Source organism: Pantoea sp. E2023-21 (assembly GCF_051302795.1).
GTDB classification, from domain to species: Bacteria; Pseudomonadota; Gammaproteobacteria; order Enterobacterales; family Enterobacteriaceae; genus Pantoea; species Pantoea ludwigii_A.
On the sequence record NZ_CP195344.1, the window covers coordinates 2,522,234 to 2,579,904 of the forward strand.

At 52.9% G+C, this 57,671-nt stretch carries 52 protein-coding genes and 1 tRNA gene (1 of these 53 cut by a window edge); 21 read left to right on the top strand and 32 right to left on the bottom strand.

The features are described 5' to 3' along the window. The 3 genes from ACRQ84_RS11745 to ACRQ84_RS11755 all read left to right on the top strand — a co-directional run. Nucleotides 1-379, top strand: partial view of a ferritin-like domain-containing protein gene (locus ACRQ84_RS11745; RefSeq protein ID WP_483816146.1) — the 3' portion only. The gene continues 134 nt to the left of window position 1, outside the view; 379 of the gene's 513 nt are visible here — the last part of the coding sequence; its start codon lies beyond the left edge, outside the window; its stop codon occupies nt 377-379. Nucleotides 380-511: 132 nt separating this feature from the next. Continuing rightward, nucleotides 512-1,129, top strand: coding sequence for a glutathione S-transferase family protein (locus tag ACRQ84_RS11750; RefSeq protein ID WP_483816147.1), 618 nt, complete (start codon nt 512-514; stop codon nt 1,127-1,129). 7 nt (nt 1,130-1,136) lie between these two features. Continuing rightward, entirely contained in the window at nt 1,137-3,182 is a 2,046-nt protein-coding gene (locus ACRQ84_RS11755) for an FAD-binding oxidoreductase (protein WP_483816148.1), read from the top strand. A 944-nt stretch (nt 3,183-4,126) separates the two neighbouring features. On the opposite strand, the gene ACRQ84_RS11760 is transcribed toward ACRQ84_RS11755, so the two are convergent. Further along, entirely contained in the window at nt 4,127-4,342 is a 216-nt protein-coding gene (locus ACRQ84_RS11760; protein WP_224933836.1) for a YdgH/BhsA/McbA-like domain containing protein, read from the bottom strand. Between the two features lie 482 nt (nt 4,343-4,824). Between ACRQ84_RS11760 and ACRQ84_RS11765 the strand changes: the two genes are divergently transcribed. Beyond that, nucleotides 4,825-5,520: a 3-keto-alpha-glucoside-1,2-lyase-like domain-containing protein gene (locus ACRQ84_RS11765; RefSeq protein WP_483816149.1), complete on the top strand. Its 696-nt coding sequence runs from the start codon at nt 4,825-4,827 to the stop codon at nt 5,518-5,520. 46 nt (nt 5,521-5,566) lie between these two features. Here ACRQ84_RS11765 and ACRQ84_RS11770 read toward each other — a convergent pair whose 3' ends face one another. Then, nucleotides 5,567-7,156, bottom strand: coding sequence for a carboxylesterase/lipase family protein (locus ACRQ84_RS11770; RefSeq protein WP_483816150.1), 1,590 nt, complete (start codon nt 7,154-7,156; stop codon nt 5,567-5,569). Between the two features lie 140 nt (nt 7,157-7,296). Between ACRQ84_RS11770 and ACRQ84_RS11775 the strand changes: the two genes are divergently transcribed. From ACRQ84_RS11775 to grxB, 6 genes are all read left to right on the top strand, one after another. Further along, nucleotides 7,297-8,199 carry a LysR family transcriptional regulator gene (locus tag ACRQ84_RS11775; protein ID WP_064738556.1) on the top strand — a complete coding sequence of 301 codons (903 nt, stop codon included), beginning with the start codon at nt 7,297-7,299 and terminating at the stop codon, nt 8,197-8,199. A 98-nt stretch (nt 8,200-8,297) separates the two neighbouring features. Further along, nucleotides 8,298-8,705, top strand: a complete 408-nt coding sequence (locus tag ACRQ84_RS11780) for a DoxX family protein (RefSeq protein ID WP_483816151.1) — start codon at nt 8,298-8,300, stop codon at nt 8,703-8,705. A gap of 158 nt (nt 8,706-8,863) precedes the next feature. After that, a complete protein-coding gene (locus ACRQ84_RS11785) occupies nt 8,864-9,784 on the top strand; it encodes a LysR family transcriptional regulator (RefSeq protein ID WP_483816152.1) in 921 nt (306 codons plus the stop codon). 122 nt (nt 9,785-9,906) lie between these two features. After that, entirely contained in the window at nt 9,907-10,104 is a 198-nt protein-coding gene (locus tag ACRQ84_RS11790; RefSeq protein WP_064738553.1) for a tautomerase family protein, read from the top strand. Nucleotides 10,105-10,228: 124 nt separating this feature from the next. Continuing rightward, a complete protein-coding gene (locus ACRQ84_RS11795; RefSeq protein ID WP_483816153.1) occupies nt 10,229-10,582 on the top strand; it encodes a putative quinol monooxygenase in 354 nt (117 codons plus the stop codon). A gap of 17 nt (nt 10,583-10,599) precedes the next feature. Continuing rightward, nucleotides 10,600-11,262, top strand: a complete 663-nt coding sequence (gene grxB / locus ACRQ84_RS11800; RefSeq protein ID WP_483816154.1) for a glutaredoxin 2 — start codon at nt 10,600-10,602, stop codon at nt 11,260-11,262. Nucleotides 11,263-11,287: 25 nt separating this feature from the next. Here grxB and ACRQ84_RS11805 read toward each other — a convergent pair whose 3' ends face one another. After that, nucleotides 11,288-12,181, bottom strand: a complete 894-nt coding sequence (locus tag ACRQ84_RS11805; RefSeq protein WP_483816155.1) for a LysR family transcriptional regulator — start codon at nt 12,179-12,181, stop codon at nt 11,288-11,290. A gap of 117 nt (nt 12,182-12,298) precedes the next feature. Here ACRQ84_RS11805 and ACRQ84_RS11810 point away from each other — a divergent pair, with 117 nt between their 5' ends. Beyond that, complete coding sequence (locus ACRQ84_RS11810) at nt 12,299-12,736, top strand: hypothetical protein (protein ID WP_483816156.1); 438 nt, start codon at nt 12,299-12,301, stop codon at nt 12,734-12,736. Nucleotides 12,737-12,845: 109 nt separating this feature from the next. On the opposite strand, the gene gfa is transcribed toward ACRQ84_RS11810, so the two are convergent. From gfa to ACRQ84_RS11835, 5 genes are all read right to left on the bottom strand, one after another. Beyond that, nucleotides 12,846-13,421 carry an S-(hydroxymethyl)glutathione synthase gene (gene gfa, locus ACRQ84_RS11815; protein WP_483816157.1) on the bottom strand — a complete coding sequence of 192 codons (576 nt, stop codon included), beginning with the start codon at nt 13,419-13,421 and terminating at the stop codon, nt 12,846-12,848. Between the two features lie 56 nt (nt 13,422-13,477). Then, nucleotides 13,478-14,587, bottom strand: coding sequence for an S-(hydroxymethyl)glutathione dehydrogenase/class III alcohol dehydrogenase (locus tag ACRQ84_RS11820; RefSeq protein ID WP_064738548.1), 1,110 nt, complete (start codon nt 14,585-14,587; stop codon nt 13,478-13,480). Between the two features lie 308 nt (nt 14,588-14,895). Further along, nucleotides 14,896-15,384 carry a helix-turn-helix domain-containing protein gene (locus ACRQ84_RS11825; protein WP_483816158.1) on the bottom strand — a complete coding sequence of 163 codons (489 nt, stop codon included), beginning with the start codon at nt 15,382-15,384 and terminating at the stop codon, nt 14,896-14,898. A 172-nt stretch (nt 15,385-15,556) separates the two neighbouring features. After that, nucleotides 15,557-15,832 carry a metal/formaldehyde-sensitive transcriptional repressor gene (locus ACRQ84_RS11830; RefSeq protein ID WP_064738546.1) on the bottom strand — a complete coding sequence of 92 codons (276 nt, stop codon included), beginning with the start codon at nt 15,830-15,832 and terminating at the stop codon, nt 15,557-15,559. A gap of 274 nt (nt 15,833-16,106) precedes the next feature. Then, the gene (locus ACRQ84_RS11835; RefSeq protein ID WP_483816159.1) at nt 16,107-17,477 is read right to left on the bottom strand and encodes an MFS transporter; all 1,371 of its coding nucleotides are present in this window, start codon (nt 17,475-17,477) and stop codon (nt 16,107-16,109) included. A gap of 105 nt (nt 17,478-17,582) precedes the next feature. Between ACRQ84_RS11835 and ACRQ84_RS11840 the strand changes: the two genes are divergently transcribed. Beyond that, nucleotides 17,583-18,449 (top strand): LysR family transcriptional regulator, encoded by an 867-nt coding sequence (locus tag ACRQ84_RS11840; RefSeq protein ID WP_483816160.1) that lies wholly within the window; start codon nt 17,583-17,585, stop codon nt 18,447-18,449. Between the two features lie 103 nt (nt 18,450-18,552). Here the strand turns inward: ACRQ84_RS11840 and ACRQ84_RS11845 are convergent, their stop codons facing one another. Further along, nucleotides 18,553-18,942, bottom strand: coding sequence for a cupin domain-containing protein (locus ACRQ84_RS11845; RefSeq protein WP_483816161.1), 390 nt, complete (start codon nt 18,940-18,942; stop codon nt 18,553-18,555). Between the two features lie 402 nt (nt 18,943-19,344). On the opposite strand from ACRQ84_RS11845, the gene ACRQ84_RS11850 reads away from it, so the two are divergent. Genes ACRQ84_RS11850 through ACRQ84_RS11860 form a run of 3 tightly spaced genes read left to right on the top strand, consistent with a single transcriptional unit; the run spans nt 19,345 to nt 20,597 of the window. Next, the gene (locus ACRQ84_RS11850) at nt 19,345-19,863 is read left to right on the top strand and encodes a DUF2778 domain-containing protein (RefSeq protein ID WP_483816162.1); all 519 of its coding nucleotides are present in this window, start codon (nt 19,345-19,347) and stop codon (nt 19,861-19,863) included. Beyond that, a complete protein-coding gene (locus ACRQ84_RS11855) occupies nt 19,841-20,104 on the top strand; it encodes a hypothetical protein (RefSeq protein ID WP_483816163.1) in 264 nt (87 codons plus the stop codon). The genes ACRQ84_RS11850 and ACRQ84_RS11855 overlap by 23 nt, the downstream gene beginning before the upstream one ends. Nucleotide 20,105: 1 nt before the next feature. Further along, on the top strand, nt 20,106-20,597 hold the full coding sequence (locus ACRQ84_RS11860; RefSeq protein WP_483816164.1) for an Hcp family type VI secretion system effector: 492 nt from the start codon (nt 20,106-20,108) through the stop codon (nt 20,595-20,597). Nucleotides 20,598-20,728: 131 nt separating this feature from the next. Here ACRQ84_RS11860 and ACRQ84_RS11865 read toward each other — a convergent pair. Then, a tRNA-Phe gene (locus ACRQ84_RS11865) sits at nt 20,729-20,804 on the bottom strand. A gap of 194 nt (nt 20,805-20,998) precedes the next feature. On the opposite strand from ACRQ84_RS11865, the gene ACRQ84_RS11870 reads away from it, so the two are divergent. Next, nucleotides 20,999-22,321: a methyl-accepting chemotaxis protein gene (locus ACRQ84_RS11870; protein ID WP_483816165.1), complete on the top strand. Its 1,323-nt coding sequence runs from the start codon at nt 20,999-21,001 to the stop codon at nt 22,319-22,321. Nucleotides 22,322-22,330: 9 nt separating this feature from the next. On the opposite strand, the gene mrdA is transcribed toward ACRQ84_RS11870, so the two are convergent. From mrdA to ACRQ84_RS11925, 11 genes are all read right to left on the bottom strand, one after another. Beyond that, nucleotides 22,331-24,208, bottom strand: a complete 1,878-nt coding sequence (gene mrdA / locus ACRQ84_RS11875) for a penicillin-binding protein 2 (RefSeq protein WP_064738533.1) — start codon at nt 24,206-24,208, stop codon at nt 22,331-22,333. A 200-nt stretch (nt 24,209-24,408) separates the two neighbouring features. Continuing rightward, a complete protein-coding gene (gene deoD, locus ACRQ84_RS11880; RefSeq protein ID WP_483816166.1) occupies nt 24,409-25,122 on the bottom strand; it encodes a purine-nucleoside phosphorylase in 714 nt (237 codons plus the stop codon). Between the two features lie 33 nt (nt 25,123-25,155). Next, on the bottom strand, nt 25,156-26,379 hold the full coding sequence (deoB, locus tag ACRQ84_RS11885; RefSeq protein WP_064738531.1) for a phosphopentomutase: 1,224 nt from the start codon (nt 26,377-26,379) through the stop codon (nt 25,156-25,158). A 94-nt stretch (nt 26,380-26,473) separates the two neighbouring features. Next, nucleotides 26,474-27,796 carry a thymidine phosphorylase gene (gene deoA / locus ACRQ84_RS11890; protein ID WP_483816167.1) on the bottom strand — a complete coding sequence of 441 codons (1,323 nt, stop codon included), beginning with the start codon at nt 27,794-27,796 and terminating at the stop codon, nt 26,474-26,476. A 92-nt stretch (nt 27,797-27,888) separates the two neighbouring features. Further along, on the bottom strand, nt 27,889-28,668 hold the full coding sequence (gene deoC / locus ACRQ84_RS11895; protein WP_064738529.1) for a deoxyribose-phosphate aldolase: 780 nt from the start codon (nt 28,666-28,668) through the stop codon (nt 27,889-27,891). Nucleotides 28,669-28,958: 290 nt separating this feature from the next. Further along, nucleotides 28,959-29,738 (bottom strand): TatD family hydrolase, encoded by a 780-nt coding sequence (locus ACRQ84_RS11900; protein ID WP_483816168.1) that lies wholly within the window; start codon nt 29,736-29,738, stop codon nt 28,959-28,961. Beyond that, nucleotides 29,735-30,787, bottom strand: coding sequence for a patatin-like phospholipase family protein (locus ACRQ84_RS11905; RefSeq protein WP_483816169.1), 1,053 nt, complete (start codon nt 30,785-30,787; stop codon nt 29,735-29,737). The genes ACRQ84_RS11900 and ACRQ84_RS11905 overlap by 4 nt, the downstream gene beginning before the upstream one ends. Before the next feature lie 174 nt (nt 30,788-30,961). After that, nucleotides 30,962-31,123, bottom strand: coding sequence for a DUF1328 domain-containing protein (locus ACRQ84_RS11910; RefSeq protein WP_007893192.1), 162 nt, complete (start codon nt 31,121-31,123; stop codon nt 30,962-30,964). A 93-nt stretch (nt 31,124-31,216) separates the two neighbouring features. Beyond that, nucleotides 31,217-31,831, bottom strand: a complete 615-nt coding sequence (gene osmY, locus ACRQ84_RS11915; RefSeq protein ID WP_064738526.1) for a molecular chaperone OsmY — start codon at nt 31,829-31,831, stop codon at nt 31,217-31,219. A gap of 262 nt (nt 31,832-32,093) precedes the next feature. Beyond that, the gene (gene prfC, locus ACRQ84_RS11920; RefSeq protein ID WP_483816170.1) at nt 32,094-33,683 is read right to left on the bottom strand and encodes a peptide chain release factor 3; all 1,590 of its coding nucleotides are present in this window, start codon (nt 33,681-33,683) and stop codon (nt 32,094-32,096) included. Nucleotides 33,684-33,951: 268 nt separating this feature from the next. Beyond that, entirely contained in the window at nt 33,952-35,055 is a 1,104-nt protein-coding gene (locus ACRQ84_RS11925; RefSeq protein ID WP_064738524.1) for a M20 peptidase aminoacylase family protein, read from the bottom strand. Between the two features lie 238 nt (nt 35,056-35,293). On the opposite strand from ACRQ84_RS11925, the gene ftnA reads away from it, so the two are divergent. Further along, nucleotides 35,294-35,803 (top strand): non-heme ferritin, encoded by a 510-nt coding sequence (ftnA, locus tag ACRQ84_RS11930; RefSeq protein ID WP_064738523.1) that lies wholly within the window; start codon nt 35,294-35,296, stop codon nt 35,801-35,803. Nucleotides 35,804-35,927: 124 nt separating this feature from the next. Here ftnA and ACRQ84_RS11935 read toward each other — a convergent pair whose 3' ends face one another. The 5 genes from ACRQ84_RS11935 to ACRQ84_RS11955 form a co-directional block, all read right to left on the bottom strand. Then, nucleotides 35,928-38,771, bottom strand: coding sequence for an EAL domain-containing protein (locus tag ACRQ84_RS11935; RefSeq protein ID WP_483817918.1), 2,844 nt, complete (start codon nt 38,769-38,771; stop codon nt 35,928-35,930). 201 nt (nt 38,772-38,972) lie between these two features. Continuing rightward, entirely contained in the window at nt 38,973-40,715 is a 1,743-nt protein-coding gene (locus ACRQ84_RS11940; protein WP_483816171.1) for an ABC transporter permease, read from the bottom strand. Between the two features lie 2 nt (nt 40,716-40,717). Next, a complete protein-coding gene (locus ACRQ84_RS11945) occupies nt 40,718-41,707 on the bottom strand; it encodes an ABC transporter substrate-binding protein (protein WP_483816172.1) in 990 nt (329 codons plus the stop codon). 25 nt (nt 41,708-41,732) lie between these two features. Next, a complete protein-coding gene (locus ACRQ84_RS11950; RefSeq protein ID WP_483816173.1) occupies nt 41,733-42,800 on the bottom strand; it encodes an ABC transporter ATP-binding protein in 1,068 nt (355 codons plus the stop codon). Between the two features lie 149 nt (nt 42,801-42,949). Next, nucleotides 42,950-44,650: a bifunctional ornithine lipid synthase OlsF gene (locus ACRQ84_RS11955; protein ID WP_483816174.1), complete on the bottom strand. Its 1,701-nt coding sequence runs from the start codon at nt 44,648-44,650 to the stop codon at nt 42,950-42,952. A gap of 273 nt (nt 44,651-44,923) precedes the next feature. Between ACRQ84_RS11955 and ACRQ84_RS11960 the strand changes: the two genes are divergently transcribed. Both ACRQ84_RS11960 and ACRQ84_RS11965 read left to right on the top strand, forming a co-directional pair. Further along, nucleotides 44,924-45,544: a response regulator gene (locus ACRQ84_RS11960; RefSeq protein WP_483816175.1), complete on the top strand. Its 621-nt coding sequence runs from the start codon at nt 44,924-44,926 to the stop codon at nt 45,542-45,544. Nucleotides 45,545-45,745: 201 nt separating this feature from the next. Next, entirely contained in the window at nt 45,746-46,513 is a 768-nt protein-coding gene (locus ACRQ84_RS11965; protein WP_483816176.1) for a capsular polysaccharide synthesis protein, read from the top strand. A gap of 54 nt (nt 46,514-46,567) precedes the next feature. Here the strand turns inward: ACRQ84_RS11965 and ACRQ84_RS11970 are convergent, their stop codons facing one another. The 6 genes from ACRQ84_RS11970 to ACRQ84_RS11995 form a co-directional block, all read right to left on the bottom strand. Beyond that, nucleotides 46,568-47,272, bottom strand: a complete 705-nt coding sequence (locus tag ACRQ84_RS11970) for a proteasome-type protease (RefSeq protein WP_483816177.1) — start codon at nt 47,270-47,272, stop codon at nt 46,568-46,570. Between the two features lie 20 nt (nt 47,273-47,292). Beyond that, entirely contained in the window at nt 47,293-48,090 is a 798-nt protein-coding gene (locus ACRQ84_RS11975; protein ID WP_064738518.1) for a transglutaminase family protein, read from the bottom strand. Next, complete coding sequence (locus ACRQ84_RS11980; RefSeq protein ID WP_483816178.1) at nt 48,087-49,016, bottom strand: alpha-E domain-containing protein; 930 nt, start codon at nt 49,014-49,016, stop codon at nt 48,087-48,089. The genes ACRQ84_RS11975 and ACRQ84_RS11980 overlap by 4 nt, the downstream gene beginning before the upstream one ends. Further along, nucleotides 49,010-50,449: a circularly permuted type 2 ATP-grasp protein gene (locus tag ACRQ84_RS11985; RefSeq protein ID WP_483816179.1), complete on the bottom strand. Its 1,440-nt coding sequence runs from the start codon at nt 50,447-50,449 to the stop codon at nt 49,010-49,012. The genes ACRQ84_RS11980 and ACRQ84_RS11985 overlap by 7 nt, the downstream gene beginning before the upstream one ends. Before the next feature lie 112 nt (nt 50,450-50,561). Beyond that, nucleotides 50,562-51,170, bottom strand: a complete 609-nt coding sequence (locus ACRQ84_RS11990) for a cupin domain-containing protein (RefSeq protein WP_483816180.1) — start codon at nt 51,168-51,170, stop codon at nt 50,562-50,564. Between the two features lie 299 nt (nt 51,171-51,469). Then, nucleotides 51,470-52,372 (bottom strand): flagellar motor protein MotB, encoded by a 903-nt coding sequence (locus ACRQ84_RS11995; protein ID WP_483816181.1) that lies wholly within the window; start codon nt 52,370-52,372, stop codon nt 51,470-51,472. On the opposite strand from ACRQ84_RS11995, the gene ACRQ84_RS12000 reads away from it, so the two are divergent. Together ACRQ84_RS12000 and ACRQ84_RS12005 are read left to right on the top strand one after the other, a co-directional pair. Then, complete coding sequence (locus ACRQ84_RS12000; RefSeq protein WP_483817919.1) at nt 52,365-54,077, top strand: flagellar biosynthesis protein FlhA; 1,713 nt, start codon at nt 52,365-52,367, stop codon at nt 54,075-54,077. The two genes, ACRQ84_RS11995 and ACRQ84_RS12000, sit on opposite strands and share 8 nt — an antisense overlap. A 180-nt stretch (nt 54,078-54,257) precedes the next feature. After that, nucleotides 54,258-57,386, top strand: a complete 3,129-nt coding sequence (locus tag ACRQ84_RS12005) for an Ig-like domain-containing protein (protein WP_483816182.1) — start codon at nt 54,258-54,260, stop codon at nt 57,384-57,386. Nucleotides 57,387-57,671 lie beyond the last annotated feature (285 nt).

Sequence of the window (57,671 nt, forward strand, 5' to 3'; positions counted from 1 at the left end):
GCAACATATTGTGGAAACACGTGAACATCAGGTGCTGGTGCAAAGCGTGATTGATCGCTATTCCGAGTCACACTCGGTATTGAAAGATATCGCCGGCAAAATCTCCGCCTTCGGCCAATCAATCGGCGGCGTGATGGTGGAAGATGAAGTGGTAAAAGGCGCCATCAGTGGCAACGTGTTTGAACACCTGGAGATCGCCAGTTACACCTCGCTGATTGCAGCGGCGCAGCATCTTAACGACCACGTCAGTGCTGACGTGTTTAGCCGCATCCGCGATCAGGAAATTGCGATGGCCGATTGGACCTTAGCGTATTTACCCGCGGTGACGGAGCAATATTTGATACGTTCCTCAACGCCGGGCGTCGAGGCCAAAAAATAGATCCTCCCGCGAGATTCTTCCATTTTTCGCAACAATGACTTCGCTAATTCGGCTATTCTGCCGCTAAATTGTCTGTGCGAACCTTTGGTCAGGCTCGGGCCCCTCCCGAGCATCACCCAAGGAACCGCCAACATGAAACTCTATCACTTTCCCCTTTCTGGCCATGCTCACCGCGCTCGCCTGTTCCTGTCATTGCTGGATGTACCGCATGAGGTCATTGATGTCGATCTCAAAAATGGCGAAAACAAAACCCCGGCATTCCTCGCCATGAATCCGTTCGGCCAGGTGCCGGTGCTGGAAGACGACGGCGAATATATTGCTGACTCCAACGCTATTCTGGTCTATCTGGCGAAGAAAACCGGTCGCAGCGAATGGCTACCGGAAGATGCGCTGGGCGCGGCGGCGGTGCAACGCTGGCTGACCGTTGCAGCCGGTGATATCGCTTTTGGTCCGGCGGCGGCACGTTTGATTACCGTATTTGGTCGCCCTTTCCACCCGGAGGAGGTGATAGCCCGCGCGCATCTGGTGCTGTCGCGTATTGAGAAGCATCTCGAAGGCCGCGCATGGCTGGTTGGCGATCGTCCCACCATCGCGGACATCGCACAGTACAGCTATATCGTTGGCGCGCCAGAAGGCAACGTTGACCTTTCCGGCTATCCGGCAGTGAACGCGCTACTGCGTCGCATTGAAGCGCTGCCGGGCTTTGTGCCCTTCCCACAAACTGCGGCTGGCCTGCGCAGTCAGCGTTGAGGAGAGGATGATGGGCGAGAAACTGTCAGTGTGGCATCAGGGTGAAGTTGCGCTCCAGCAGCAGGCTGGCGTGGCGGAGCGCATGGCTGAAGTCGGCCAGCGCGTGATCCGCGATCACATGCCCGATCAACATCGAGACTTCTACGCGCAGCTGCCCTTTATTGTTGCCGGCAGCGTCGATGCGCACGGCGACGCGTGGGTCACGCTGCTGGAAGGCCAACCCGGCTTTATGTTCTCGCCCAACGCCACCACGCTGGATATCGAAGCGCATCCGCATCAGGGCGATCCGGCGGCGGCGGGTATGCACGATGGTGCGCCGGTTGGGCTGCTCGGCATCGAACTGCATACGCGGCGTCGTAACCGCATGAACGGCGTGCTGCACGCGATTGGCGGGGGTTTTCGCGTAGAGGTGGAGCAGAGTTTTGGCAACTGCCCACGCTATATCCAGCTGCGCGATTTTCATTTTGCGCACGATCCCGCCGAGCCTTATCACGGTGAAGTGGAAACCCTGATCGCGCTGGATGATGCCGCCCGCGCCACCCTCGCCGCTGCGGATACGTTCTACGTCGCCACCTATGCCGAACGTCAGGTTGATGCCTCGCATCGTGGCGGCAAACCGGGTTTCGTGCGCGTCAGTGAGGATGGCCTGCTGACCATTCCCGACTTCAACGGCAATCTGTTTTTCAACACGCTCGGCAATATCCATCAAAATGGCAAAGCAGGCTTGTTGTTTGTTGATTACGCCAGCGGCGACACGTTGCAAATGAGCGGCGATGCCGAGGTCATTCTCGACTCGCCGGAGATCGCCGCGTTTCAGGGTGCAGAGCGACTGTGGACATTTCGCCCGCGCCGAATGGTGCGTCGACGTGCCGCTCTCGCCTTGCGATGGTTAACGCAGGCCGACGGTGCAGCGCCCAGTTCACTGATGACCGGGGACTGGCAAAAGGCCGACGAGCGCCTGCAAGCCACAGCACGGGCATCGCGCTGGCGTCCGTTTAAGGTTACGCAGGTGGTGGATGAGAGCGCCACGATTCGCTCGTTTCATTTAATGCCGGATGACGGCGCGGGTTTGTTGCCGCATTTGGCCGGTCAACATCTGCCGATTCGCGTGCAATTGCCCGATACAGATAAGCCGTTGATGCGCGCTTATACGCTGTCGGTGGCGCCGTCGGATGGCTTTTACCGCATCAGCGTCAAGCGTGAAGGTGTGGTGTCGCGCTACCTGCACGATCACCTGACGGCTGGCGATACGCTGGACGTGCGTGCGCCAGCGGGTGATTTCACGCTTGATGCTCATGCATCACGCCCGGCGGTGCTGCTTGCCGCTGGCGTTGGCATCACGCCGCTGCTGGCGATGCTGCGCCATCTGATATTTGAAGGACAACGCAAACAGCGCCTGCGCCCGACGTTCTTTTTCCAGTCGGCACGCAGCAAAGCCGAGCGCCCTTTCGTGCGCGAACTCGACCAGCTGCGGGCGGCGGCGCACGGCGCGGTAACAATGATACGCGTGCTGAGCCAGACAACGGATGCGGAACCCGGCACGGATTACGACTTCGCGGGACGCATTGATATGGCGCTGCTCTCGCGGGTGCTACCGTTTAACGATTACGACTTCTATCTCTGCGGCCCGCCGGCGTTCACGCAAGCGCTGTACGATGGCTTGCGCACTTACAATATCGCGGATGACCGCATTCACGCCGAAGCCTTTGGGCCGTCGTCGCTGCAGCGCACGCGCTCTGTTGTGACTGAAGAAAAACCGCTGGCGCCAGTGGCGACGCATTCGGTGCCGGTGAAGTTTATGGATTCACTGAAAGAGGCGCGCTGGACGCCGGATGCCGGTTCGCTGCTGGAGCTGACCGAAGCGCGTGGCCTGAGCCCGGCATTCAGCTGTCGCGCCGGACATTGTGGCAGCTGTAAAACCCAACTGCTACAGGGCTCAGTGACCTATAAAACGCCACCGAGCGCCCGCGTGGCCGAGGATGAAGTGCTGATTTGCTGCGCACTGCCAGCGCAGCAAGATGGCGATGAGCAGGCGATTCACCTGGCGCTATAGGCGGCGAGGTTTACAGTGTTTGGGTTTTAAAGATATCGGGCCGGGTTATTACCCACGCGTTATTACCCATGCATAGTTCGGCGCATAGTTCGGCTTATTCACGGCTTCATAGCCAAACTTTTTACACAGCCAAGCCGCGATGGTGGTGAAAAGGGTCATTCTGCGCAGTCTGGCGAAAACCGGATATGCATTTCTGCGCTGTCGTTCATTCTCACATTGCCCGGGATGCACGATGACAGAGAATTATACTTATCAGGGGCAAGGTACAGATTTCAGCAGTAGTATTTTGACACTGATTACCAAGGCAAAAATAGACTGATGCTCATTCGTTAATAATCAATGGAACTAAATTTCGTTCACTGTGATTATCTAACACTATGATTGCATTAATATAGATGGCGAAAAAATTCATTGAAACACTAATACTGAACGGTGTGGGATTTGGGCATGATGATGGGTTTGCTTGACCAACACATAGCTTATCAAGCTAAACCAGCACCCCTGTTTTATTTAACGAACCCAGGTATTCTCCCTGTCGTTTTTTAACGGTAGCAATAAATACAGGCCATTGACTGAAAAGTATCCTCGGCATACGCGCAGGTTTCCCATCCAGATAAGCATAGGCAAAATACTCTGCCTGTCGCTGTAGTTCCTCACTATTTATCATCTGGTTATCTCCTTTATAACGTGACGTGTCCGGAGTCATAACGGCTATATTAAGCGGCTGACGAACCAATAATCTGCATTGGATTAGCGGCCAGGTTTATAATCGTCTTAACTTTGTTTCAGCGACCCATTAAATCAATCAGCAGATCCCATCCGGCGCGTAAAAACGTCGAGAAGATATTTGTGAGTGATTTCAAACAGAAGTCCGTGCAGGTTCAAAAGCGAAAAAGGCCGCCTGTAAGGCGACCTCTTCCGGCACTTCCTTTTGCGACCATCTGTTATTTATAAAGCTCAGCGGTCATGTGAACAACGTTGCCGTTGCTGGCTTCAAGGATTTTGTACTGCTGGCCCTGCTGCTGTGCCTGTGCGGCGATTTTCGCTTCCGCGCCATCCAGTGTCAGGGAAGTTGCAGTAACAGTTTGCGCGAAGCTGGCTGCTGACATCAGTGAAAGAGCGGCTACAGCGGCGATAGACATTGCTTTGATAGTTTTCATGGTCATATTCCTTAGTATGTATGGTTGAAAGCACGTTTGCTTTCGATGAAGTAATAATAACCATGGTGACCATTTCAATATTAACAATAAATGCTGGTATTGTTATCTCGCTAACTATCACACTGATAGGCCTTTCTTATAAGTATGCCTATGGGCTCGACTGCATCGATTGATAACCCAGTCCAATCTCTGCTCAGTAGGAATGCACAGTCTTACCTGCCTCGTGATAGCGGAGCAGTGGAGGCTGTACAGATAAGTCATGTTTAAAGAATTGACGGGTGAGTAAAATTACCGCTCTGCTCGTGCAAACAGCAGAGGATCACTCCGCTCTTTACTGCATATATTGGCATTGGTTGATCCCTCCTCTTTTCATTCCAAACACGCTACATATTCTGTTGATACCACACTGTTATTTATCCTTCTCAGGATCGCCTCTATCGTAACCTCGCATAAACACGACTCAATATTTAAGGCGGTCAAGCATGTTAAAAAAAAGTGGATTGTTAACGGTTGGCTGCATTCTTGCGTTCATCTCAGAAGCCAGTACCACGCCAACTAAAACCGCTAAGGACTTCAACCTGATAGGCGTCACGTTGGAGGACGGGAACGTTAAAGGAAGCAACGCATTGCGGTTGTCGATGCCAGCTCGTCAATGGCAAGACCCTAATAAAGAGACACTTACCGATCGCAATTATATGGCCTGGCTCCCCATTAACTTCCATAACGGTGTTATTGAGGTCGAGATTGCCAGTACGCTGGCGACAGGCGCGCCTGACTACGCACGGGGTTTTATGGGCATCTCATTTCGCATTCAGCCAGAGGGGAGTTTTGAAAACATCTATCTACGTCCCACCAATAGCCAGTCGCAGGATCAAGTACGGCGTAATCATAGCGTTCAGTATTTTGCTTATCCGGACTTTCGTTTTGACCGGCTGCGTAAAGAGGCGCCTGAGCGTTATGAAACCTACGCTGACATTAAGCTAAATGAATGGAATTACGTGAAAATTGTAGTTAAAGATCAGCATGCTACGCTGTATTTGAATCATAACTCAACGCCTGCTTTCATCGTCAATGATCTTAAACTGGGTAGCAAAGCTCAGGGCGGTGTCGGTATCTGGATTGAGTCAGGGACGATTGGATGGTTTAAAGATTTGAAAGTCACCTCGGAAAGCGAATAATCAAAAAGGCGCCCCAATGTGGGACGCCTTTGGCTCATTAACGATTTTAACGCTGACGTTGTAGTCGTTGATTAATAAACACCACATTATCCCAGTCTACTACCGGCTGCATTTTCCATTTTTCAGCAATATGCATCTCTTGGGGCGAAGCAGGATGATATTTATGCCATAGCGGGTTTTCAGGCGGCGTATTGTGCGGATTGGGATTGCCATATTTTATGAAATTACTCCACGCCGCCTGCATCTTGCTGGCCATACTTTTCGCTTCATCATCCCAGCTATCGGAATGGATAAGATTACCGAAAATAAACTTCAATTCAGATCCATGAATGACGCCCAACCCTGTCGCCGTAATATCCGGATCGATATAGTCGAAATGATAGACATACACTTCGCGATGACGTGCCAGCGCATCAGCATAGAGATAAAGACCGCTGCGCAATAATCCCAGCGTAATGAGCTGGTTCATGCGCGCTGGCGCGTTGTATTCCATGCTGACCGGGAAACGTTGCAAAATCTGCGCGGCGTTGTCACCAAAGGCACTCTCAATTAATGATGCATAGTGCTGCTCAGTCACATCTGGTGGTACGAAAAGACTCCCTTCATCGGTATTAAACCCTGTCAGCAGCCTTACCGGATTTACCTCACCTGTTGCAAGTGTATCTACGGGGTTTGCATGATAAACATGCCCGTCTGGCACGGGCCAGAAACCGGCGACTTGCGGCGGCTGTAACGTTGAATGCGTCGATAAGGCCAACAATTTATCTACGGGTAATTCCCTTAACGCTTCGAGACCGGCTGCATCATCTTTTAACCCAAACTGATCAAAAACCCGTGACGCCTGATCTTTGGCCTGTTCAAGAGAGAGAATGTGTTCAGGCGCAACCGCCGTGGCGTTGGGCAGGCTTCCGCTTTGCATAATCGCCTGATCAAACAAGCCCCTGGCAAGCGGTGACACAATCAGCGTACTGACCGCGTAAGAGCCAGCGGATTCTCCACCCACCGTAACGCGCGAAGGATCCCCCCCAAATGCCCGGATGTTTTCCTGTACCCATTTGAGAGCCGCAATAATATCGAGAAGCCCCCAGTTACCTGTGGTGCCATGCTCTTCGTACGCAGCAGCCGAGGGCAGAAAGCCCAACGTACCCAAACGGTAGTTCAGAGTGACAACCACGATACCCTGCTGAGCCAGATGTTTTCCTTCGTAAAGCGGTTGAGAACCGCTTCCCATAACGTAGCCGCCACCATGAATGAAAACGTAAACCGGAAGTGCCGCTGCGCGACTGGCCTCCGGGCTCCAGATATTCAGATACAGGCAGTCTTCGGAGACGTTACCTTCGCCACCTTGATGGCTCATCGGCGCAAACTGAGTCGCCTCTCTGACGCCTTGCCAGGGCGGAACGGGCACGGGAGGAGCAAATCGACGCGTCGCCACCGGTGGTTGGGCGTAGGGAATGCCACGATAAATACACACGCCGTCGTGCAAGCTACCGCGCAGCTTGCCGACGGGTGAGTCGATTTCATGCGGGGTTTCTTCTGGCCATTGTGGAGCACTGACTGGCGTCAGAAAATCCGACAGCCAGCGGTTCAGGCCCGTTAGCTTATTATCGTCCATCGTATTAACCTCAATATTCATTTAGACAGCTCAATCCTCCCGGAGCAGAGCATTAATACGTCACACCTTAGATTTGGAACAAAACGAAATAAATGACAAATTCATACATGCTTTATATATGATTTGTTTTTAATTAAGGATAACGACCCACCTGAGGGCTTATGGAAAGAATTGAGTGTGACCGCATGTTCATCGCGGTGATGGAAACCGGTAGCTTTACCGCGGCAGCGCAGCGCTTGGGTGTCAGCCATGGACAAGCCTCAAAGCTGATCTCACGTCTTGAACGTGATCTGGGCGTAACGTTGCTTCGGCGTAGCACCCGTTCGTTGACACCAACGGAAGTGGGCCGTGCTTATTACGAGCAGATTCGTCAACTCATCGCCAACTATGATGCCCTCAATGATTCAGTCCGAAACTCTTCGAACACACCTTCAGGCCTCTTGCGTATTTCAGCGCCGGTTACTTTCGGCACACTGCAAATGCCGGATTTGTTGATTGAGTTCGCGCATCGCTATCCTGATATTGAACTCGACGTGCGTTTTGCTGACCGGCTGGTAAACGTCATTGATGAAGGATTTGATCTGGCCTTACGCATTGGCAAGTTAGAAGACAGCAGCTTAATTGCCAGAAAACTCTGTGATATCAGAATTGTTCTTGTCGCTTCTCCGGATTATCTCGCTGCGCGGGGAACGCCCAGCCATTGGGAGCAACTCGCCGAACATGACTGCGTGGTGGACACGAATTTTCGTGAACCTTACTTGTGGCCATTTCTTGATGAGGACAAGCAGCTCATCACGCAGGCTGTTAAAGGAAGGATGAAATTTTCCAATGCCGAAGTGTGTTTAAATGCGGCCACTGCAGGGTTAGGCATCTCCCGCCTGCCTTCGTTTGTGGTCAGCGAGGCGCTTAAAGCGGGTAGGCTTGAGACCGTTCTTCCCTCCTCGGAAGCACCGCCAATGGGGCTTTATGCCCTCTATCCACCGGCAAAATATATTGCGCATAAATCACGGGCACTTATCGATTTTCTGGTTGAAGGCTTTGCCGGCGCACCGCGCTGGGAATGATTTCCAATATGGAAATAATATTCCCTTTTTTAACCCGATAATCTCCTTAACGGAATAAGTGTAAAGTCCTCTCATCAACTTAATGAGAGGAAAACACCATGTTCGATACCCGCACAACACCTTATGCAGCTCTGTTAATGCGCCTGTCTTTAGGCATCCTTTTTCTTGCGCACTTCGGGCTGAAGTTTTTTGTCTTCACACCGGCAGGTACCGCGAAATTCTTTGCCTCGCTGGGTTTGCCGGGTGGTTTGGCTTACCTCACCATGGCAATTGAGTTAATTGGCGCGATTGCACTGATTCTGGGTATCTACACCCGCATCGTTGCTGTCGTGCTGATTCCGGTTTTACTGGGCGCGATTGTCACTGTGCATGGACCTGCAGGCTTCTTCTTTACTAACCCAAATGGTGGCTGGGAATTCCCTGCATTCTGGATTATCGGTTTGATTGTTCTGGCACTGACCGGCGACGGCAAGTTTGCCCTCAAACCTACCGCAATAAAAAAATAAAAATGTCTGCTGATGGCGAACAGATTGTTCGCCATTCAACCCTGCTTTTCCCCACGTTGTACCCGCGTGCCTTTCATCTGATTGATCCTGCCAGTGCGCTGTTTTGCTTTTCGCGTTTACGCTAAAGTAACCCTCTGATTTTCATCCAGGCGCTCACGATGCCCACAGTGATTTCCACAGAGTCTTTCAGCAGCATCGTCCACTTTGTGACGGCGGCTAACGCCAGTAGCTTTACTGAAGCTGCTGAACAGTTGGGTGTGTCGAAATCGGCCATTGGCAAAAGTATCCAGCGGCTTGAGCATAATCTCGGTATTCCACTCTTCCATCGCACCACACGTAAAATCAGCCTGACCACCGAAGGTGAAGCGTATCTGGCAAGTTGCCAGAGTGCGCTGGAAACGCTGCAAATGGCCGAGATGGCGCTGCGTTCAAAGCTAACGGAGCCCACTGGCACAGTGAGGATAGATTTACCCGCCGCGTTTGGCCGCTCGGTGATGATGCCGGTGTTGATGGACATGACCAAACGCTATCCGCATCTGAAACTGACCATCACGTTTAACGATCGCATCATTGATCCGCTGGACATTGGTTTTGACCTCGCTATCCGCTTTGGTCCGGTTAAAGACACCACCGATCTCATCGCCCGTAAGCTGAACGATCAACATCTGATTATCTGCGCATCTCCCGCCTATATTTCGACGTACGGGAAACCTGAGACGCTGACCGAACTGGCCGATCACCGCTGTATTCTGGCCTGGCGCGGCGGCGCACCGCTTAGCTGGCTAATCCGTGACGAGAGCGGTAAGGACATCAGACTTAAACCCACACCTTTTCATCAAATCAGTGATGGCGATGCCATGATCGATGCCTGTATTGCCGGAGCCGGTTTGATTCAATTTCCTGAAGCGCTGTTACGACCCCACATCCAAGCTGGAAAACTGGTGCCACTGCTTGCCTTCTGCAATCCAGCGCCCACCGAGTTGAATGTTATATGGCCCCGCGCCCGTCATTTACTACCCGGCGTTCGCTTTATCATTGATGAGTTAATCGAATTAGCGGCACAAAAAGCATTCGAATGATTGTAGACTTCAGTTCTACACTCTGTCCCCTTTGAGCCTGTTTATCCACCTCAGCTATCAGCGTAGGATTTCTTCATCGTCAGGTTATCTGACAATTTATCCACTGATGAAGGGGTTCTACTATGCCAGTCGTTAATATCCAGATGTTCGATGGTCGTGATGATGCTAAACCTGCTATCGCTAAAGCTGTGACTGAAGCTATCGCCACCCACGCCAACGTTGATCCACAGTATGTCTATGTCATTTTCAACGACGTAACCACCAGCAATTGGGCCATCTCAGGTGAGATTTTTGCTGAGACGCTGAAGAAATCGAGCTAGCAAGCAGCGCAACTTAGTCAAATCCGCCGCTATGCCCCCGCGCGTAGCGGCATATTCCTCTTACGGGGAATCTCTTCCTCTCTTCTTTGCACGTTCGCCTGCTCCCACCGTTCTGGAGATTACGATGAAAAATGAAATTACCTGCGTGTTTAACCTGGCCGTCAATGACGGACAACTTCCTGCGTTTAAAGCATTGGTTTCACGCGTAGTAGAAGCCACCAGTAAAGAGCCCGGCACACTGAGTTACGTCTACAGCGTCAGCGACGATGAGAAAACCGCGCACATCGTTGAGCGTTATCGTCAGCAGGATCTGGTGAGCCATGTTGATCACACCTTCGCACCTTTCGCCGAAACCTTTCTCTCTTTAGTGACCATCACCGGCCTGACGGTTTACGGCGAACCCGATGAAGAAATCCGCAAACGCTTAGATCCGTTTGGTGCCGTGTATATGACACCTTTTGATGGATTTACCCGTTAATTTTAAGATTAAAAACCATGAAAGACGCTGCTATGAAACTTTATGTGTACGATCACTGCCCATTCTGCGTGCGCTCACGCATGATTTTTGGCTTGAAAGATGTTGCGTGCGAGATCATTACGTTGCCGAACGATGATGAAGAAACACCCACTCGTCTTATCGGCAAAAAAATGCTTCCGATTTTGGTCACTGAAAGCAATGAAGCGATTGGTGAAAGTCTGGACATCGTCAAATACATTGATGAGACCTACGGTTCGGCTGTGGTGACGGTGCCTGACAATTCAGCCATCGAAGCCTGGATGGAAGAGGCGACAAAACTGATTTATCCGCTGGCGATCCCACGCTGGGCAAGCGCTGATTTTGAAGAGTTTCGTCAGGATGCTGCAAGACACTATTTTGTCAGCAAGAAAGAAGCCGTTTTTGGTCCCTTCCCACGTTTGCTGGACCAAACCGCAACCATGGTGACGGAGATAAATGCAAAGCTGGAGGTTCTTGAGCTGTTGCTCTCGCAGCAAGAGCAAGATACCGAGCATTTCTCGCTGACGGATATTCGTCTTTTCCCACTGCTGCGCTCGTTATCCATCGTTAAAGGGATGAAGTGGCCAGCAAGGGTGGATGCATGGCGCAGAGAGATGGCCGTCAAATCCCAGGTCAATCTCAATGATGACATCGCAATCTGAGCCGATGTTTACGGGCGGCAAATATTCAAAGCCGCCCGGAACCAAAGTGGTCTGAAGCAAAATCCAGGAAGCTGCGAACCTTAGGCGTCAGGCGCCGATCGGGGGCGTGGAGAATATGCAAAGGACGCGTGGGAATGTTATAAGCACCCAATACCTGAACCAGGCTACCCTCTTGAATCAATGGGTTAACCAGTTCAGCGGGTTGTAGTGCTACGCCCTGCCCGGCGCGAGCCGCATTGATGAGCGCTTCACCGCTGTCCAGCATCAACCTTCCTTCGACGGCAACACGCAGCATCCCTTCAGCGCTTTCAAACTCCCAATGTGTTCTCAACGAGGTATGGCTGAAAATCAGGCACTCATGTTGGCTGAGATCGCGGGGATGAGCCAATGGTGGCGCATCATTCAGGTAAGTGGGTGAAGCACAGGCAATCAGTTGGTAAGGGTGTAACGCGCGCGCCACCAAACCACTGTCCGGCAGATGCCCAACCCGAAAAACGATGTCAACCCCCTCATCAATCAGGTCTACCATTCTGTTCGCCAGCATCAGTTCAACCGTAACGTCAGGATTTTGCTTGAGGTATGTCGGGAGTAACGGTGCAAGCGCATGAACACCAAAGGTGACCGGCGCATTGATGCGGATGCGGCCTCGCGGTGTCGCTCGCGTCTCTGCAGCAAAGGATTCTGCCGCTTCGAGTTCAGCAAGAATAATTTTTGCCCGCTCATAGAAGTCTCGGCCTGCTTCAGTCACGCTGTGCTGTCGAGTGGTGCGGTTTATCAGACGAACGCCCAGATGTTGCTCGAGGAAGGAAACGTTTTTTCCAACCAGCTGTGGCGACATATCCAGCGCTTCAGCGGCGGCGGTAAATGAGCCCAGTTCTACGGAACGCGTAAAAACCGTCATACTGGTAAGACGATCCATTAGAAACACCTTGTTGTAGATGAGCCCGTTAGTGGTATTTATGATGTCATCTATTTTTAACGCGTTCAACGTCAGGCAGACGCTTAACGTTCTCCTTTAGCCGCTTGAGGGTGTGAAATGATTAACGCTGAATTTTCCCTATTACGTGAAAGCACACATTTTTTCTGGCCAGAATCGGCCAAAAAAATTGATGTCGCGAAGGGACTGGATTACATCCTGTCAGGAATAACGGCGCAGACATCGCTGACCGCCTGGCACCTTGAAATGATGATTTATCGCACCGAGGAGATTATTGAATCCGATTCGACAATCACGCCGATCCACGGTGAGGCAACCAGTCAAGATCCGTTGTTAAAGGCGGTATGTGCGAGCTATTTAGACGGTGCATCTTTAGCCACACCCGAGCACATTGAGGACGCTTTCAATAAACTGGCAGATGATATTTCCTACCATCCGCTCTCCTTATCAGAAGCGGCGCTGCAGGTACTCGCAGGATTTGTATTTGTCCGTGAGGTAACCCATCACCTCGGCATCACGGCGATTCATGCCGCATGATTTCAGGCATAAAAAAGCCGGTTACTGCAAGGCGAGTAACCGGCAAAGCGTCGTTGCATATCATTGTTATAGTAAAGAATGTGACTGACAGACACTCACTTCAAGACAACTATGCCTGCCAGGTTCCAGCTTGTTTGGCGCTGTGAGCGGCCAGCATGTCCATCAGTTCTGGCGACAAACAATCGTATGGCGTTAACGCCAGGTCAGTTAAGCGCTCACGGACATCGGCCATTTTAGAAACCGGCGCGCCGCTTTCAATAATGGACGAAACGAAAGCGGCAAATCCTGGTGCAGACCAGCCTTCGCTATCAGACAGTTCAGTGTGCACAAAATCCAGACCGTAAAACGCATGTTGCTCGTTCTCAATGCGGCCATACATGTGGACACCACAGTCAGTACAGGCATGACGTCTGATCAGGGCCTTTTCATCAACGACTTTCAATTTCTCTGCGTGTGCAATGACAGAGACGTTGTCTTTGGGAACAACAGCAACCAGTGAGAAGAGCGAACCTGAGGGTTTCCAGCATTTCGTGCAACCACAGGCGTGGTTAAACATCGTCTGGCTATCAAGCTGTACTTCAACCTGATTCTCCGTGCAGTGGCAACGTAACACGCCACCAGAAAAATGCTCATTTGCCGCTTTAATGCCGGCGTCTACCGCTGGATGGATTTTCTGAACGTTCATGAATGAATCCTTGATTAAACAGGTGCGACAAGCGCCGCACCCGATGCGTTGAGAGATCAGTAGTGGATAACGGTGCGGATAGATTTGCCTTCATGCATCAGGTCAAATGCATCATTAATGTCATCAAGTGACATGGTGTGAGTCACAAATGGCTTCAGCTCAATCTCACCCTTCATGGCATCTTCAACCATTCCCGGCAGCTGACTACGTCCTTTAACCCCACCAAATGCAGAGCCTTTCCATTGACGGCCCGTAACCAGCTGGAACGGACGTGTGGAAATTTCTTTACCCGCACCCGCAACGCCAATAATGACCGACTGACCCCAGCCACGGTGAGCAGACTCAAGCGCTGCACGCATCACGTTCACATTGCCGATACATTCGAAAGAGTGATCGACACCCCAGCCTGTCATTTCAATAATGACGTCCTGAATCGGTTTGTCGAAATCGTTGGGATTGATGCAGTCTGTTGCGCCGAACTGCTTAGCCAGCTCAAACTTGGATGGGTTGGTATCAATAGCAATGATGCGGCCGGCTTTCGCCTGACGCGCACCCTGAATGGCTGCGAGGCCGATGCCGCCCAAGCCAAAAATGGCTACGGAATCACCAGGCTGCACTTTTGCCGTATTGTGAACAGCGCCAATACCGGTGGTTACACCGCAGCCGAGCAGGCAAACGTGTTCGTGATTGGCTTCCGGATTTATTTTCGCCAAAGAGACTTCAGCGACCACGGTGTACTCACTAAATGTTGAGCAACCCATGTAGTGATAGATCGGCTGACCGTTGTAAGAGAAGCGCGTTGTGCCATCCGGCATCAGGCCTTTGCCCTGGGTGGCACGAACGGCGGTGCACAGATTAGTTTTGCCGGATTTACAGAACAGGCATTCGCCACACTCGGCGGTATAAAGAGGAATAACGTGATCGCCAGCTTTTACGCTGGTAACGCCTTCGCCAACCTCAACGACTACGCCAGCACCTTCATGACCAAGAACTGCAGGGAAAACACCTTCAGGATCATCACCTGACAAGGTAAAGGCGTCAGTGTGGCAGACGCCCGTGTGACTGATTTTGACTAACACTTCGCCAGCGCGTGGCGGCTCAACGTCAATTTCAACAATTTTTAAAGGCTGGCCAGGGCCAAATGCAACAGCAGCGCGTGATTTCATTACGGCACTCCACTTAATTGAGGGTTCGGATTGAGCGGGGTGATTGTTTGCAAATTGCTCATCACGCCGCCCTAAAGAGGTGGTAAAAGTTTATCGAGTAGAGGGAGTATAGATCGTATACCCTATAGGGGTATATAGGATTTTTGTCTTTCCTGTTAAAAACAAATCATCTTATTGTTTTTAAACGAAATTAAAAATCAGAGTAATTGTGAGTAATTACTGAGACCTCTGCAAACGCTCTCTTAATGATGACGCAAAGAGAGCTGCAATCGCTGTCAGGCTATCGCACCACAGAAGATGAGAAAAGATTAATGAGCCGTATCCCTATTCTGGAAGAAAGGATAGCTCTGAAACATTGCTGACCTCATATTTTCAACATAGGCTGGTTCGCCACAATAGGCCTTGCGGATGCTTCCGGGCGGTTCGTTAACGTAATGACGATAAACACGCGTGAAGGTTTGCTGGCTACTAAATCCATTGTCCATTGCGATCGCCATAATATTTTTGTCGGTAGTGATTAGCGCACTGGTTGCGTTTATTACACGACAAATCCGGATGTAATCCGCTATTGATATTCCGGTAATGTCCTTAAATCTGCGCTGAAAATACCAGTGTGTATAACCGCTTCGTCTGGTAATAACGTCAACTCTAAGATTGACATCAAGATTGCCATCAATCCACTTTATAATGTCTCTGACAACAGCGTGCAAAACGAGCTCTCTACCACTGCAATCATCTGTTTTAAATGAATAATTGCTCATGCCTGAGCTAATTTTGTGGTTACTTGAAATAGTCATATTGATCACCCGTAAAATTCTGAACAAACTTTAGCACATAGATTAACGGCGACTCGTTCAAATAATTTAACGATGATAATTTAATAGACTGAGCGTGTTAATTGCAGACATAAAAAAGCAGCACCTAAAGATGCTGCTTTTCAAAGGTACTCAGTAAGCACCCGCTTCAATATCACTTAAAATAAGAGCGAACTAATTTAACCAGCTCACCAATTTCCTGTTCACTGCTGCTATCGGCGTTTAACTTTCCCGCGAACTCTTCTTTTATATAACTTTCCAGGATCTCGGTCATCAAACCATTCATCGCGCCTCTTACTGCAGCCATCTGCATCAATACAGGAGCACAATCTACGCCCGCTTCCAGCGATCGCTGAATGCCTTCGCATTGTCCCTGTATTCTTTTAATTCTGTTAAGCGCACGCTTTTTATCTTCAGGAGAGTGTGGCATACATCCTCACATACTGTACCGGGGTATATCATAACATGAAGGCGCTATCTTCATTAGCGATGACTGCCATAACAGTCGTTCACTTAAAAATAGACTTGTTAGCCTGCAGCCATGAGCGTTGCCGGACAGTTTGCCAGATGGGAACGGTGACTCCAATACCCCTGTTAGCACTGATTCACAGTGTAAAATTGATCATGCTCCAACATAAAGGGCAAGTTCATTTCAAGTTAACCAACACGGCGTTTGCAATGCTGGCTTCCATCCTTAGCTGAAACTACATTTCCACTGCTTCGCGGGCGCGCCGCGTCATAACGAGATTTATCACGATGCAAACCAACAACACCAGGGCAGATAACAGCATCGCTTTAGCCATGCCGTGCGAAAATGTTTGCGTATCGGTATGCGTTATTAGCGCCCCAAAGATGGCTACGCCCACGACCCCACCCAACTGTCTTGCTGACGCCATCAATCCCGAGGATATGCCGGCATCGTGCTGTGAGACTGAAGCAAGCATCGTATTGGTGACTGAGGGTACTGACATCGCGCTTCCCATCCCGACCAGCATGAGTGCGCCATTCAACAACCAAAAAGAGGCATTAACCGATAACTGGGATAACAATAAAAACCCGATAATTTGCACGCTAAATCCGGTGGTGATGATACGTATGGCACTTACGCGACGTGCAACACGTGAAGATATCATCGTTGATAGGGTCAGCACGGCGGTCAAAGGAATGAAAGCGATGCCAGTCTGGAACGCACCATAGCCTTTAACGGTCTGGAAAAAGAGGCTGAGCACAAAAACGGTGCCGTAAAAAACCAGATTGATGACGGCGCCACTGAGGCACATTGCAATCAGCATCTTATTTTTGACTAAGCGAGGAGGCAACATTGGAGCCGCGACATGCCTTTCCGTGACGGTAAATAGGAAAGCTGAGAGGATTGCCAGACACAACGCCATAAGCGGCAACATTGTCCATCCCCGATCGCTCGATTCTGTCAGGGCATATGTCAGGGAGGCGATGGCAATAGCGCTGGCTATTTGGCCCGGCACATCGACTTTCTTATCGACACGTGGAGAAGCTGGAGCAAAACGCAGGATGAGGATGATCGCGATAAGGCCAATGGGAACATTGATTAAAAACACGCTGTGCCAGCCCAAATACTGGATGAGAATGCCACCCAGTACCGGACCGGCAGCAAGCGCGATACCTCCACAGGCACCCCACATAGCCACTGCGGTACGGCGGGTGTTTGCATCCTGGAAAGTCAGCCTGATCAACGTTAAGGAGGTCGGCACCAACAGGGCAGCGCCAATTCCCTGAATACCCCGCAGCGTAATCAGCATTGCCATGCTGTCAGCTAATCCGCAGCCGATTGAACCAAACGTAAAGACGCCAAACCCCCAGGCAAAGACGGTCTTTGCACCTAACTTGTCCCCGAGTGCGCCACCCAGAATCAGCAGTGCTGAAAACACTAAAGCATAGCTATTGATCACCCATTGAAGGCCAGTAAGGTCCGTTTTAAACGCATCTTTCAAGGCGCTCAACCCAACATTCACTACGCTGACATCAAGCTGAACCACTAAAAATCCCAGACAAGATGAGATGAGTATTGCCGCTAAGGTGGGGGTTATTTTCGACATAACAAATGAAGCCAAAATGAGTTAACCATGTCGAAAGGATATGAATTGACACGGCATGCGTAAATACTAGAATTTGCACACCATCCATGCAAAAACGCATACATCATGAATTGGGAAGATTTACGCTTTTTTCTGGCCATTGCCAAAGCCGGTACGATTTCAGGTGCTGCAAAAGATTTGAAGGTTGATCAAGCCACAGTGAGTCGCCGACTGGCATCGCTTGAAGCAGAATTGGGCATTCAGCTTTTCATCCGCCTGCCACGTGAATCGCGCCTGACACCGATAGGTGAAAAAATTTTAAACGAGGCAAAGGAGATTGAGGCGAAAGTGTATTCCGTCGCGCGGCTCTCCTCCTCAGTTAAAACATCTGCCCGTTCCCGGGTGGCGATCTCGGCGCCGCCAATACTCGCCCGCCATTTTTTTGCCCCCGCTATTTTTGAGATGACGCAGCAAAATCCTGACATCCAACTCTCTATTCAGAGTGAAGCGCAATTTGTGTCTCTTTCAAAAATGGAGGCTGATTTATCCCTGCGCCTCTCTCCGCCAATAGAAGAGACCGATATTATAAAAAAAGCGGGGCTGATGAGGTTTGGTTTATATGCCGCGCCTCATTACAGCAATATTAAAAATGCCTCAACCTGGGATTTTATTGCCTATTCCCATAAGGAACCCAGTTTTGAGCACAAAAGATGGCTGAATGAAGTTATAGGAAACCAGCGGGTTTGTTGTGAAGTCAGCGATTTAAGCAATCAATATGAGGCTGCATGTACGGGAATTGGCGTTGCGGGCTTACCGTGTTTTTTAGCTGATAAAGAACCCCGACTGATTAAATTGTCCACTGAAAAACCGATGCTAACGCTGGATATCTGGTTAGCAAAACACCCAGACCTACGAGACGATGCGCAGATACGAAAAATCGCGCAGACAATGACTGAATTTTTAGATAAGAAAGGATTAGGGTTGAATCAGTAACTCGTTAACTATGTCGGTCTAACACAGGCAATGTACATGAAGTGAGGTGGATTCATCCACCTCACTTCAGTTTAAAAACAATTACTTACAGACAATAAATATCTTAATACTCAGATTCTTCTCCCGGTAACGGGATGGAGAGCTCCTCACCCTTAGCGCCTGCATAGAAAATAATGACGTCAGTACTTTCATCTTTGGTGAACCCACGGTGGGCAATATCGATGGACTCATTGAAAGCCTCACCAGCGTGAAAAGTTTTAGTTTCTCCGCTCTCTTTGTCTTCAATGGTTAGCGAACCGGACAGAATGTAGGCGGTATTTGGAATGGGATGAGTATGCCATGGCAGCTCTGAATGAGCGGGGATGGTCATTTTCATAACGGTGATTTCAAGTTCACCAGAAGGATAGTGCTCTAATTGTTGTCCATTCCAGGCAAGCCCACTTTTAAGCAAGATCTCTGACTCGTTTTTATGTTCATCAGTCGCGTTATTCATCTTTTCCCCTATAACGATTAAATTAAAGCCACTGCAAAAGAATAGCTTAAATTTTAGAACGGTGAATTAACTCGACAATTAAGGCTCTTAATGCGCCAAATTAATTATTTTTGGTTATTAATTAAAGTTGGGTGACAAAATAGCGCTGCTGAAGCTCGAGAACGCACGGGATTTGGCGACTGACCTGAAAGCTTGCTCCTGGCACATAGTTGTCATTTCGGCTTAATTAATATTATTTCTCGGCATTAGCGCCTCATCAGGCCAGGTGTTACATGGCTGTCAGCTCATCACCTATGGCCTGTCAAAGAGTGTAATTGCATAAGAAACATTAATAATCACTGGTCCTAAAAGGCAACCTTACCTATCATAACGCACAGTTATTATATGGATATTAGGTGAGTTATGGCTTTGAATGGAAAACTGATTCTGAACGGCGCAGATTACGCACCGTTAAACATCTACGGCGTCGGCATTTTCATGGCGTTCTCAGGTAATGGCGCTTACCGTAATCGTGGGGGCTGCGGCGCAGTTGCGGGAGACGGTCCATTGCCACCGGGAAGATACTGGGTTGTCGATCGCGGCGCGGGTGGCTTCTTTGGTAAGCGAAAGGCTGAATTACATGATACCTGGAACAAGTATGTGAACGGTGTGGCCTTTGGTCGAAGTGAATGGTTTGCACTCTATCGAGAGGACTCAGCCATTGACGATGAAACATGGTATGAAGGCGTGCGCCGTGAACTATTCAGGCTTCATCCGGGGACCATATCAGAAGGCTGCATCACCATTCCCCACAACTCTGACTATGCACGTATCCGCCAGGCGTTTATGAACACTTCAATGGTGTCCGTGCCAAGTAAGCCTTCGCTGATGGCAAGAGGATTAATTGAGGTTGTCGCCAATGGCTCAAACACTTGCCCGTAGGGCCGCAAAATGCGTTTTCTTCATATTAATAACGCTGGCTGTGGGCAGATCGCTCGGTGGCGCTGAAACGTATATCTCTCAGGATTACGCCCGAAAGGTTGCCGTATTTATCAGCGGCGAATCCAATATCGAAACCCTCTACGACGCCTATTTCTACCTTGATGTTGTCATCGTGGTGACCATCACCACGGCTGTTTACTTAACAACCATGAAGTTAATCAAAAAAATAAGGATCAAGTAAAATGCCAATCCCTCCGTATATGTTGCTTAAAGATGATGGTGGAGCAGATATTCGAGGATCTGTCGATGTTCACGACCGTGAAGGCAGCATTGAAATTATCGGCATGAGCCACGGCATTAACCTGCCAGTGGACGGATCTAACGGTAGGATCACCGGTACGCGCCAGCATTCATCAATGATGATTGAGAAAGAAGTGGATAGCTCCACGCCTTATCTGTACAAGGCAGCAGCCACCGGGCAGACGCTAAAAAGCGCTGAACTTCGCTTCTATAACATTAGCGATGCTGGTCAGGAAGTTTGCTATTACACGGTGCTGATGGAAAACGTGAAGGTCACCGGCGTTAACTGCGGCGTGGCAAATGTGAAGCTTGCAGGCAATGACAAACTAAACCATACGGAAAACGTCAGCTTGCAGTATGAGAAAATCACGTGGCGTATTGTGGATGGTAATATCCAGTACACCGATGCATGGAACGAGCGTCCAACCGCTTAGAACAACCTTTCCTGCTTTTGAGATACAAAAACTCAAGTACCGCATTGAGTCGTAATCGTCGCAAGATTGTATGAAGCTTGATGAAACCCAGAAAAGCAAAAACCCAGCCATAAGCTGGGTTTTCTAAATGTTGGTGCCCGGACGCGGAATCGAACCACGGACACGGGGATTTTCAATCCCCTGCTCTACCGACTGAGCTATCCGGGCAACGGGGCGCATTAAACCTTACTCAGACCGCACCGTCAAACGCTTTTCGGCAAAAAATCGCTGACTGATGCCTTTTAAAGCAACCACCAGACCAAGCGGTAAAAAATCATGCCGCCTATCGCTGTTATCGGTGAATTTTTAAGCATTTATGCCGATAACCGTGCTGACATCTCATACCAATAATAAGGTCCACCATGTTCAGCACAATTACATCAGGCATCATGTCGCGCCTCGCGTGGCAGAAACGCAGTCACAGCATGGCAACGCTCAGTTCGTTGCAGGACGCTATCGCCATGGTCGAATTCACCCCAGACGGCAAAATCCTTACCGCTAACGAACTGTTTCTGGAGCGCATGGGCTATACGCTCAAAGAGATCGTTGGCCAGCATCACAGCGTGTTCTGCACCGCAGATTTGATCAATTCGCCACAATATCGCGACTTCTGGCGTCGTCTCAATCGCGGTGAAGGCTTCAGCGACAAATTCCTGCGCGTGGCGAAACACAGCCGCCCTATCTGGCTGGAAGCCAACTATGTGCCGGTGCAGGATCGCAGCGGCCGGGTGGTAAAAATCGTCAAGCTAGCGAGCGATATCACCGCACGCATTATGGATGCGCAGGAGCAGCGCGCCATGACCACCGCAATAGAGCGTTCGATGGCGGTGATTGCCTTCAATTTGAAGGGCGAAGTGTTGATGACCAATGACAACTTCCTGAAAACCCTGGGATACAGCGCGGCAGAAGTGGTCGGTGTTCATCACAGCCAGTTTTGCCCACCCGAAATGCGTAACAGCGACGAATATCGCCGCTTCTGGCACAAGCTCAATCAGGGCGAATTTATCTCCGGCCAGTTCCAGCGCGTGAATAAACGCGGCCAAACCGTGTGGCTACGCGCTACCTATAATCCGGTGTTTAACGAAGCTGGCGAACTGTACAAAGTGGTGAAATTCGCCACCGATGTCACCGCGCAGGTGGAGAAAAATCAGCAAGAGCGCGAAGCGGCGCAGCAGGCGTATCAAACCGCGCTGCAAACCAGCGAGAGCACGCGATTGGGCGCCACGGTCATTGAGAACAGCGTGCAGACCATGAATGATTTGGCGGGCGAACTGCACGGTATTTCGGACGATATCAACGATCTGAGCGAATCATCCGATCGTATTGGCGCCATTGTTGAAAGCATTCGCCGTATCGCCGATCAAACCAATCTGCTGGCGCTTAACGCGGCGGTGGAAGCGGCGCGCGCCGGTCAGCATGGTCGCAGCTTTGCCGTGGTTGCCAATGAAGTGCGCACGCTGGCGGCCAACATTAACCGCGCCACCACCGAGATTGAAAATAGGGTGCAGCAGAACCACACGCTGGCCGAGAAGGCGCTGAAAGGCATTGCATCGAACCTCAAACGCGCCGATCACGGCGTGGTGTTAGCGCAAGAAGCTGGCGGTATGATGGCCGATATTCGCGGCAGTTCCAGCGAAGTGGTACGAGCCATCAGCCATGTTACCGATGCGTTGAAAGAGGGATAATTTACTTTTTTACTGCGCCGCCGCGGTGATCACCGGCGGCGCAGTGGCTTCCGGTACAAAGATATGGTCGAGAATATTACGCATCAACGGCGCCGCGGTGACGCCTTCGTTGCCGCCGTTTTCCAGAATCAACGCCACCGCCACTTTGGGATCGTTAAACGGCGCAAATGCGGTGTAGAAGATGTGGTCACGCAGGCGCATCGGCGTCATTTTGGCGTTATACACCTGGTTCTGTTTGAGGCTGAATACCTGCGATGTGCCCGATTTCGCCGCAATGCCGTAAGGCGCGGTGTGGAAGTATTTGTAGCCGGTACCGTTCGGCGCATTTGCCATACCGAACATGGCGTGACGCACCAGCGACCAGTAAGGCGATTTGGCATCGCCAATCTGCGGCTGCGGTAATTTAGCCTGATACGGCTGCACCACCGTGCCACGCTGCGATTTCTCCAGCAGATGCGGATTGATCACCCGGCCGTTGTTGATCAGCGCCACCATCGCTTTTACCATCTGAATCGGCGTCGCCACCCAGTAACCTTGTCCAATGCCGACCGAAACGGTATCGCCCTGATACCACACATGTTTATGTACCTTCTGCTTCCATTCGCGGCTCGGCAATAATCCGGCGTACTCTTCGTTGAGATCGATACCGGTCGATTTGCCATAGCCAAACTGGCTTAGCATGGTGTGGATGCGATCGATGCCCATCATGAACGCCACCTGATAGAAGAAGGTGTCGGCAGATTCCTCAATGGCGCGCGTCACGTCCAGCATGCCGTGGCCCGATTTTTTCCAGTCGCGATATTTGCGATCGGTGCCCGGCAGCGTCCAGGTGGGCGCGCCGAAGAAAGTGGTACTTGGGGTGATCACTTTGTTAAGCAGTGCCGACATCGCCATGTAAGGCTTCACCGTGGAAGCCGGCGGATACAAGCCCTGGGTGACGCGGTTGATCAGCGGCAGGTCTTTATCCTGCAGCAGGGTTTTGTAGGCTTTGTAGCTGATCCCTTTGACGAACGGATTGGGATCGTAGCTCGGTGCGGAGACCATCGCCAGCACGCTACCGTCATGCGGATCTTCAATCAGCGCGGCGGCGCGTTGTCCCGCCAGCTGGCTCTCAACATACTGCTGCAGATGCAGATCGAGCGTCAGCGTGATGTTCTGACCGGCAACCGGCGGCACCTCTTTTAGCACGCGCACGATGCGGCCATGGTTATCGACTTCCACTTCCTGATAGCCGGTTTTACCGTGCAGCAGCGATTCGTAATAGCCTTCAATGCCCTGCTTACCGATATTGTGGTCAGCGGCATAATTCTCACCAACGCCTTGTGCGTTCAGGCGTTTGTAGTCGTTATCGTTGATTTTTGAGACGTAGCCAAGCACGTGCGCCAGATCGGCGCCGTAAGGATATTCCCGATCCTGATAGGTATCGACGGTGACGCCGCTAAAGCGGAATTGATTGACGGCGAAGCGCGCCACTTCTTCGTCAGTCAGTTCCGCTTTCAGTTCGACCGGCTTGTAGCGACTGTTCTGCTTAAGTTCGTGTTCGAAGGTTTCAATTTCCTCTGGCGTGAGATCGACAATTGGCGTCAGCGCTTTCAGCGTCTCCTGCATGTTGTCGATTTTGTACGGCGTGATGTGAATGTCGTACCAACTAACATTGCGCACCAGCGGAATGCCGTTGCGATCGAAGATCAACCCGCGCGTGGGCGCGATGGGGATCATTTTGATGTCGTTTTCGTTCGATCGCGTTTGATAATAGCTGTGCTGATCGACCTGCAGACGATACAGGTTGATGCCTAAAATGGTAAAGCAGATGACAACCAGGGCAAAAGCGACAATCGCACGGCGGGCAAACAGCTTTTCTTCTGCTTCGAAATTACGGAAATTCATTCGGTGGGCTTAGTCTCTTTGTTATCACGCTAATGATAAGCAGAGATTGTTTCAGAGCCAGCACGAAGATGCACAAGCCTGGGTAAAAGTGTGTCAGATGTTTACGGTGGGAAGCCAGGTCGCCATGAATGGCGACCCTACGTTGATTGTAGGGGCGGCATTTATGCCGCCCTGGTTAATGTGCGCAGCAAGGGTCGAAATTAATCGCCCAGCAGCACTGACTCCAGCGCGATCTTAATCATATCGTTGAAGGTGGTCTGGCGTTCCGCCGCGGTGGTTTGCTCGTGGGTGCGGATGTGATCTGACACGGTACAGATAGTCAGCGCTTTCGCACCAAACTCGGCGGCCACGCCGTAAATTCCCGCCGCTTCCATTTCCACGCCCAGAATGCCGTACTTCTCCATCACGTCGAACATCTGCGGATCTGGCGTATAGAACAGATCGGCGGAGAAGATGTTACCGACGCGCGCATCAACGCCCAGCGCTTTCGCCGCATCAACCGCATTACGCACCATGTCGAAGTCAGCAATCGCGGCAAAGTCATGATCCTTGAAACGCATGCGGTTCACTTTGGAATCGGTGCAGGCACCCATACCAATCACCACATCACGCAGTTTCACGTCTGCGCGCACTGCGCCACATGAACCCACACGGATGATTTTCTTCACGCCAAAATCGGTGATCAGCTCTTTGGTGTAGATCGAGCAGGATGGAATGCCCATGCCGTGACCCATTACCGAAATCTTACGGCCTTTATAGGTCCCGGTGAAACCGAGCATGCCGCGCACGTTGTTCACTTCCACCACATCCTCGAGGAAGGTTTCAGCGATGTGCTTAGCGCGCAGCGGATCGCCCGGCATCAGCACGACGTCCGCGAAATCACCCATTTCTGCATTAATATGAGGCGTTGCCATGGTTATTTTCCTTATTAAATTTGGGGCGCTGTTTTACAGCATGCTCTTGCCGTAGTCCATGCTGGACAGGCCAAAATAGTTTGCGATGGTCTGGCCGATATCGGCAAAGGTATCGCGGTATCCCAGCGATCCTGGCTTCACATTTGGGCCGTAGATCAGAATCGGAATGTGCTCACGCGTGTGTTCAGTACCTTCCCAGCTGGGATCGCAGCCGTGATCGGCGGTGAGGATCAAAATATCCCCCTCTTTCACCAGTTCCATCAATTCTGGTAAGCGACGATCGAACAGCTCCAGTCCGCCCGCGTAACCGGCGATATCACGACGATGTCCCCACGTTGAGTCAAAATCAACGAAGTTAGTGAACACAATCGAGGTATCGGGTGCTTTCTTCATCTGCTCGATGGTGGCATTGAACAGCGCGTCTAAACCGGTGGCTTTCACCTTCTGCGTGATGCCCTGTTCGGCGTAGATATCGGCGATTTTACCTACCGAAATCACTTCACCGCCCTTCTCATCAACCAGTTTTTTCAGCATGGTCGCTGAAGGCGGTTCCACCGCCAGATCGTGACGGTTGCCGGTACGCTCAAAGTTGCCCGCTTTATCGCCAACGAACGGACGCGCGATCACGCGACCAATGTTATAGCCACCTTTCGTCAGCTCTTCACGGGCGATTTCGCACAGTTCGTACAGACGATCGAGGCCAAAGGTCTCTTCGTGACAGGCAATCTGGAACACCGAATCCGCCGAGGTATAGAAAATCGGCTTACCGGATTTCATGTGCTCTTCGCCGAGCTGGTCGAGAATAACCGTTCCTGAAGAGTGACAGTTGCCAAGATAACCCGGCAGATCGGCACGTTTCACCAGAATATCCAGCAGCTCTTGCGGGAAGCTGTTCTCTTTGTCGCTGAAGTAGCCCCAATCAAACAGCACCGGCACGCCGGCGATTTCCCAGTGGCCTGACGGCGTATCTTTACCCGACGATAATTCGCTGGCGTAAGCGTACGCACCGATGATTTCCGCGTTGGGATCGAGGCCTGGCGGGAAACGACCGGTGGAGAGTTCAGCCGCTTTGCCGAGTCCCAGTTTGGTCAGGTTAGGTAAGTGCAGCGGGCCTTCGCGACCAACATTGGCGCGGCCTTCGAAACAGGCTTCGGCGATATGGCCGAGCGTGTCCGATCCTTCATCACCGAATTTATCGGCGTCTTTGCTGGAGCCGATCCCGAAGGAGTCGAGAACCATAATAAAAGCACGTTTCATGCAAGTCTCCTGCGCAATGCGCGATGACAAGTCAAAAAAAAGCGATCAGATCAGTATACCCGAACGGCCGCTGCCTGGCACGAAGAAGCGCCAGTTATTCACTGACGCGACGATAAACCACCGGCGTGATTGCTGGTGCGCTGTCGCTCAGCGTGATGGCGGCTTTAACGGCAGCGGCGGCCTGTTGCCACTGCGCTTCCGACGCGGCGTGAATAATCGCCAGCGGACGCTGCGCGTCAACCTGCGTGCCCAGCGTGGTCATCTCGCTCAGGCCCACGCTGTAATCGATGCTGTCGCTGGCGCGCTGACGGCCCCCGCCGAGCGAAACCACCGCCATGCCGAGCGCACGCGTATCCATTGCGCTAACAATACCGGCACGATCGGCGTAAACCGCCTTGCTCAGGGTTGGCGCAGGCAGATAGCTGTCCATGCGCTCAATGAAATCGCTCGGGCCATTTTGCGCTGCGACCATGCGGGCAAATACCTCGGCGGCCTTGCCGTTATCCAGCACTTGCTGCAGCTTTTTGCGCGCATCGGCGTCGTTCTCGGCCAGTTTGCCGGAAATCAGCATTTCCGAACACAGCGCCATCGTGACTTCCAGCAGGCGCGGATTACGGGCAGCCCCTGTCAGGAACTGCACCGCTTCACGCACTTCCAGCGCATTTCCGGCGGTGGACGCCAGCACCTGATTCATGTCGGTGAGCAGTGCGGTGGTTTTGCAACCGGCGCCGTTCGCTACGCCAACAATCGCCTGCGCCAGATTTTCTGAGGCTTCGAAGGTCGGCATAAAGGCGCCGGACCCCACCTTGACGTCCATCACCAGCGCATCCAATCCTTCCGCCAGTTTTTTAGCGAGGATCGACGCGGTGATCAGTGGAATCGAATCCACGGTGGCAGTGATATCGCGCGTGGCGTAGAAACGTTTGTCGGCCGGCGCCAGCGAGTTGGTCTGGCCGATAATCGCGACGCCGACGTCTTTAATAATCTGGCGGAAACGATCGTCACTCGGGAAGATATCGAAGCCAGGAATCGCTTCCAGTTTATCCAACGTGCCGCCGGTGTGGCCGAGACCGCGCCCGGAGATCATCGGCACATAACCGCCGCACGCTGCCACCATCGGGCCGAGCATCAGCGAGGTCACATCGCCCACACCGCCAGTGGAGTGTTTATCGACAATCGGGCCGTTGAGATTCAGCGATTTCCAGTTCAGCACCGTGCCCGAATCGCGCATTGCCATGGTCAACGCCACGCGCTCGTCGAGCGTCATATCATGGAAATAGATGGTCATCGCCAGCGCGGCGATTTGACCTTCCGACACGCTATTGTCGCGCACGCCATTGATAAAGAAGCGAATCTCCGCTTCACTCAGCGCCTGTCCATCGCGTTTTTTACGAATAATTTCTTGTGGCAGGAACACGGTTGCCTCCCTGGAATGAGAAGGTCGCCATAAATGACGACCCTACAACGTAGGGTGCGCATTCATGCGCACCGGAAAGATAACGGCGAGGATTAGTAGCCCGCTTTGCTGGTCGCGGTTTCGTGACCCAGCGTATTGAGCAGGCTTGCCAGCAAGCTAGATGCGCCAAAGCGGAAATGACGCGCATCCGCCCAGCCTTCGCCCAGAAGGTCATCCGCCAGTTGCAGATACAGCGCCGCGTCTTCAGCGGTACGCACGCCGCCAGCCGGTTTGAAGCCGACCTGCTGCTTAACGCCTTTATCGCGGATAACTTGCATCATGATCGCCGCCACTTCTGGCGTGGCGTTGACCGGCACTTTACCGGTTGAGGTTTTGATGAAATCTGCGCCCGCATCGATAGCGATTTCCGAAGCCGCACGAATCAGCGCTTCGTCTTTCAGCTCACCGCTTTCGATGATCACTTTCAGCAGCACGTTCGCCGCGGCGCAGGCTTCTTTACAGGCTTTCACCAGCTCAAAGCCGATCTCACGATTGCCGGCAATCAGCGCACGATACGGGAACACCACGTCGACTTCGTCGGCACCGTAGGCGATGGCCGCGCGGGTTTCGGCCAGCGCGATCTCGATGTCATCGTTGCCGTGCGGGAAGTTGGTCACGGTAGCAATGCGGATTTCCGGCGTGCCTTGTTCGCGTAGCGCTTTACGTGCCGCAGGAATGAACCGTGGATAGATGCAGATGGCCGCGGTGTTACCGGCAGGGGATTTCGCCTGACGGCACAGCGCGATCACCTTCTCATCGGTGTCGTCTTCGTTCAGGGTGGTTAAATCCATCAGTTGCAATGCGCGCTGTGCTGCTGCTTTAAGGTCGGTCATGATGCTCTCCAAAATTCAGATCGGCGGGCACAACCCACCGGGAATGTGATAATCCTAACAATAATCGTGACAATAAATTGCGTCTTACGTCACACAGAAAAGAAAACTGGTCATTAAAATACAGTTATTTAGTGATATTAATCACAAATAAACCCAATTCAAGCCGGGAGTCGCCTGAAATGTCATTGTTATTATTATCACAAAAATGGGCGCAAAAGTGTACTTTACGCTCTATCAATGTAGCTAATCAGGCGTAAGGCAGCGTAAATGCAGAATCTGTCGGGGGAGAATCAGACCGGGATCGCAAACAGGCGCAGGCTGTTTTGCCACAGCGCGTCGGCAATCACGTCGGGGGATTCGCTGCGCAGCTGACACAGCACGTCAAACACGTTGCGCGCACGTTCCGGGCGATTGGGCTGGCCCTGAAAACCTTGCAGCGGCATATCGGGCGCGTCGGTTTCCAGTAAAAGGGCATTTAGCGGCAGATTGGCAATGGTATGACGGGTTTTACTGGCGCGTTCATAGGTGATGGTGCCACCAACGCCAATCGCATAACCGAGCTGGATAAAACGCTCCGCCTGCTGCTGGCTGCCGGCAAAGCCGTGTACCACGCCACGGCGCGGCAGATCGTGACGACGCAGATGCATAGCTAACTGGTCGTGGGTGCGCCGCGAATGCAGGATCACCGGCAGATCGTATTGCTTCGCCAGCCTGAGCTGCTTATCCAGCAGCCGCGTCTGTTTAGCGAATTGCGCATCCTCCATGTAGAGATCGAGTCCGATCTCGCCAATCGCCACGCGTTTGCTATCTGGCTTTTTCAGCCAGCGCTCTAATTGATCAAGGTGCGCATCTTCCTGATGCGCTGAAATATTGATCGGATGCAGGCCGAGCGCGGCATACAGCGCCGGATACTGCTGCGCCAGTTCTGTCACCCGCTCAAAACGGCTGGCATCCACGCTCGGTACAATGATGCATTCCACGCCCGCCTGCGCAGCGCGCGCAATGCTAGCAGGCGCGTCGTCAACAAAGGGGGGGAAATCAAAGTGGCAATGTGTATCGATAAACTTCATGCCAGCGAACCTTTATCAAAATCTGCATCGTTCTCCGCCAGAGCGGGCGTAATCAGCGCACGATTATCCGGTTCGTTGGCCACCGCTGCCGGCGGCATTACCGTCGTTGGGATAACCAGCGGCTCGGCATCACTCAACCATTGACCGAGCGTGGCGAGGAAATAGCGCCCGCTGCGGCGGCCTAAATGGTAATCCTGATTCAGCGATGACAAGCGGCTGCCGAGCGCCATGCTCGCCAGCGGCTTCGGCGGACAAATTTCGATGATGCGCAGGTTATCCGGCGGCTGCTCGATATACTGCTGAATCTCGCGATAGCTCTCTTCATGCTGATGCAGGATGTTGATCATCGGCTGCAATGCGCTATCGGACAAAAAGCGCTCCATGCGTTTAAACCATTTCGGCGTGTAGGACATCTGCGATGGCACGGTACGGATCACCACAATGGTATCCGCGCCACGGCGCGCGGCTTCGCGCACCGGAATCGCATCGCTGATGCCACCATCCAGATAACTCACGCCGTCCATCTTCACGCCGCTGCGGTAGAAGCCGGGAATCGCACTTGAGGCTTTAATGATGTCATGCCAGTTGGTGCTGGTCGGATTGAAGTATTCAGCGCGGTAATCGTCGCTGCGGCAGGCGCACATATAGAACTCGCTGCCTTTGGCAAACAACCCTTCAGCGGTGTTGAGCGCCAGCGGAAACTCATTTTTGGTGATATCAATCAGCCAATCGAGATCGATAAGGTGCCCGCCGCGCACGAATCGTAGCGGATCAAAAAACAGTTTGCTGGTGGTGTAACGGGAAATTACGCGTCTTGCGTAGCCAGGTTGGCCACAAACAAAAGCTGACAAGTTTTGCGCCCCGGCAGACGTGCCGAGCAACAGTTGAAAGGGATTAAAGCCTGCACGTTGGAACTCATCCAGCACACCTGCGGTAAAGATGCCGCGTTGGCCGCCGCCTTCGCACACTAAGGCGATTTTATTGGATTTGAAAGGGGTTAATGCTAGCGGTTCAAATGAACCTAATGTCAGTGGAATACGCGTTCCCAATGGATGTCCCTCAGTGTTTGCTCTGAGGGAGTCGCCTTAGGCAACATCCCGGAGAACCAATCATTGTCGTTCCCTGACCAATTGCCTCAGCAATCGTTGCGGCTCCACAGTATGCCGCAAATGACTGGTCTCCGCTTTAGATGACTCGCGGGTTGACGTCTATGACGCCATTAGTCAGGGTCGTTTGCGCCCGGTAAACAGGCTCACGAGGAACAGAATAATACCGACAATGAAGACAATTTTAGCTGCCCATGCTGCCGTACCCGCCAGACCGCCGAAACCTAATGCTGCAGCAATCAGAGCGATGACCAGAAAGATAATACCCCAACGAAACATAAGCCTCTCCTTTACCATTGTGAAAATCGAACTGCTTATTTACACCTTTGTTTTTATTACGAATCGGCATCAGATGATGCCGAATCGCTCGCGTTAAGACTTCACCTTCAGGTCATTCTTCACGCTTTTCACGCCTTCAATGGCTTTGGCGATTTTCTCAGCACGATCAGACTGTGCCTGGTTCGCCACGTCCCCAGATAACTGCACCACGCCATCGGTGGTTTCCACCTTAACGTTGCGCGATGGCACGATGTCATCTGCTAGAAGCTTAGCTTTAATTTCGCTGGTGGTGGCGGTATCGCCCGCATAACCCTTCAACGAAGCATTTTTGCTGTCTTTAACGTGTAGTTTGTCACTGACGGATTTCACACCTTCGACTTTCTGCACCAGCGCGACGGCTTTTTCAGCCTGATCCTGAGAAGCGACGAAGCCGCTCAAGGTCACTACGCCATCATGCGTTTTGACGGAGATATCCGTGCTTTTAATCGCTTCATCATCCACCAGCGCCGCTTTGGCTTTAGCAGTGATGCCGCTGTCATCCATATAACCATCGACTTTTTTCATAGAGCTATCGATTTTCGCACCCGCGCTGTCGGAGGTTTGCTGTGCTTTCTGCGACATTGATTCATCTGCAAACGCAGCACCGCTCAGCAGAGCAGAACCCGCCAGGGCAGCAATCAGGGTTTTGGCAATCTTAGTCTTATTCATCGATATCATCCTTCTATCAGTTAACTCATCCGTTTTTGCGGATGCGCCAGCAACGAACGGCGTTGCTGAGTTACTGGACGTAATGAAACCCGAAAGGTCTCTTTTCTCGTCCGACAGGATAATAGTAGTAGGGATTACAGCTTTTGCTGGCTCTTGTGGTTGATATATCGCCAAAAAGAGAAAAATATAGCGGAATTAGGAGGAGTCTGTAACACCTAAAAAAAGGGCCAGTGAAAATCACAGGCCCTACCGATAACGCCGATTAGTGCTCGCGCGTTTTGCGGAATCTCACGTCAGGATAGCGTTCCTGGGTGATGTTGAGGTTCACCATGGTTGGCGCGATATAAGTGAGATTGTCACCGCCATCGAGCGCCAGGTTCACTTCATTTTTACGCTGGAAATCATCGAATTTTTTCGCATCATCACACTCAACCCAACGCGCGGTTGAGACGTTGATGGCTTCGTAAATCGCTTCAACGTTGTATTCGCTTTTCAGGCGCGCCACCACCACTTCGAACTGCAGCACACCGACTGCGCCAACGATCAGATCGTTGTTATGCACCGGGCGGAACACCTGCACCGCGCCCTCTTCAGACAGCTGAACCAGCCCTTTCAGCAGCTGTTTTTGCTTCAGTGGATCGCGTAAACGAATGCGACGGAACAGCTCTGGCGCGAAGTTCGGAATGCCGGTGAACTTCATGTTTTCACCTTGGGTAAAGGTGTCGCCAATCTGAATGGTGCCGTGGTTGTGCAGACCAATAATGTCGCCCGGATATGCTTCTTCAACGTGCGAACGGTCACCGGCCATAAAGGTCAGCGCATCAGAAATCACCACGTCTTTACCGGTGCGCACCTGACGCAGCTTCATGCCTTTTTCGTACTTGCCGGACACCACGCGCATAAAGGCGACGCGGTCGCGGTGTTTCGGGTCCATGTTTGCCTGGATCTTAAACACGAAGCCGCTGAATTTTTCTTCTTTTGCTTCCACCAGACGCGTGTCGGTATTGCGCGGCATTGGACGCGGTGCCCAGGAAACCAGGCCATCCAGCATATGATCGACGCCAAAGTTACCTAACGCGGTGCCGAAGAATACCGGGGTGATTTCGCCGCTCAGGAACAACTCTTGATCGAATTCGTGCGAAGCGCCCTGCACCAGCTCCAGCTCGTCGCGCAGCTGCTGCGCCAGATCTTCGCCTACCGCCGCATCCAGCTCTGGATTTGCCAGACCTTTAACGATGCGCACTTCCTGAATGGTGTGGCCCTTACCGGTTTGATACAGATAAGTTTCGTCGTTGTAGAGGTGATAAACGCCTTTGAACAGCTTGCCGCAGCCAATCGGCCAGGTAATAGGTGCGCAGGCGATCTTCAGCTCACTCTCCACTTCATCCAGCAGTTCCATAGGATCGCGGATGTCACGGTCGAGTTTGTTCATAAAGGTGATGATCGGCGTATCACGCAGGCGCGTGACTTCCATCAGCTTACGAGTACGATCTTCGACACCTTTCGCGGCGTCGATCACCATCAGGCAGCAGTCGACCGCCGTCAGCGTACGGTAAGTATCTTCGGAGAAGTCTTCGTGTCCTGGGGTATCCAACAGGTTCACGAGGCTATCGCGATACGGGAATTGCATTACCGAGGTGGTGATGGAGATACCGCGTTGTTTCTCCATTTCCATCCAGTCAGATTTCGCGTGCTGGTTGGAGCCACGGCCTTTGACGGTACCGGCGGTTTGAATCGCCTGCCCGAACAACAGCACTTTTTCGGTAATTGTGGTTTTACCGGCGTCCGGGTGCGAGATGATCGCAAAGGTACGACGGCGCGCCACTTCTTCTAAAAAGGGAGCAATAGACATGAGTGAATTCTTCTTCAAGGGCAACACGCGGGCGGCGCGCTGCGAATAAATCGTTTCGGGGTCATTCCGCGGGAAAACGCGACCAATGGTGACGCAATGGCGTCGGTTCACAGCAAGAGGTGCGCGATCTACATTGGCGGCAGTCCTGAATCCCGTCAGTATTGAGGCGGCATAGCATACAATATTTCGCCGAGGGGGGAAATCGTCAGGTAACAGGGCTGAGGGATTGCCGTTGTAGGGTCGCCATTGATGGCGACCGACCCACATTTCAGCCTAAAACCCGCACCACTGCCGCTTTGAAGATCTTCACGCCAATCTCCAGTGCGCTCAGCTCAAAGCGCATCTCTGGATGATGCAGGCCCGGTACCAGATTGGTTCCCAATCCCCAAAACCCGGCTTTCACCTGCGGATTTTTCACCGGATAATAGAAGAAATCTTCGCTGCCCGGCGTGGTTTTGGTATCCAGCAAACCCTCTTCGCCCAGCACATCGACAATCGCCGCGCGAATCACGGCGGTAGCTTCCTCATGAATCTCGGCCGCTGGCATCTCTTTCAGCACCACCACATCAGCCGTGGCACCCAGCGCCGCCACGCTGTGCTGAATCGCCAGCGTCACCTTCTCTTTCAGCACATCCATTGGCGCGTTTTCCTGCGACCGCAGATCCCACACCACGCGCGCTTCATCCGGCACCGAATTAGTCACGCCCGCATCGCACAGGAAGCGCGTGGCTTTGACGCTCCAGGTTAAACCCGGCGGCAGATGGATGGCGTTGACGGCCTGCACCGCTTGCACCGCCGCATCCAGCGCGTTGACACCCAAATGCGGCCGCGCCGCATGCGCGGGAGCACCTTTGATGGTGGCTTCCAGCGTGCTACAGGCAGAATAGATCACCGCAGGCGTCGCCTGACCTACATGGCACTCTTCCAGCGGACGCACATGGAAGCCGAGAATCATCTCCACATCCTCCAGCGCACCGCCCTCAATCATCGCCAGCGCACCGGCACCCAGTTCTTCTGCCGGCTGGAACAGCAGCTTAAGTCGCCCTTTCTTGATCGCGCCCTCTTTCAGCAGCTCTTGCGCCGCCGTCAGCACCACTGACGAATGGCCATCGTGACCGCAGGTGTGGCGCGCACAGGGCTCGCCGTTAATGATGTGGCCGAGCGCATCCATATCCGCACGCAGCGCCAGCACCGGACCGGGCACGCCGCTGTCGATTTCCGCCACAATGCCGGTGGTGTTATTGATGCCGCGCGTGACCTTAATGCCGGCGCTTTCCAACTGATCGGCAATATAAGCGGAGGTTTTGAATTCCTGAAAACCCAGTTCAGGGATTTCATGCAGATAATGGTAATGCTCTAAGACGTTCGACACCGCTAAGCTCCTGACAAGTAAAGGCAAGCCTCAGCATCGCCCGATGTGCAGCTATAATCAATCCAACGTGAATGAAAATTAGTCAAACATGAGAACTCTTCGCATTCAACAAGTGGAATAATTCCATTTACAATCAATAAGATAAATTCAACCTTTTTGCGAAAAACCCTTCACAAAAAAGTATAGATTGATGCATAATTCGCCGTACTTCACCTTATAAATTAAAAAGGAATCAGCCATGTTAACTGCTGAAATGACCTCTCGATTAAACGATCAACTGAACCTGGAGTTCTTCTCTGCCAACCTGTATCTGCAGATGAGCGCCTGGTGCAGCGATAAAGGCTTCGAAGGCGCGTGCTCGTTCCTGAAAATGCATTCACGCGAAGAGATGGAGCACATGCAGCGTCTGTTCGAATACCTGAGCGATACTGGCGCGATGCCGGTATTGGGTTCGATTGCCGCGCCGCCGATTAGCTGGAACTCGCTGAACGACGTATTGGAAGATGCGCTGAAGCACGAGCAGCTGATCACCAGCAAAATCAATGAACTGGTTCACTCGGCGCTGACTTCGCAAGATTACCCAACCTTCAACTTCCTGCAGTGGTATGTGGCAGAGCAGCATGAAGAAGAGAAATTGTTCAAAACCGTGCTGGATAAACTGGCGCTGGTAGGCAACAAAGGCGAAGGCCTGTTCCTGGTCGATAAAGATTTGGGTCACATGACCGTCGACGGCCACGGCGCATCATAAAAATAAGATTACACACAGCAAATTAAATAACGCCCGCTATCGGGCGTTTTTTTATGACTGTTTTCGGCAGTGCGCAATAAATTGTGCCGCTACAATACCTGCACGAATCTGTAGCGACGCGATTTTACTCCAACGCTTTCAAGCGCAATTCCGATGGCTGCGGACGACCAAAGAAATAGCCCTGGAACAGCGTACAGCCCTCTTCGCGCAGCTTGGCATACTGCTCGCTGCTCTCCACGCCTTCGGCGGTGATCTGAATATCGAGGCTGCGGCTCATGCCGGTGATGGCGCGGATAATCGCCAGCGCCTCGCGGCTGTCGCCCATATCGTTGATGAACGACTTGTCGATTTTGATTTTGTCGAACGGGAACGAACGCAGATAGCTGAGCGATGAGTAACCGGTGCCAAAGTCATCCAGCGCAATCTGCACGCCGAGGGTTTTCAGGCTTTGCAGCGTGCGGATATTGCCGAGCGTATCGTCCAGCAGCACTGATTCGGTGATCTCCACTTCCAGTCGATGTGGCGCGAGTCCCGATTCACGCAGCGCCCCTTCAACCACCGACACCAGCGAGCTATTTTTGAACTGCAGCGGCGACAGGTTGACCGAGACCGATTGTTGCGTATTCCAGCTTTGCGCTTCGCGGCAGGCCTCATATAACGCATAAGCACCGAGCATATGGATTAACCCCGTCTCTTCAGCGATCGGGATGAAATCGTTTGGCATAATCAGCCCTTTAATCGGGTGATGCCAGCGCATCAACGCTTCGTAGCCAATAATGCCCTTCTCATCGGTGATCGGCTGATAGTAAAGCTTGAGCTGTCGGCCAGTGATCGCCTCACGCAGATCGTTCTCAATCACACGACGACTGCGCGCCTGATCGTCCATCTCCAGCGTGAAGTGTTCAAAGCGATTGCGCCCGTTGCGTTTGGCTTCGTACAGCGCCATATCCGCACAGCGCAGCATATGTTCCGGCGTATTGGTGGCTTGCGACGTCAATGCAATCCCGACGCTTAAGCCCACCGACAAATTATGCCCTTCAACATTAATCGGCGGGCGAATCGCCTCAATCAGCCGCTGTGCGACGACTGCCGCTTCATCCGCGCTGCGCACGTTGGGCAATACAATAGCAAACTCATCGCCGCCAATACGCGCCAGCGTATCGTGATCGCGCAGCACACTGCGCAGGCGTTTTGCCACCACGCGCAGCAGCTCATCACCAATCTGATGGCCGAGCGCATCGTTGACGTTTTTAAAGTTGTCGAGATCAAGACACAGCGTGGCGCTAACTTGACTGGCGTGGCTGTCAACGCGCAGCGCTTCACTCAGCTTCTGGCGGAACAGCACGCGGTTTGGCAGGCTGGTGAGATTATCGTGATGCGCCATATGCCGGATGCGTGCATCGGCTTCTCGCTGATCGGTCACGTCCTCGACGATCAGCATCACGTAGTTTTGCCGCATATCTTTGCCGCTGATGGTGGTGGCGCGCGTATGCAGAATGCGCTCGCCGCCCGCCGTTAGCAGCAGCTGTTCGCGCGAATGAATGCCTTCGCTGCGCAGCGCCACATCCGCCAGGCTGTTGAAGTAATCACCCAGTTCCGCCGACATACATTCGTGCGGGCGTTTATGCATGATCAGCGCTTTATTGATGCCGAACAGTTGCTCAGCTTTGTCATTCACCATCAAAATTTCCCGGCTGATGGCGTCTTCGACAATCACACATGAGGGAATATTGCTGATAATGGTATCGAGGAAGCCCGAAAGCTCGGACATTTTGGCACTTTGCGACTGCGCCAAATCCCGCGCGCGCAACAACTGCTGTTCGTTTTCACGACGTTCGGTGACATCGCGGGTGATTTTGGCGAAACCAATCAATATGCCGGTTTCATCATAAATCGCCTCAATGACCACGTGCGCCCAAAATGCCGAACCATCTTTGCGGTAGCGCCAGCCTTCATCTTCGAAACGACCGGTTTTTAATGCAATGCCCAGATTCGCTTCAGGCATGTTGGCATTTCGCTCGGATGAACTGTAAAACACCGAGAAATGCTGACCGATAATCTCGTCAGCAATATAGCCTTTGGCGCGCTGGGCACCAAAATTCCAGTTCACCACGCGGCCCTGCACATCCAACATATAAATGGCGTAATCGCGCACGCCTTCCACCAACAGACGGAAGTTTTTCTCCTGCTCGTGTTGTTTGCGCAGCAGCGCCTGCTGCTCGGTGCAATCACGGGTGATTTTGGCATAGCCGATCAGCTTGCCAGAATCATCACGAATCGCATCAATGATGACATGTGCCCAAAACGCGCTGCCATCTTTCCGATAACGGTAACCTTCATCTTCGAAACGGCCGGTTTTAAAGGCGGTAGAGAGGTTTTTTTCCGGGATATGGTTTTTCCGATCCTGCGCGCTGTAGAAACGCGAGAAGTGCTGCCCAACGATTTCTTCGGCCACGTAGCCTTTCGCGCGCTGTGCGCCTACGTTCCAATTTTCGACGTTGCCTTCCAGATCGAGCATGTAGATGGCGTAATCGCTGACGCCTTCCACCAGCATACGGAAACGCTGTTCCTGCTCGCGCTGTTTGCGTTGCTGTTCCTGCTGCTCGGTGCAGTCGCGGGTGATTTTGGCAAAGCCTAACAGCTCGCCAAACTCATCGCGTATCGCATCAATGACAACATGCGCCCAAAATGCGCTGCCATCTTTGCGGTATCGCCACCCTTCTGTTTCAAAGCGCCCGGTGGCTGTCGCTATCGACAGTCCGCGCTGTGGCGCACCGTTTTTACGATCGTCTTCGCTGTAGAACAGTGCAAAATTTTTCCCCACGATCTCATCGGGCGTGTAACCTTTGGCGCGCTGTGCTCCCGCGTTCCAGTTGGCCACGGTGCCATCGGGTTTGAGCATGTAAATGGCGTAATCCACTACGCTCTGCACCAATAATCGGTACATGACGTCAGAGTTATTATTCATCATTATTCGCCTATTGCTGGCCTGGTATCGTCGACAAAATTAAGAAAATTCTTAATTATCCTGCAGACTTAAGCGCAAATACGCAGCGCTGACAAGCGCTATTCGTCCACAGACAAATGTTGGTAGGTCAGTTATCGGCAATGGCGAGAAAATGTTCAGCGGGATACTTAACCCATCATCATACGTTGACGGTGATGCGCGTTACGCTTGCCACGGTAGAATGCCGTGCGGCAGGCGTCGGGTCAGACGTGTTGCAATGGCCATTAATAAGCAAACCACCACGATCATCAGGCAGCCTACTGCAGCAGCCAGCGAAGCGGATCCGCCTTCATCGAGAAACACAATGGTCGGTCCGATGGTTTGCGTTTGCGAGGTGACCAGCAGTACCGAAACCTGGATTTCATTCAGTGCGGTGAGAAACACCAGAACGCTGCCCGCCAGCGCGGACGGCGCCGCCAGCGGCAGCAAAATATCGCGCATGCGGCGCAGAAAACCGGCGCCGCACAAGCGTGCGGCTTCATCTAATGCCGGCTCGAGCTGGGCAAACCCGGCCAGCGTTGGGCGCAGTACCAGCGCGAGGAAGTTCGCCAGATAGGCGGCAAGGATGATCCACACCGTGCCGTAGAGCGAGACATTGACGATCGGCAGCGGGCGCAGGAAAAACAGCATCGCCGCCACACCGGTGACAATGCCTGGCAGCGCGTAGGTCAGTTCACTCGCTAACCACAGTCCACGCACCAGCTTCGTGCGACGCCAGCTGAGGAAGTAGGCGAGAAACAGCGCGCAGATCGTCAGAATCATTGCCGCCAGCGTGGTTAATCCAAGGCTGGTAACAAACGCCTGTCGCACCGCCGGATAGCCCCACAACGCTGCGCGAAAGTTCTCCAGCGTCAGCGTTTGCCAGCTGAGCGCCTGGCCAAAACCGCTGGTGAGCGCAGTGATCAGCAGCGCGCTCAGCGGTAACAGCAAGGTCAGCGCCATCCACAGCCAGGCGACGCCTTCAATCGCCACGCGACCGCGACCCAGCGATTGCTGCCACAAGCGCGGTGCGCCATTGACGCGCACATCATGGCATCCGCCCAACCAGGCGCTGGCCGCCATACCCACCAGCGTAATCACTGCAATCAATAACGCATACACCGCGGTATTCGGCAGCGCGCTCGGGCCAATGCCATTCAGCTGTTGATACACCAGCGTGATCAGCGTTGGCACGCGCGCCGGAATCCCCAGCATCGCCTGAATGCCGAAGTTGCCTGCCGCCGCGACAAAGGTCAGCGCGGCACCGGCAAAAATCGCCGGGCGCGCCAACGGCAGCACAATGGTGAACAGTATGCGCGCGCGTGACGCACCGCTGGCCTGCGCCGCTTCCACCAAATCGGCAGGTAAACGGCGCAAGCCCGCGCGCACGGTGAGAAAGACCAAAGGCGCATTGTGCGTGCCGAGCAGTAGCACAATGCCGGTTAACGAGTAGAGCGGCTGTTCGCCCGGCGCAAACCACGGCAATCCGAGTGTGGCGAACAGCAGCGCCAGCGGACTGCCTGGTGCCAGCGCCTGCAGCCAGGCCAGTGCCGTCACCTGTGGCGGAATCATCAGCGGCAGGATGAACGCAAACACCCAAGCGGTTTTGGCGCGTAGATCGCTAAGCGCCACCAGCCACGCGGCGGCGGTGCCCAGCACCACCGAAATCAAGGTCGAGCTAAGCGCGATAAGCAAGGTATTACCGCTGGCGATCAACACGCGATCGCTCACCAACAGGCGCGTTAAGCGCGCCATGTCCGGCACGCCTTGCGGCGCGATGGCGGTCCACGCCAGCCGCGTCAGCGGTGCCACCGACAACAAACCAATCAGCAGCACCATCAGCGTCAAAACCAGCCGTTCGCTGTTGAAACGGAAACGTTTACCGCCGCGCGCCGCGCTACGCCATTCATTGCTCACTACACTCATGCTTAGCCGCCAAACAGCGCGGTGAACCGATCGCGCACCGCCGCATCTTCTTTGATCGCTTTCGCCACGTCCGGCGACAGCAGCTTGATTTGATTAATCGGCGTGAAGCCTGCCGGTGCTGCGACGCGGTCATCCACCGGACGATTGCCCTGCTCGACCACCAGCTTCTGGCCTGCCTCAGAGAGCATAAAGTTGACGAAGGCTTTGGCGGCCGGCAGGTTGTGCGCGGTTTTCATGATGGCAACCGGTTCGGTGACGTACGACACGCCCTCTTGCGGATAGACCAGATCCACCGGTGATCCCTTCTTCTTCGCCAGAATCACGTCGGCATCGGTGATGATGCCGTATTTATCCAGCCCGCTCGCCACCGCTTTCAGCGCCGGGCCGTTACCGCCTTGCGGCGCTATGCCGATGGCCGCCAGCTTCTGGTAAAAGTGCCAGCCAATCGACGGCGTGTTGATATCGGTGTGCAGCTTGTAGAGCGCCGCGCCGGAGTAAAGCGGGCTTGGCACCGCAATCTGCCCTTTGTTGGCCTCTACCGCCAGCGCGTTCCAGCTATCAATCGGCTGTGCGTGCTGGGTATTGTAAGCGATCACCGTGGCGATGATTTTGGTACCAAAGAAGGTTTTGTCTTTGTCGTAGAACGACGGATTGATGTGGCTGAGTGGCGCATCGCTGTAGCTGTAGAGGTGGTTTTCATTTTTCAGCGCACCGAGGTTAATGGCGTCGGCAATCAGCAGTACATCCGGCTTAGCCTCGCCGCTCATCATTTCGGTGCGCAGCACGTTCATTAACTGCGTGGTGCCGTTGCGCGTCCACTCGACCTGCACATTGGGATTGGCGGCTTTAAACGCATCCATGGTTTGCTGGGCAATTTCTGGCGCCTGCGAGGTATAGACCACTAATTTTCCCGCTGGCGCCTCGTCAGCCTGGCTTGCGGCTGAAAGAAGTAAACCACTGGCTAACATCACAACGTTGAACGACGTACGCATAGCATTTCCCTGAAGTATTTGAACGTTAAGAAGGAAGAATCCAGCCGTCGCGCAGCGCCACGCCCAGCGTGGCGTCGACAACGGGTAACGGTTGATCGGCCAGCAGCAGCGTGATGCTGTATTCAGGCGCCAGCAACGGCGTGACATTGAGTTGATGATGGCCGCCGCGATAAATCACCCGCTGCACGCGCACAGCAAACTGCGGTTCACCCGGTGCGGCCAGGCGAAAATCTACCGCATGAAAACTGGCTTGCGCCTGCGGCTGCGGGCGCTGATGCGGTGCGCAGCGTAATGGCACCCGCAGGCCGCAAAGCGTGGCGTAAGCACGGCCTGCGCCCAGCGGTTCGATATCGCTGATCGGCAGCACTTTGCCGTCGTCAATAAATCGCGCGACCATGGCATTTGCCGGTTCGCGCCACAGCGTTTGCGGCGTGGCAAACTGCATCACGCGTCCGGCATCCATCACCACGATGCGATCGGCCAGTGCCATCGCTTCATGCTGATCGTGGGTGATGTAGAGCAAGGTCGCGTGGCTATGGTGATGGAAGCGGCGGAACTCTTCTTCCATGGTGGCACGCAGGTGGACATCGAGGTTGGCTAGCGGCTCATCAAGCAACACTAACGTCGGCTGCGCCACTAAACAGCGCGCCAGTGCCACACGTTGACGCTGGCCACCGGAGAGATCGGCCGGACGGCGTGTGGCGAAGGCTTCCAACCCTACCAGCTCCAGCGCCTGCTGCGTACGACGCTCACGTTCAGCACGCACCACGCCGTTGACCTTCAGGCTGTAGGAGACATTTTCCGCCACCGTCATATGCGGCCACAGCGCGTAGCTCTGAAACACCACGCCAAGCTGACGATCTTCCGGCGGCAGATGCACGCCTGGCGCGGCAAAGCAGCGGTCGCCCACGTGAATTTCCCCGGCATCGGCGGTTTCAAAACCGGCCAGCAGGCGCAGCAACGTGGTTTTACCGCAACCCGACGGGCCCAACACGGCGATAAATTCTCCCTGCGCAATCTGCAGCGAGATGTCTTGCAATACCGGCTGCGCCACAAAGGATTTGCACAGCCCGCGCAGTGTGATTGATGCCATGTTTCTGGCCTTTCGCTAACAGTCCGGCTAAGACCCTACGACACTGTGATGACGATTCCATGACATTGAGCCCGGTCGCCATAAATGGCGCCCCTACAAAATACGATCCCTGCCCCCTCGTCGTAGGGTCGCCATTTATGGCGACCGGATCACAAATGCATCCCGATATAGCGCTCATAACGCGCAGGCTTCACCCGCGTGAGATCCACCAGCACCAAACCATCGATACAGTGATTGAAATCGGGATCGCTGCCGAAATCGATAAACTGCACGCCGCCCGGCTCGCACACCTCGGAATATTGTTTGTAGAGCGTGGGAATAGCGGTGCCGAGATTCGCCAGCAGATGTTTCAGACGCCGCAAATCTTCGCTGTAGTTATCGCCGGTAAACTGTGCCAGCACTTCTGGCAGCGAGGCCGGATAAGGGCGACGCGAGGTCGCCAGCGGCAGTTCGGTTGGGAAATAGAGGCGATAAAACGCCACCAGCAGATCGCGCGCGGCCAGCGGCATGCCGCCAGAAATCGATACCGGACCAAACAGGTAGCGTGTTTCGGGATATTTAGCGAGGTAAGCGCCAATGCCCATCCACAGGTAATCGAGGCCACGTTTGCCCCAATAGGCAGGCTGAATAAAGCTACGTCCCAGCTCCAGCCCCTGATTGATGATCGGCAACATGCGCTCGTCGTAGTGGAACAGGCTGTCGCTGTAAATACCTTCCAGCCCACGGCGCGCCAGCTGTTCAGCCCCTGGAATGAAGCGATAAGCACCAACGATCTCCAATGCATCGTCATCCCACAGAATCAGGTGATAATAATCGTCATCGTATTTATCCAGATCGCGACGACGACCGCTGCCCTCGCCCACCGCACGAAATGCCACTTCACGTAAACGACCAAGCTCACGTAGCAGCGGCACCCAACTGGCGCCGTTGCGTCGCCACAGGTAGATCTGCTTGCCATCCGGCAATGTGCCGAGTCGCTCGCTCTCCATCAGGGCTTTTTTTAGCTCGGCGCGATCTTCCGGGCGTGCAATCGCCGCTGCGGTCTGAAACAAGCCACGCCGTCCCTGACCAATACGATAAAGATGTTTGCGCAGCCGCTTCGCCAGCTCCTTGCCGGGTGTGTGGCCATCATGCCAATTGGCAAAGGGGATTTGCTCACCGATGTGCAGCTTGATGCGCGCACCGCGCTGGCGAAACATCTCGCGGACCAGCATCAGCAGCGCCAGCGGTGAGGCAATTTTTGCCGCCGCGTAGAACGCCAGGCTGTTACGCCCCACCACATGTACTGGCACGATAGGCGCGCGGGCGCGGGCGGCGAGACGCAGGAAACTGTGATGCCAGTGACGATCGCGCACGCCACGGCTGGACAGGCGCGACACTTCACCTGCCGGGAAGATGATCAGCACGCCTTGATTATCCAGGTGCTGCTGCATCCGCGTGAGCTGTTCGCGGCTGGTGCGGTTGCTCATGTTATCCACCGGCAACATCATGCTGTTGATCGGCTCCAGCATCATCAACATACGGTTGGCAACGATTTTCACATCGCGCCGCACCTGTGAAACTGCGGCCAGCAGCGCCAAACCATCCAGCGCACCGAGCGGATGGTTAGCCGCAATCACCACCGGCCCGCGCGTGGGGATCTGCTCCAAATCGCGCTCGCTCAGTTCACAGCGCACATCGAGATGCTCCAGCACCTGCTCCACCATATCCACACCTTTGAGGTGGCGATAGCGGGCAGCAAAGGCCTGGAATTCATGCTCGCGCACCACCCATTTCAGGACGCTTTTTTGCCAGTCCGCCGGTTGGTGACCTGGCCAGTAAGTATCGAGAAGCTGATCAACTGAAAACATTATTCACCTTTTTATACGCAGCGATTTATCGCCTCGACGTTAAAACGGCTTGTTTTCAGATTTATGACTGTGGCGCTGCAATATCAGATAAAGCAGGACGCCGCTTTGTTCTTACGCATGAAGAAAAACAATTGACCTTAAATCCGCAAATTCAAGACATAGCTTAAATCATATTGTTAAGCCCCATGAATTAATCTGGTCACACCTCTGTGTTGTGTTTCTTTTATGGGTCTTTATGCCCTTGAGTTTTTTCTTTTTTTCTGGACTACACATATGATTCATACGGTATTTATTGTTGATGACCATCCGTTAATCTGTGCGGGTATTCAGGCACTATTAGATTCTTATCACTATTCAATTGTTGGTATTGCACAGAAAGGAGAAATGCTGATTACCGAGCTACACCAAATGCGTCCAGACGTTGTACTCCTCGATCTTACTATGCCCGGCCGGGCAGGCATTCCCCTGATAGCGGATATTAAACGTGCGCTTCCAGAACAGAAAATTATCGTATTTACCGCATCAGAAAGCCTTTTTTATCAACGCTGTTGCCTACAATTAGGCGTTGAAGGCTATGTCTACAAGCGTGGAGATCTGGATACCCTGATTACCGCAATAAAAGAAGTGGAACGCGGTAACCGTTTTTATCCGATTACGCATGCCGCCGCTGACAGTGGAGAATTGATTGAGAGTGAGAAATTAATGAGTTTGACTCGCCGTGAATTGATTGTATTGGTCAAGCTGGCTTCTGGAATGACTAATAAAGAAATTGCTTCACAATTGCAGCTCAGCAGTAAAACCGTGAGTACCTATAAAATAAAAATTCTACGCAAGTTAGGATTGAAAGGGATTAGCGGAATTAATATGACAGCGAAACTGAACGAATTGGTGTAATGACTCGGGTGCGCGGCATTGCGCATCCTATTCAAGCCTTATGTCGTTAAAGCCAATAATACTGATGGCTTACTCCATAAAAAGTTGTTTTGCATCATGGAAATCATGATTATTTTTCGGGTTGTGCCAGGATAACATTTTCCCCTTAAGTTTTTTCACTCTGTGTCGCCAGTGTTGTATCTATCAGACTGGAGAAAAAACATGATTGTTTATACCTATTGGGTTGACCTTCCTGGCCACGACAAGCCGGCTTACCTTGAGTTGTGCAGAAAGAGTTGGTTGAACAACACCCCCAACCTTGAAATCATCACCATCAATCATAAAAACATTTATGAATTCATCCCTAAAAAGATCTTACCCCCCATATTTTTTAAATTCTCCCTGGCAATGCAATCAGACATCGTCTCGGCTTGGGTACTGACAATGTTCGGTGGTCTATTTATTGACTCCGATACCATCATCACTCGAAACATTAATGATATGCCTTTCGGTAAAACGGATAAGCTGACTGCATTTGGCTATCCATCGTTAAAGTCTGTTCATCTGGCTGTTTTATCCGCGAATAAACGTAATAAGCTCACCGCTGCATGGTTTGCCGAAATTTTGAACCGTTTAAAAAATCCCAGTGGTAGAATTTCCTGGGACTATGTTGGCAATGGCATCCTTGATCCACTGATACAAAGTGGCGATTTTGATGAGCAGTTTCATATAGTTGACGCAACTGAAGCAGGGAATATTTTAGAGTTTTCGCAGCCTGAAAAAGAGCCCTGGGAGCGCTATTGGTCATACTATTTCATGCCAGATGCCACCAGGGATTTTTCAAGCGAATTGGCAAAGTGCAAATGTGGGATTATTTCGCTTCACAATTCATGGACGCCAGCTAATTTCAAATCGTTAAGTGAGAATGCTATAAAAAACATAAAAAACGATTTTTTACTTCCTTACATCCTAATAGAAGCGAATAGCTAGCTTGAACTTATGTTGCACATCATTATCTCTTGACACTTACACGCTGCCTATCACTTACAACTGCAACGGCGGCAGTTGGGAAAATACGCTCAGCAACCCTTTGCTCCACAGCTGACGAATTTGTGAATAATACGGATGCTGCTCAGTGATGTGATATTGCTCGCTGTCGCTGAAACTGTCCGTGCGATACACCATTACATCGAGCGGTAAACCGACTGAAATATTGCTCGCCAGCGTGGAATCCATCGAAATCAAGGCGCACTGCATCGCCTGGCTAAGCGGCGTTTCGTAGCGCAGCACGCGGTCAATGATCGGTTTGCCGTATTTACTTTCACCAATCTGGAAATACGGCGTATCGACGCTGGCTTCGATGAAGTTGCCCTGCGGATAGATTTGGAACAGCCGCGGCTCCTCGCCACGAATCTGTCCGCCCAGCAGCAGCGTGCCGCCAAACTCCTCACCATCGCGCTTAATCACTTCGCGCAGCGTTTCACCCACCATCAGTGCAATGTCATACAGCGATCGTTGATTCAGCAAATTGGGCTGGTCATCATCACCGTTATTACGTCGCAGCAGGCTCAGCACGCTCTGCGTAGTGGCCAGATTGCCAGCACTTTGCAGTACCAGCGTACGTTCATCATCTACCTGAAACACATGCAATTTACGGAATGAGGAAATATGATCGACGCCCGCATTGGTCCGCGAATCGGATACAAAAATCATCCCTGACGATAAACGCATTGCCACACAATAAGTCATAGTTACGCCTGTTCAGATTACTACTGCGCCTGCACCTGAAGCACCGCAGCCACCGCCAGCATATCTTCACCGCCGCCGCCCAGCCGCATACCGCGCACGGGACAAGCATCAAGATAATCCACGCCCACCGCCAGCCGTAAATGCTGGCGCGTGCTGCGGGTATTATTGGTGATATCAAAGCTGTGCCAACTGCCATCCAGCCAGGCTTCAACCCAGGCGTGAGTGGCGACGTGCTCAACGTTTTCAGTATAGAGATAGCCGCTAACATAGCGCGCCGGAATCCCCAGACTGCGACAGCAGGCGAGAAACACGTGACTGTGATCCTGGCAAACGCCGCTGCCGGCGGCAAATACTTTCGCGGCGGTATCCGTCACCTGTGTACTGCCGGGGCGATACGGCATTTTCAGCAGCAGTTCGTCCATCAATTTCTCCAGGCTGGCGAGCGGCTTTTCCGGCCGCCAGTAACGCTGGGCAAATTCGCGGATCTCCGGATTGGGCTGCGTCAACGGCGTGGCGCGCAGAAAGACCAGTGGTGACAAAGCGCATTCCGGATCGGGCGCCCACTCGCCGGCATCGAGAATCTCTACCACGCCGCGCGCGGCGATATCGAGCTGCTGATGCGGCGTATCCAGCGTCAGCACATGCATCACATTGCCATAAGCATCCTGCGTGCAGGTGGCTTCACACGGCAGCTCCAGATCCCACGAGATAATGTGCTGGTGCACCGAGTTTTGCGGTGTCAGGCGCAAATACTGGGTGCTGAGTTTCACCTGCTGCTCGTAGGCGTAACGGGTTTTATGCTCGATGTTCAGTCTCATTTCGCCTCCAGATAGGTGTGATTGATGCTGTCTGCTAGCGCATTGAGGCGCGTAAGGAATTCATTGAGCCAGTGAGTTAACCCTTCATGCGTCAGGCTTTCCCAGGTGCTAAAACGCATTTCAGCCAACAGTACGGTGATCAGATAACGCGGACGATCTTCGCCGCTGCTGCCGATCTGTTCGAGCTGGGTGGCGATCTCATCGATACAGGAGTGCAGCGATCGCGGACTTTCGCTGCGCAGGATCAGCATCTCGTTGACCAGATCCGGCATCAGTTGCTGTTTGAAGATCGCGTTGTAAGCTTCACGCGCGGAAACCGCGCGCAGCAAAGTATCGAGGCGGTAATACTCGCGCACCGAATCCGACTGCTGCTCCATCAGTTGTTGATTGACGCTGAGCAAACGCGCGGTGCCGTCGCTGCGCTCCATCAGGGTGCCGATGCGGATAAAACTCATGGCATCGCCGCGCAGCAAGGTACCGAACATCGCGCCGCGAAACAGATGTGAGCGCTCTTTCACCCAATCGAAAAAGGTATCGGCGCTGGCGCTGGTGATGCCGCGCCGCCGCGTATTACGCATCTCAATCCACGTTGAATTGATGCTCTCCCACACTTCCGATGACAAACTGCCGCGCACCGCATGCGCGTTATTCCACGCCTGCTGCCAGCAGCTGAAAATGCTGCACGGATTGCGATCGTCGAGGGCAAAGAAGTTGAACAGCTGCGACATGGTGAACCGGCCGTTGAGGGTTTCAAACAGTTCACGCGTGCCAGTGAGATTGAGCGGCAGCAGCAGATCGTCACCCTGGTCACCGCGCACCGGCATTAACGACAAACGGTTGGTGACATCTAACACGCGTGCGAGATGTTCTGCGCGTTCGAGATAGCGCGCCATCCAATAAAGGCCACTGGCCGTGCGGCTTAGCATGATGCGTCATCCTCCAAAACCCACGTGTCCTTGGTACCGCCGCCCTGCGACGAGTTCACCACCAGCGATCCTTCGTTCAGCGCCACGCGGGTTAAGCCGCCGGGCACCAGGCGAATATCCGCGCCGCACAGCGCAAACGGACGCAGATCGATATGGCGCGGCGCGAGGCCGTTGTCGATAAAGGTGGGACACGTTGAAAGCGACAATGTGTCCTGCGCGATGTAGTTTTCCGGCCGTGCTTTGAGGAGATCGCGGAAATCACTCAGCTCCTGCTGGCTCGCCACCGGTCCGATCAACATGCCGTAACCACCGGCGCCGTGAACCTCTTTCACCACCATTTTTGCCAGGTTGGCTAGCACATAGGTGAGATCCTGCGGTTTGCGGCATTGCCATGTCGGCACGTTATTGAGGATCGGATCTTCGTCGAGGTAGAAGCGGATCATATCCGGCACATAGGGGTAGATCGATTTGTCATCGGCGACGCCGGTACCAATGGCATTGGCCAGCACCACGTTGCCGGATCGATAGACTGACAACAGACCCGGCACCCCGAGCATTGAATCCGGGCGGAACGCCAGCGGATCAAGGAAGGCATCATCGACGCGGCGATAAATCACATCCACTTTGCATGGCCCGGCGGTGGTGCGCATCATCACCGCACCATTTTTAACGAACAGATCGGCGCTCTCCACCAACTCGACGCCCATCTGCTGCGCGAGGAAGCTGTGTTCGAAGTAGGCGCTGTTAAAGCGTCCCGGCGTCAGCACCACCACCACCGGATCGTTGACCGGCGAGCTTTCACGCAGGGTTTGCAGCAGATGCGAAGGATAGCGCTCGACCGGCGCGATGTGCTGATCGGCAAACAGCTCGGGATAGAGGCGCATCATCATCTTACGGTTCTCCAGCATGTAGGAGACGCCAGACGGCGTGCGCAGATTGTCCTCCAGCACGTAATATTCACCGTCATTATTGCGCACCATATCCACGCCGACAATGTGCGCGTAGAGGTTGCGATGCAGATCGACGCCTTGCATACAGGGCTGATATTGATCGTTCACCAGCACCTGTTCGGCCGGCACAATACCGGCTTTAAGGATCAGTTGCTGATGGTAGATGTCGTGCAGGAAGGCGTTGAGGGCTTGTACGCGTTGGCGAATGCCGCGATCGAGCATCGCCCACTCACGCGCCGGTATGATGCGCGGCACACTGTCGAAGGGAATTAAACGTTCCGCTCCACCGTCATCACCATAGACGTTGAAGGTGATGCCGACGCGATGAAACAGCAGTTCCGCCTCTTCGCGCTTACGCGCCACTGCATCGACGTCCGCCTGTTGTAACCATTCCCAGTATTGCTGGTAGTGAGCGCGGTGTTTGCCATCGCTCAGCAACATCTCATCATAGAAGTGCGATGCTATCTGGTAGCTTTCTTTCATGATTTACCCGGCGCTTGTCAGAGGACCTCATTCTCTCCTGCACAAACTGTGCCAGAGGCTTGCCCCCGGCATGGCACCCGCGCCGCACGAATAGAAATGGCGGTTTTGCACTTTACTGGTGCATTAGCTGCTGCGCGATTGGCAGCCAGATCTCCGTCATCGCGCCTTCGCCACCGGTAAAGGGATCGCGGTGCGGCAGTGGAACATGCTGGATCTGCTCTTTCGACGCACGTAAACGCGAAGGCTCATCACGCACGGTGTCGGGGGACATCCCTTCAGGATAGGCGCCAACGGTGAAAAAATCCTCTGAGGCAAACACCTGTTTGTGACCGACACCTGCGGGGATCAGCACCGCATCGCCTTCGCGCAGCGTCACCATGCGACCGCTGTCGCCGCCAAACAGCACTTCTGCCCAGCCGGCAGCGACGCCCAACACTTCATGGGTATTTGGGTGATAGTGCGTATAGGGGAAGATCGGCGCACGCCACGCGGCGGGCCAACCGTTGCGGGTAAAGGTTTTTTCAAACCAGGCAGCGCTGTCTTCCGCCTCATCTTCATCCGGCACAATGCCTGGCCAGATGATCAGCGGCAGCGGGCTGTTGGGTACGCCGCCGGAGGGCAGCGACAGCATCAAATGTTGAGGATTGCTGGAGGATCCAGCAGAAAAGGTGCCGGCGGCGAAAGACATCAGTAACAGCAGGCTGGAGTGGTTGGCAGTCATACTCTTTCTCCGGTTAATCACGATGCTTAATTGTGGCTTACCAAAGGCAATTTGCAATGTGCGCCCGCCGACAAAATTCACATAAAAGAATGATTTAGCTAACTAAAGCCAAATTAGTTGGCAACATAATTAACATCTTGTGCGGGGGTTAACCAGGTCGCCATGAATGGCGACCCTACGGGTTTGTAGGGGGCGCATTTATGCGCACCTGGCCACAAAGCGCATGAATTTCAGGCAAAAAAAAACCGGTGGATTTCGCCACCGGTCGAATCAAAAAACGATTCAAAGGCACTGACAGGTTATCGCAGGCGCTCAGCGATGGGTTTCACGACGTTCTCCCCTTCGCGGCCATAAAACTGGAACAGGGTTTCGGCTGCTGCATCGGTTAATACCAGGATCTCAATGCGGCGATTGCGCGCACTCATGGGATCGTCTCGATCTCGCGGCATGCGTGACGCCATGGCATTAACCTGCAACACGCGCGCACTCTCTAATCCACCACGCTCCAGCGCACGGCGCGCCGCTAAAGCACGATCGCCGGACAGATTCCAGTTGTTGTAGGCGGCGTTGCCACTGTATTTCGCGGCGTCGGTGTGGCCACTGATCATGATTTTGTTGTCGATGCGGTTAAACACCGGGCCGAGTTCCGTCAATAATTTCTGGAAGAACGGCGTTAATACCGCACTGCCGCGCGGGAACATCATGCGATCCTGATCGTCCTGAATCAGGATGCGTAGCCCCTGCGGCAGGGTTTCCAGCATCAAATAATTCTGTGCGTTATAGCTGTTGATCATCTGCTGCAGCTGGCTTTGCAGCAGCGCCAGTTCGCTATCAGAACGTGATAGCACGCTGTCCAAATCTTCCCTCGGCTTACTGCCGTTGCTAAAGCTGACATCAGCCGAGGAGTTGCTCACGCTCGCGTTCTGCGTCGGCGGTGAAATGGCGATGGTTTCGCCAATAATCGACGATCCCGCGCCTCGCGAGTCTTCAACATCAAACGGATTGAAACCCGAGCCTTCAAATACCGAGGTGCCGTTTAGCTGCGCGACAATCTCTTTACGCTCGTCCTCGCTTACCGCCCCCATGATCCACAGCACCATAAACAGCGCCATCATCGCCAACGTAAAGTCAGCAAACGCCACTTTCCACGCACCGCCGTGATGGCCGTGATGCGCCTTCTTGCCACCGCGTTTGATGATCAACTTTGTGGTGGTAACCAAAGGTGCCGAACGTATCTCCGAAGTCTCGGCGCGCTTTACGCTGGATGCGTTGCCGGGCAAGCAGATGGCGATCGATGCCGATCTGAATGCCGGTTTGATCAATCAGGAACAGGCCGGGCTGCGCCGTAAAGATGTCGCCAACGAAGCGGACTTCTACGGCGCGATGGACGGTGCCTCGAAGTTCGTACGCGGTGATGCGATCGCCGGGATCATGATCCTGATGATCAGCGTGGTTGGCGGGATTTTGATCGGCGTGTTCAAGCACGGTTTACCGGCGGGACAAGCGTTCGAACAGTATGTATTGCTGACCATCGGTGATGGTTTGGTGGCGCAGATTCCATCGCTGCTGCTCTCAACCGCCGCGGCGATTATCGTGACGCGCATCAGCGACGGCGCGGACATGGGCGATGACATTAAGTCGCAGCTGCTGGCGCGCCCGGGCACGCTGTATACCGCCGCCGCTGTGATGTTTGTGCTGGCGATTGTGCCAGGCATGCCGCATCTGGTGTTCCTGATCTTTACCGCGATGCTGCTGTTCGCCGCCTGGCGACAAAGCCGTGGCGTGAAAGCGCCAACGCAAGATCACCAGGATATGGAGGCGATCACCCAGGCGCTGACGCAACCGGAAGAACAGCCCACCATCGGCTGGGACAACATTCCGATGGTGGAGCCGATCGGCCTGAATCTCGGCTACAAGCTGGTGACGCTGGTGGATAAAGGCAAAGGTGCGCCGCTGACGCTGCGCATGCGCGGCGTGCGGCAAGTGGTCTCCGAAACCAGCGGCGTGCTACTGCCGGAAATCGCATTGCGTGAAGATTTCCACCTTAAACCGGCGCAGTACGCCATCAAGATCAACGGCGTTCGCACCGCCGTCGGCGAAGTGCATGCCGATCGTTTGATGGCGATCCCCACGCCGGAACAGTACGGTGAAATTGATGGCGTGCTGGATGTCGATCCGGCGTACGGCATGGCGGTAACCTGGATCCTGCCAGAGCAGAAAGCCAAGGCGCTGAATCTCGGTTATCAGGTGGTGGATTGCGCCAGCGTGGTCGCCACACACGTGAATAAAGTGGTGCGCGAGAATCTGCCCGAGCTGTTTAACTACGATGACATTACGCAGCTGCATCAGCGCCTGGCGAGCGTGGCACCTAAGTTATCAGAGGATGTGAACGCGGCGGTGAACTTCAGTTTGCAGCTGAAAGTGTATCGCCTGCTGTTGAACGATCAGGTATCGCTGAAGGACATCACCACCATCGCCACCACCTTGCTGGAGAGCGCGGCGATCACCAAAGATCCGATTCTGTTAACTTCCGATGTGCGTTACGCCCTGCGTCGCGCGATGGTGGCGGCGATTGCGCCGGATAACAAACCGCTGTCAGCGTATACGCTGGAAAACAGCCTGGAAAATCTGCTGCTGGCAGCGCTGAACCAGGCGCAGCAAGCCGGCAAAGTGGCGCTGGACAGCTTCCCGGTTGATCCGAATATTCTGACGCAGCTGCAAAGCACGCTTCCGGTGATGATGGAGCAACTGAAAGCGCAGAACCTGACGCAGGTGCTGCTGGTAACGCCGCAGCTGCGTCCGCTGATCGCACGCTATGCGCGCCTGTTTGCCAAAGGCCTGCATGTGCTTTCGTATAACGAAGTGCCAGATGATGCCAATTTGCAGATTGTGGGGCAGGTTACGTAAGCTCACTTTGTTTGCCTCAATCTATCGTTGTTGCGGCTATAAGATTTTAGCCGCAACATACGCCATTTATTAACTGTTATTGAAACACTTTAGAGATACCTTTACAGACATTTCTTGAGCAGATAATGCGCATTATCGTGGAAAATTCGTGCCCTTTAATCCAATACCATGGAACCACGGATGACACACTCAAACGAACAGTATTACTCCCCGTCGCCCAGCATTCTGGGCAGCAGCATTGCCAGTAACGGCACCGAACTTTCCACCTCGAAAACCCAGCCAACATTCAACGGCTCGGTGCCGGGTGAAAAGTCCGGCATCGTGGTGATCTGGATTGATGATGTTAAATACACCGCGCCGATTCAGCCCGACGGCAGCTACACTTTCACGCCCCCGGTGCCGCTGAATGAAGGTCTGCATAACATTTCGATTCATGCAATTAAACTCTCCGGGCTGATTGGCGAACCGGTGCTTTTCACCCTGCACGTCGACACCACCGCGCCCGGCGCACCGCTGATTGAATTTGCACTGGATGATGTGGGCAACAACACTGGCGCGCGCTTTTCTAATGAGAAAACTGACGACCGCGATCCGGTACTGCGCGGCAAAGCTGAGCCCGGCAGCATTGTGAACATCTATGAAGGCAGCACGCTGCTCGGCAGCGTTAAAGCTGATACTTATGGCAGCTGGGAGCTGAAAGTTTCCCTGAGCGACGGCAGCCACGCGCTGAGCGCTACCTCCACCGACAAACTCGGCAACACCAGCGAAAAATCGGCGTCTTTCCTGCTCGAAATTGGCGATGACGCCGTTACGCCACCCGGCAGCGCGACAGTCATCACCCACGCCGTTGACGATATGGGCAGCAACACTGGGACGGTCACCAGCGGCGGTTTGACCGATGACAACACGCCGGAACTGCGTGGCGTTGCCGCTGCGGGCAGCAGCGTGGTGGTCTACTATCGACTGGAAGGCAGCAACACCTGGGCCGGTAGCGCAGTGGCGACGCTGAGTGGTGAAAACTGGAGCTGGACACCTTCTTCAGCATTGGCTTGGGGTAAGTATGAGTTTCAGGCCAGTACCGGCGTTGCGCCATCCACACTGTTTACCCTGGATATCGCCAGCCCGGCAGACATTCTGACGCGCACCCGCATCGATTCGGTTTATGACGATGTTGAGCCGGCCATAGGTTACCTCAGCAATTATGCCATTACCGACGACAAAACCCCCACCTTCCGCGGTAGCGCCGAAGCCAACAGCCGTATCACGCTGCGGTATAGCGTGGAGAATGGCAGCAGCCATACCGTCACGATTGACGTTAACAGCAGCGGTAAATGGCTCTGGTCGCCGCCTTCTCTGGCGACGGGCAACTGGACATTTGAGGTTCAGCCACAAGGCCACAGCAGCTGGACGGCTCCTTTTAACCTGACGATCACTGACGTAAACGGTTTTAACCCGGTTATCGACTATGCCTGGGATGATGTCGGCATTAGCACCGGCGAACGTTTCAGCGGCGCGACGACCGATGACAACCGGCCCGAATTGCGTGGTCGTGCGGAGTCAAATAGTCTGGTGTACCTCAGCTATCATTTAGGCGATGGGGATAGCACGCTGGTCAGCTTTACCGCAGGCGCAGATGGCCGCTGGCGCTGGACGCCGGATAGCGCGTTGGACCAGGGAAGCTGGACCTTTATTGTGCAGAAGGCGGGACAGATCGCCCCGAAAAACTTCAAGCTGACAATCGATGCCAATGTTGATGTGCTCCCGACCATTGACTACGCCTTTGATAATGAGGGCAGCAGTACCGGTAACCGCAGCAGTGGCGCCACCACCGATGACAACACACCGACCCTGCATGGTAGCGGCCCGGCCAATAGCGCGTTGACCTTACGCTATCAATCAGGTAACGGGGAATATATAACGGAAACTGTTCTGACCGATGCTGAAGGGCACTGGAACTGGACTCCCGAAGCGGCTCTAAGCAACGGTTATTGGAATTTTGAGGTACAGAAAGCGGGTCAAAGCGACTGGAGCGGATTTAAACTTAATATTCGCCCTGAACACTGGAATAAGTATGTACTGGATTTTAATGATTATGCTACACCAGATAATTTTACTAATGGAGGTAGAGAATGGAACATTAATAGTGATATTCAAATTACATCCCCCCAGCATCTATTTAACTACATACCCGACGCGGGAGAACATGGCGGTGTAATTTTAATGCCGGCAATGGGAGGCCTTCATTTAAAATTTAAGCCATGGATAGTGCGCAACTTACTTACTGCACCGACAAAAGCTAGCGTTGACATTATTAACTACACTGATAAAAATCAAACAATTGAATATTACGTAGTGTTCAGGAATTTAAAAAAAGATAATTTTATTGCTACTAAAAATGTCACATTGAGCTTCTTACCCCACCAAACCTTAACAATTATAGCAGAAGATCTTTATGGAACAGTTGCCACAAGGGCATCTGAAGAAATTCATGAAATTGTCTTTGGAAGTGGATCTTTTTATTTAGATAATATTACCTATAATAAATCAACAGCTGACACGATCACTCCTCCGCCTGCTGCGGTTGAACCGGTAGAAAATATAAAGTATTTAGAAGGGAGTGCTAAAATTCTTGATTTGACCTCCCATGTTGAACAGAAAGATATATTAAACACTATCGATTTGACCGGTTCCGGTGATAACAAGTTAATTATCGATGCATCAGCAATCGAAAAATATGGGGAAAAGGAACTGTTTATCGCTGATGACACCTTGCAGTTTGTGGTGAAAGGCAATCACGGCGATATTGTGCAGCTGAAGGATATTTTGCCGCCAGGCAGCCAGGTGAGTGAGTGGATACATCTGGAAGGCACAATTACGGTCGCCGGCGAACAGTTTGAGGTTTACCGTCACGCTGATGGCGCTGAACTGCTGGTGCAGCAAGGCGTGAAGGTTGAATGGGAAAATGAACATCTGCAAATCCATGCTGATGTGAACGCTAACGACATTGTAAACGATCTGGCAAACGTGGCCGCTATAAATGACAGCAGCGTTTCCCTGGATGTGCAGACGATATTATCACCAAGCGAAGAAGATCTGTTTGGTGACGACAGGCAATTGCCACTCACTGCGAATGACGGCGAAATTAAGGGGATTGATCTGCAAGATATTCTGCCGGAAGACAATAATCTTAGTGCGTGGCAGCATCAAGACAGCAACGTTATCGTGGCAGGTATGGAATATCAGGTTTATCCCCAAGGTGATGATGCTGAACGGCTTATCCAGCAAGGCGTAAAAACAGAGTTGATGTAATTCCCTGTTAATCCTTTCACCTTTAAAGCTATCCCCGGAAATGCTGCCGGGGATTTTTTTAAGCTGATAATATAAGGCTCAGACCAAATCTAACTCCCCATCCATCCGTTGCCAACATGAGCGCCAGCCATAGATCTTTTTTTATAAGCACCGAGCTATTTATATTTTAATGATCTTCATTTAAACGTGAATCGGTCACCATGAATGGCGACCCTACGGTTTTATAGCTGGGTTTCCGCAGGGTGCGCATTCATGCGCACCTGCATAACCAGGCAATTTCTTGTT

What these genes read in the sequence shown, in the direction of transcription:
- ACRQ84_RS11910 (WP_007893192.1), bottom strand. Translation starts at nt 31,123, where the DNA reads ATGTTTCGTTGGGGTATTATCTTTCTGGTCATCGCTCTGATTGCTGCA.
- ACRQ84_RS11900 (WP_483816168.1), bottom strand. Translation starts at nt 29,738, where the DNA reads ATGAAGTTTATCGATACACATTGCCACTTTGATTTCCCCCCCTTTGTT.
- ACRQ84_RS11990 (WP_483816180.1), bottom strand. Translation starts at nt 51,170, where the DNA reads ATGACTGCCAACCACTCCAGCCTGCTGTTACTGATGTCTTTCGCCGCC.
- ACRQ84_RS11945 (WP_483816172.1), bottom strand. Translation starts at nt 41,707, where the DNA reads ATGCGTACGTCGTTCAACGTTGTGATGTTAGCCAGTGGTTTACTTCTT.
- deoD (WP_483816166.1), bottom strand. Translation starts at nt 25,122, where the DNA reads ATGGCAACGCCTCATATTAATGCAGAAATGGGTGATTTCGCGGACGTC.
- ftnA (WP_064738523.1), top strand. Translation starts at nt 35,294, where the DNA reads ATGTTAACTGCTGAAATGACCTCTCGATTAAACGATCAACTGAACCTG.
- ACRQ84_RS11755 (WP_483816148.1), top strand. Translation starts at nt 1,137, where the DNA reads ATGATGGGCGAGAAACTGTCAGTGTGGCATCAGGGTGAAGTTGCGCTC.
- ACRQ84_RS11970 (WP_483816177.1), bottom strand. Translation starts at nt 47,272, where the DNA reads ATGACTTATTGTGTGGCAATGCGTTTATCGTCAGGGATGATTTTTGTA.
- deoB (WP_064738531.1), bottom strand. Translation starts at nt 26,379, where the DNA reads ATGAAACGTGCTTTTATTATGGTTCTCGACTCCTTCGGGATCGGCTCC.
- ACRQ84_RS11760 (WP_224933836.1), bottom strand. Translation starts at nt 4,342, where the DNA reads ATGAAAACTATCAAAGCAATGTCTATCGCCGCTGTAGCCGCTCTTTCA.
- mrdA (WP_064738533.1), bottom strand. Translation starts at nt 24,208, where the DNA reads ATGAATTTCCGTAATTTCGAAGCAGAAGAAAAGCTGTTTGCCCGCCGT.
- ACRQ84_RS11775 (WP_064738556.1), top strand. Translation starts at nt 7,297, where the DNA reads ATGGAAAGAATTGAGTGTGACCGCATGTTCATCGCGGTGATGGAAACC.
- ACRQ84_RS11870 (WP_483816165.1), top strand. Translation starts at nt 20,999, where the DNA reads ATGTTCAGCACAATTACATCAGGCATCATGTCGCGCCTCGCGTGGCAG.
- ACRQ84_RS11770 (WP_483816150.1), bottom strand. Translation starts at nt 7,156, where the DNA reads ATGAATATTGAGGTTAATACGATGGACGATAATAAGCTAACGGGCCTG.
- ACRQ84_RS11795 (WP_483816153.1), top strand. Translation starts at nt 10,229, where the DNA reads ATGAAAAATGAAATTACCTGCGTGTTTAACCTGGCCGTCAATGACGGA.
- osmY (WP_064738526.1), bottom strand. Translation starts at nt 31,831, where the DNA reads ATGAATAAGACTAAGATTGCCAAAACCCTGATTGCTGCCCTGGCGGGT.
- ACRQ84_RS11830 (WP_064738546.1), bottom strand. Translation starts at nt 15,832, where the DNA reads ATGCCACACTCTCCTGAAGATAAAAAGCGTGCGCTTAACAGAATTAAA.
- ACRQ84_RS11855 (WP_483816163.1), top strand. Translation starts at nt 19,841, where the DNA reads ATGGCTCAAACACTTGCCCGTAGGGCCGCAAAATGCGTTTTCTTCATA.
- ACRQ84_RS11950 (WP_483816173.1), bottom strand. Translation starts at nt 42,800, where the DNA reads ATGGCATCAATCACACTGCGCGGGCTGTGCAAATCCTTTGTGGCGCAG.
- ACRQ84_RS11860 (WP_483816164.1), top strand. Translation starts at nt 20,106, where the DNA reads ATGCCAATCCCTCCGTATATGTTGCTTAAAGATGATGGTGGAGCAGAT.
- grxB (WP_483816154.1), top strand. Translation starts at nt 10,600, where the DNA reads ATGAAAGACGCTGCTATGAAACTTTATGTGTACGATCACTGCCCATTC.
- ACRQ84_RS11820 (WP_064738548.1), bottom strand. Translation starts at nt 14,587, where the DNA reads ATGAAATCACGCGCTGCTGTTGCATTTGGCCCTGGCCAGCCTTTAAAA.
- ACRQ84_RS11750 (WP_483816147.1), top strand. Translation starts at nt 512, where the DNA reads ATGAAACTCTATCACTTTCCCCTTTCTGGCCATGCTCACCGCGCTCGC.
- ACRQ84_RS11810 (WP_483816156.1), top strand. Translation starts at nt 12,299, where the DNA reads ATGATTAACGCTGAATTTTCCCTATTACGTGAAAGCACACATTTTTTC.
- ACRQ84_RS11765 (WP_483816149.1), top strand. Translation starts at nt 4,825, where the DNA reads ATGTTAAAAAAAAGTGGATTGTTAACGGTTGGCTGCATTCTTGCGTTC.
- ACRQ84_RS11790 (WP_064738553.1), top strand. Translation starts at nt 9,907, where the DNA reads ATGCCAGTCGTTAATATCCAGATGTTCGATGGTCGTGATGATGCTAAA.
- ACRQ84_RS11805 (WP_483816155.1), bottom strand. Translation starts at nt 12,181, where the DNA reads ATGGATCGTCTTACCAGTATGACGGTTTTTACGCGTTCCGTAGAACTG.
- ACRQ84_RS11975 (WP_064738518.1), bottom strand. Translation starts at nt 48,090, where the DNA reads ATGAGACTGAACATCGAGCATAAAACCCGTTACGCCTACGAGCAGCAG.
- ACRQ84_RS11785 (WP_483816152.1), top strand. Translation starts at nt 8,864, where the DNA reads ATGCCCACAGTGATTTCCACAGAGTCTTTCAGCAGCATCGTCCACTTT.
- ACRQ84_RS11780 (WP_483816151.1), top strand. Translation starts at nt 8,298, where the DNA reads ATGTTCGATACCCGCACAACACCTTATGCAGCTCTGTTAATGCGCCTG.
- ACRQ84_RS11850 (WP_483816162.1), top strand. Translation starts at nt 19,345, where the DNA reads ATGGCTTTGAATGGAAAACTGATTCTGAACGGCGCAGATTACGCACCG.
- gfa (WP_483816157.1), bottom strand. Translation starts at nt 13,421, where the DNA reads ATGAACGTTCAGAAAATCCATCCAGCGGTAGACGCCGGCATTAAAGCG.
- ACRQ84_RS12005 (WP_483816182.1), top strand. Translation starts at nt 54,258, where the DNA reads ATGACACACTCAAACGAACAGTATTACTCCCCGTCGCCCAGCATTCTG.
- ACRQ84_RS11835 (WP_483816159.1), bottom strand. Translation starts at nt 17,477, where the DNA reads ATGTCGAAAATAACCCCCACCTTAGCGGCAATACTCATCTCATCTTGT.
- ACRQ84_RS11985 (WP_483816179.1), bottom strand. Translation starts at nt 50,449, where the DNA reads ATGAAAGAAAGCTACCAGATAGCATCGCACTTCTATGATGAGATGTTG.
- ACRQ84_RS11960 (WP_483816175.1), top strand. Translation starts at nt 44,924, where the DNA reads ATGATTCATACGGTATTTATTGTTGATGACCATCCGTTAATCTGTGCG.
- ACRQ84_RS12000 (WP_483817919.1), top strand. Translation starts at nt 52,365, where the DNA reads ATGATCAACTTTGTGGTGGTAACCAAAGGTGCCGAACGTATCTCCGAA.
- ACRQ84_RS11845 (WP_483816161.1), bottom strand. Translation starts at nt 18,942, where the DNA reads ATGAATAACGCGACTGATGAACATAAAAACGAGTCAGAGATCTTGCTT.
- ACRQ84_RS11840 (WP_483816160.1), top strand. Translation starts at nt 17,583, where the DNA reads ATGAATTGGGAAGATTTACGCTTTTTTCTGGCCATTGCCAAAGCCGGT.
- prfC (WP_483816170.1), bottom strand. Translation starts at nt 33,683, where the DNA reads ATGTCTATTGCTCCCTTTTTAGAAGAAGTGGCGCGCCGTCGTACCTTT.
- ACRQ84_RS11955 (WP_483816174.1), bottom strand. Translation starts at nt 44,650, where the DNA reads ATGTTTTCAGTTGATCAGCTTCTCGATACTTACTGGCCAGGTCACCAA.
- ACRQ84_RS11980 (WP_483816178.1), bottom strand. Translation starts at nt 49,016, where the DNA reads ATGCTAAGCCGCACGGCCAGTGGCCTTTATTGGATGGCGCGCTATCTC.
- ACRQ84_RS11965 (WP_483816176.1), top strand. Translation starts at nt 45,746, where the DNA reads ATGATTGTTTATACCTATTGGGTTGACCTTCCTGGCCACGACAAGCCG.
- ACRQ84_RS11935 (WP_483817918.1), bottom strand. Translation starts at nt 38,771, where the DNA reads ATGAATAATAACTCTGACGTCATGTACCGATTATTGGTGCAGAGCGTA.
- deoC (WP_064738529.1), bottom strand. Translation starts at nt 28,668, where the DNA reads ATGACCGACCTTAAAGCAGCAGCACAGCGCGCATTGCAACTGATGGAT.
- ACRQ84_RS11940 (WP_483816171.1), bottom strand. Translation starts at nt 40,715, where the DNA reads ATGAGTGTAGTGAGCAATGAATGGCGTAGCGCGGCGCGCGGCGGTAAA.
- ACRQ84_RS11825 (WP_483816158.1), bottom strand. Translation starts at nt 15,384, where the DNA reads ATGACTATTTCAAGTAACCACAAAATTAGCTCAGGCATGAGCAATTAT.